This is a genomic window from Chryseobacterium sp. II3a, assembly GCF_057815135.1.
Genome location: NZ_JBYPZJ010000003.1, coordinates 461,372 through 519,042, shown reverse-complemented (window position 1 = coordinate 519,042; position 57,671 = coordinate 461,372). Strand labels below are relative to the sequence as shown.

The 57,671-nt window shown below is 34.8% G+C and carries 51 protein-coding genes and 1 pseudogene (2 of these 52 running past the window's edge); 28 read left to right on the top strand and 24 right to left on the bottom strand.

Annotated features, from left to right (window positions below):
- Positions 1-1,434: the 5' portion of a DUF8728 domain-containing protein gene (locus AC3HD6_RS10880; protein ID WP_488896361.1), read on the bottom strand. Its footprint begins 336 nt before the window's first position; the window shows 1,434 of its 1,770 coding nt (coding positions 1-1,434); it begins with the start codon at positions 1,432-1,434; its stop codon lies off the left edge, out of view.
- A 204-nt stretch (positions 1,435-1,638) separates the two neighbouring features.
- On the opposite strand from AC3HD6_RS10880, the gene AC3HD6_RS10875 reads away from it, so the two are divergent.
- From AC3HD6_RS10875 to AC3HD6_RS10850, 6 genes are all read left to right on the top strand, one after another.
- Positions 1,639-3,120, top strand: a complete 1,482-nt coding sequence (locus tag AC3HD6_RS10875; RefSeq protein WP_488896360.1) for a hypothetical protein — start codon at positions 1,639-1,641, stop codon at positions 3,118-3,120.
- Between the two features lie 505 nt (positions 3,121-3,625).
- On the top strand, positions 3,626-4,153 hold the full coding sequence (locus AC3HD6_RS10870) for a hypothetical protein (protein WP_488896359.1): 528 nt from the start codon (positions 3,626-3,628) through the stop codon (positions 4,151-4,153).
- A 268-nt stretch (positions 4,154-4,421) separates the two neighbouring features.
- Complete coding sequence (locus tag AC3HD6_RS10865) at positions 4,422-4,805, top strand: hypothetical protein (RefSeq protein ID WP_488896358.1); 384 nt, start codon at positions 4,422-4,424, stop codon at positions 4,803-4,805.
- A gap of 284 nt (positions 4,806-5,089) precedes the next feature.
- Positions 5,090-5,539: a hypothetical protein gene (locus tag AC3HD6_RS10860; RefSeq protein WP_488896357.1), complete on the top strand. Its 450-nt coding sequence runs from the start codon at positions 5,090-5,092 to the stop codon at positions 5,537-5,539.
- A 126-nt stretch (positions 5,540-5,665) separates the two neighbouring features.
- On the top strand, positions 5,666-7,873 hold the full coding sequence (locus AC3HD6_RS10855; protein ID WP_488896356.1) for an ATP-binding protein: 2,208 nt from the start codon (positions 5,666-5,668) through the stop codon (positions 7,871-7,873).
- Positions 7,874-7,878: 5 nt separating this feature from the next.
- Positions 7,879-8,508 (top strand): response regulator, encoded by a 630-nt coding sequence (locus AC3HD6_RS10850; protein WP_488896355.1) that lies wholly within the window; start codon positions 7,879-7,881, stop codon positions 8,506-8,508.
- Between the two features lie 209 nt (positions 8,509-8,717).
- On the opposite strand, the gene AC3HD6_RS10845 is transcribed toward AC3HD6_RS10850, so the two are convergent.
- Both AC3HD6_RS10845 and AC3HD6_RS10840 read right to left on the bottom strand, forming a co-directional pair.
- Positions 8,718-9,239 (bottom strand): hypothetical protein, encoded by a 522-nt coding sequence (locus AC3HD6_RS10845; RefSeq protein ID WP_488896354.1) that lies wholly within the window; start codon positions 9,237-9,239, stop codon positions 8,718-8,720.
- Between the two features lie 140 nt (positions 9,240-9,379).
- Complete coding sequence (locus AC3HD6_RS10840; RefSeq protein ID WP_488896353.1) at positions 9,380-10,453, bottom strand: resolvase; 1,074 nt, start codon at positions 10,451-10,453, stop codon at positions 9,380-9,382.
- Between the two features lie 147 nt (positions 10,454-10,600).
- On the opposite strand from AC3HD6_RS10840, the gene AC3HD6_RS10835 reads away from it, so the two are divergent.
- The gene (locus AC3HD6_RS10835) at positions 10,601-11,161 is read left to right on the top strand and encodes a hypothetical protein (protein WP_488896352.1); all 561 of its coding nucleotides are present in this window, start codon (positions 10,601-10,603) and stop codon (positions 11,159-11,161) included.
- A 171-nt stretch (positions 11,162-11,332) separates the two neighbouring features.
- On the opposite strand, the gene infC is transcribed toward AC3HD6_RS10835, so the two are convergent.
- Positions 11,333-11,833 carry a translation initiation factor IF-3 gene (infC, locus tag AC3HD6_RS10830; RefSeq protein ID WP_027372223.1) on the bottom strand — a complete coding sequence of 167 codons (501 nt, stop codon included), beginning with the start codon at positions 11,831-11,833 and terminating at the stop codon, positions 11,333-11,335.
- A gap of 147 nt (positions 11,834-11,980) precedes the next feature.
- Complete coding sequence (gene thrS, locus AC3HD6_RS10825) at positions 11,981-13,900, bottom strand: threonine--tRNA ligase (protein WP_488896351.1); 1,920 nt, start codon at positions 13,898-13,900, stop codon at positions 11,981-11,983.
- A 92-nt stretch (positions 13,901-13,992) separates the two neighbouring features.
- Here thrS and AC3HD6_RS10820 point away from each other — a divergent pair, with 92 nt between their 5' ends.
- Together AC3HD6_RS10820 and AC3HD6_RS10815 are read left to right on the top strand one after the other, a co-directional pair.
- The gene (locus AC3HD6_RS10820; RefSeq protein WP_488896350.1) at positions 13,993-15,180 is read left to right on the top strand and encodes a DUF4932 domain-containing protein; all 1,188 of its coding nucleotides are present in this window, start codon (positions 13,993-13,995) and stop codon (positions 15,178-15,180) included.
- Positions 15,181-15,201: 21 nt separating this feature from the next.
- Positions 15,202-16,176, top strand: a complete 975-nt coding sequence (locus AC3HD6_RS10815) for a dipeptidase (protein WP_488896349.1) — start codon at positions 15,202-15,204, stop codon at positions 16,174-16,176.
- 298 nt (positions 16,177-16,474) lie between these two features.
- On the opposite strand, the gene AC3HD6_RS10810 is transcribed toward AC3HD6_RS10815, so the two are convergent.
- Entirely contained in the window at positions 16,475-18,019 is a 1,545-nt protein-coding gene (locus AC3HD6_RS10810) for a hypothetical protein (protein ID WP_488896348.1), read from the bottom strand.
- A 148-nt stretch (positions 18,020-18,167) separates the two neighbouring features.
- On the opposite strand from AC3HD6_RS10810, the gene AC3HD6_RS10805 reads away from it, so the two are divergent.
- The 4 genes from AC3HD6_RS10805 to leuB are packed head-to-tail and all read left to right on the top strand — an operon-like array spanning position 18,168 to position 22,473.
- A complete protein-coding gene (locus AC3HD6_RS10805; RefSeq protein ID WP_488896347.1) occupies positions 18,168-19,331 on the top strand; it encodes a 2-isopropylmalate synthase in 1,164 nt (387 codons plus the stop codon).
- A gap of 31 nt (positions 19,332-19,362) precedes the next feature.
- Positions 19,363-20,751, top strand: coding sequence for a 3-isopropylmalate dehydratase large subunit (leuC, locus tag AC3HD6_RS10800; RefSeq protein WP_488896346.1), 1,389 nt, complete (start codon positions 19,363-19,365; stop codon positions 20,749-20,751).
- 8 nt (positions 20,752-20,759) lie between these two features.
- Entirely contained in the window at positions 20,760-21,368 is a 609-nt protein-coding gene (leuD, locus tag AC3HD6_RS10795) for a 3-isopropylmalate dehydratase small subunit (protein ID WP_488896345.1), read from the top strand.
- Positions 21,349-22,473, top strand: coding sequence for a 3-isopropylmalate dehydrogenase (gene leuB, locus AC3HD6_RS10790; RefSeq protein ID WP_488896344.1), 1,125 nt, complete (start codon positions 21,349-21,351; stop codon positions 22,471-22,473). Before leuD ends, leuB begins: the two co-directional genes overlap by 20 nt.
- A 105-nt stretch (positions 22,474-22,578) precedes the next feature.
- On the opposite strand, the gene AC3HD6_RS10785 is transcribed toward leuB, so the two are convergent.
- From AC3HD6_RS10785 to AC3HD6_RS10735, 11 genes are all read right to left on the bottom strand, one after another.
- The gene (locus AC3HD6_RS10785; RefSeq protein WP_068945089.1) at positions 22,579-22,764 is read right to left on the bottom strand and encodes a hypothetical protein; all 186 of its coding nucleotides are present in this window, start codon (positions 22,762-22,764) and stop codon (positions 22,579-22,581) included.
- Positions 22,765-22,777: 13 nt separating this feature from the next.
- Positions 22,778-23,383: a DUF4230 domain-containing protein gene (locus tag AC3HD6_RS10780; RefSeq protein ID WP_488896343.1), complete on the bottom strand. Its 606-nt coding sequence runs from the start codon at positions 23,381-23,383 to the stop codon at positions 22,778-22,780.
- Positions 23,384-23,385: 2 nt separating this feature from the next.
- The gene (locus AC3HD6_RS10775; RefSeq protein WP_488896342.1) at positions 23,386-23,949 is read right to left on the bottom strand and encodes a thioredoxin family protein; all 564 of its coding nucleotides are present in this window, start codon (positions 23,947-23,949) and stop codon (positions 23,386-23,388) included.
- Positions 23,950-23,952: 3 nt separating this feature from the next.
- Positions 23,953-24,420: a pyrophosphohydrolase domain-containing protein gene (locus AC3HD6_RS10770; protein WP_068943239.1), complete on the bottom strand. Its 468-nt coding sequence runs from the start codon at positions 24,418-24,420 to the stop codon at positions 23,953-23,955.
- A 400-nt stretch (positions 24,421-24,820) separates the two neighbouring features.
- Entirely contained in the window at positions 24,821-25,240 is a 420-nt protein-coding gene (locus tag AC3HD6_RS10765; protein ID WP_488896341.1) for a hypothetical protein, read from the bottom strand.
- A gap of 11 nt (positions 25,241-25,251) precedes the next feature.
- Positions 25,252-25,965 carry a hypothetical protein gene (locus AC3HD6_RS10760; protein WP_488896340.1) on the bottom strand — a complete coding sequence of 238 codons (714 nt, stop codon included), beginning with the start codon at positions 25,963-25,965 and terminating at the stop codon, positions 25,252-25,254.
- 436 nt (positions 25,966-26,401) lie between these two features.
- The gene (locus tag AC3HD6_RS10755; protein WP_488896339.1) at positions 26,402-28,633 is read right to left on the bottom strand and encodes a zinc-dependent metalloprotease; all 2,232 of its coding nucleotides are present in this window, start codon (positions 28,631-28,633) and stop codon (positions 26,402-26,404) included.
- Positions 28,634-28,809: 176 nt separating this feature from the next.
- Positions 28,810-31,044: a reprolysin-like metallopeptidase gene (locus AC3HD6_RS10750; protein WP_488896338.1), complete on the bottom strand. Its 2,235-nt coding sequence runs from the start codon at positions 31,042-31,044 to the stop codon at positions 28,810-28,812.
- 197 nt (positions 31,045-31,241) lie between these two features.
- The gene (locus AC3HD6_RS10745) at positions 31,242-34,175 is read right to left on the bottom strand and encodes a reprolysin-like metallopeptidase (protein ID WP_488896337.1); all 2,934 of its coding nucleotides are present in this window, start codon (positions 34,173-34,175) and stop codon (positions 31,242-31,244) included.
- Between the two features lie 205 nt (positions 34,176-34,380).
- Positions 34,381-34,878, bottom strand: coding sequence for a DinB family protein (locus AC3HD6_RS10740; protein ID WP_488896336.1), 498 nt, complete (start codon positions 34,876-34,878; stop codon positions 34,381-34,383).
- Between the two features lie 17 nt (positions 34,879-34,895).
- Positions 34,896-36,035, bottom strand: coding sequence for an acyl-CoA dehydrogenase family protein (locus tag AC3HD6_RS10735; protein ID WP_129057603.1), 1,140 nt, complete (start codon positions 36,033-36,035; stop codon positions 34,896-34,898).
- Between the two features lie 192 nt (positions 36,036-36,227).
- On the opposite strand from AC3HD6_RS10735, the gene AC3HD6_RS10730 reads away from it, so the two are divergent.
- The 7 genes from AC3HD6_RS10730 (at position 36,228) to AC3HD6_RS10700 (ending at position 43,340) form a co-directional block, all read left to right on the top strand.
- Positions 36,228-38,147: an endonuclease gene (locus AC3HD6_RS10730; protein ID WP_488896335.1), complete on the top strand. Its 1,920-nt coding sequence runs from the start codon at positions 36,228-36,230 to the stop codon at positions 38,145-38,147.
- A 21-nt stretch (positions 38,148-38,168) separates the two neighbouring features.
- Positions 38,169-38,300, top strand: coding sequence for a hypothetical protein (locus AC3HD6_RS10725; RefSeq protein ID WP_488896334.1), 132 nt, complete (start codon positions 38,169-38,171; stop codon positions 38,298-38,300).
- 256 nt (positions 38,301-38,556) lie between these two features.
- On the top strand, positions 38,557-39,162 hold the full coding sequence (locus tag AC3HD6_RS10720; protein ID WP_066692550.1) for a SatD family protein: 606 nt from the start codon (positions 38,557-38,559) through the stop codon (positions 39,160-39,162).
- Positions 39,163-39,164: 2 nt separating this feature from the next.
- A complete protein-coding gene (locus tag AC3HD6_RS10715) occupies positions 39,165-39,860 on the top strand; it encodes a DUF3307 domain-containing protein (protein WP_488896333.1) in 696 nt (231 codons plus the stop codon).
- A gap of 36 nt (positions 39,861-39,896) precedes the next feature.
- Positions 39,897-40,619 (top strand): phosphoribosylaminoimidazolesuccinocarboxamide synthase, encoded by a 723-nt coding sequence (purC, locus tag AC3HD6_RS10710; RefSeq protein WP_488896332.1) that lies wholly within the window; start codon positions 39,897-39,899, stop codon positions 40,617-40,619.
- A 98-nt stretch (positions 40,620-40,717) separates the two neighbouring features.
- Entirely contained in the window at positions 40,718-42,217 is a 1,500-nt protein-coding gene (gene purF, locus AC3HD6_RS10705) for an amidophosphoribosyltransferase (protein WP_488896331.1), read from the top strand.
- Between the two features lie 175 nt (positions 42,218-42,392).
- Positions 42,393-43,340, top strand: coding sequence for a glycerophosphodiester phosphodiesterase family protein (locus AC3HD6_RS10700; RefSeq protein WP_488896330.1), 948 nt, complete (start codon positions 42,393-42,395; stop codon positions 43,338-43,340).
- Between the two features lie 203 nt (positions 43,341-43,543).
- Here the strand turns inward: AC3HD6_RS10700 and AC3HD6_RS10695 are convergent, their stop codons facing one another.
- The 5 genes and pseudogenes from AC3HD6_RS10695 to AC3HD6_RS10675 all read right to left on the bottom strand — a co-directional run bounded on the left by AC3HD6_RS10695 (position 43,544) and on the right by AC3HD6_RS10675 (position 48,021).
- Positions 43,544-44,245 carry a porin family protein gene (locus AC3HD6_RS10695; RefSeq protein ID WP_488896329.1) on the bottom strand — a complete coding sequence of 234 codons (702 nt, stop codon included), beginning with the start codon at positions 44,243-44,245 and terminating at the stop codon, positions 43,544-43,546.
- Positions 44,246-44,587: 342 nt separating this feature from the next.
- On the bottom strand, positions 44,588-45,277 hold the full coding sequence (locus AC3HD6_RS10690; protein ID WP_488896328.1) for a porin family protein: 690 nt from the start codon (positions 45,275-45,277) through the stop codon (positions 44,588-44,590).
- A gap of 391 nt (positions 45,278-45,668) precedes the next feature.
- Positions 45,669-46,257: pseudogene (locus tag AC3HD6_RS10685) on the bottom strand (porin family protein).
- A 266-nt stretch (positions 46,258-46,523) separates the two neighbouring features.
- Positions 46,524-47,114, bottom strand: a complete 591-nt coding sequence (locus AC3HD6_RS10680) for a porin family protein (RefSeq protein ID WP_488896327.1) — start codon at positions 47,112-47,114, stop codon at positions 46,524-46,526.
- A gap of 277 nt (positions 47,115-47,391) precedes the next feature.
- The gene (locus AC3HD6_RS10675; protein ID WP_488896326.1) at positions 47,392-48,021 is read right to left on the bottom strand and encodes a porin family protein; all 630 of its coding nucleotides are present in this window, start codon (positions 48,019-48,021) and stop codon (positions 47,392-47,394) included.
- A 478-nt stretch (positions 48,022-48,499) separates the two neighbouring features.
- Here AC3HD6_RS10675 and AC3HD6_RS10670 point away from each other — a divergent pair, with 478 nt between their 5' ends.
- Positions 48,500-50,362: a tail fiber domain-containing protein gene (locus AC3HD6_RS10670; RefSeq protein ID WP_488896325.1), complete on the top strand. Its 1,863-nt coding sequence runs from the start codon at positions 48,500-48,502 to the stop codon at positions 50,360-50,362.
- Positions 50,363-50,433: 71 nt separating this feature from the next.
- Here AC3HD6_RS10670 and aroB read toward each other — a convergent pair whose 3' ends face one another.
- Entirely contained in the window at positions 50,434-51,480 is a 1,047-nt protein-coding gene (gene aroB / locus AC3HD6_RS10665) for a 3-dehydroquinate synthase (RefSeq protein WP_068943258.1), read from the bottom strand.
- Positions 51,481-51,581: 101 nt separating this feature from the next.
- On the opposite strand from aroB, the gene AC3HD6_RS10660 reads away from it, so the two are divergent.
- The 3 genes from AC3HD6_RS10660 to AC3HD6_RS10650 all read left to right on the top strand — a co-directional run bounded on the left by AC3HD6_RS10660 (position 51,582) and on the right by AC3HD6_RS10650 (position 54,339).
- On the top strand, positions 51,582-52,763 hold the full coding sequence (locus AC3HD6_RS10660; protein WP_488896324.1) for a pseudouridine synthase: 1,182 nt from the start codon (positions 51,582-51,584) through the stop codon (positions 52,761-52,763).
- A 164-nt stretch (positions 52,764-52,927) separates the two neighbouring features.
- Positions 52,928-53,497, top strand: a complete 570-nt coding sequence (locus AC3HD6_RS10655; protein WP_488896323.1) for a TetR/AcrR family transcriptional regulator — start codon at positions 52,928-52,930, stop codon at positions 53,495-53,497.
- Positions 53,494-54,339: a sialate O-acetylesterase gene (locus AC3HD6_RS10650; protein WP_488896322.1), complete on the top strand. Its 846-nt coding sequence runs from the start codon at positions 53,494-53,496 to the stop codon at positions 54,337-54,339. Before AC3HD6_RS10655 ends, AC3HD6_RS10650 begins: the two co-directional genes overlap by 4 nt.
- A gap of 81 nt (positions 54,340-54,420) precedes the next feature.
- Here the strand turns inward: AC3HD6_RS10650 and pncA are convergent, their stop codons facing one another.
- Entirely contained in the window at positions 54,421-55,026 is a 606-nt protein-coding gene (gene pncA / locus AC3HD6_RS10645) for a bifunctional nicotinamidase/pyrazinamidase (protein ID WP_488896321.1), read from the bottom strand.
- 266 nt (positions 55,027-55,292) lie between these two features.
- Between pncA and AC3HD6_RS10640 the strand changes: the two genes are divergently transcribed.
- The 4 genes from AC3HD6_RS10640 to ytxJ form a co-directional block, all read left to right on the top strand.
- A complete protein-coding gene (locus AC3HD6_RS10640) occupies positions 55,293-56,435 on the top strand; it encodes a DEAD/DEAH box helicase (protein ID WP_488896320.1) in 1,143 nt (380 codons plus the stop codon).
- A 198-nt stretch (positions 56,436-56,633) separates the two neighbouring features.
- Complete coding sequence (locus AC3HD6_RS10635) at positions 56,634-57,170, top strand: YfiT family bacillithiol transferase (RefSeq protein WP_488896319.1); 537 nt, start codon at positions 56,634-56,636, stop codon at positions 57,168-57,170.
- Positions 57,164-57,625: a DUF1569 domain-containing protein gene (locus tag AC3HD6_RS10630; protein ID WP_488896318.1), complete on the top strand. Its 462-nt coding sequence runs from the start codon at positions 57,164-57,166 to the stop codon at positions 57,623-57,625. Before AC3HD6_RS10635 ends, AC3HD6_RS10630 begins: the two co-directional genes overlap by 7 nt.
- Positions 57,622-57,671: the beginning of a bacillithiol system redox-active protein YtxJ gene (gene ytxJ / locus AC3HD6_RS10625; protein WP_488896317.1), read on the top strand. It continues 331 nt past the right edge of the window; the window shows 50 of its 381 coding nt (coding positions 1-50); it begins with the start codon at positions 57,622-57,624; its stop codon lies beyond the right edge, outside the window. Before AC3HD6_RS10630 ends, ytxJ begins: the two co-directional genes overlap by 4 nt.

Sequence of the window (57,671 nt, the reverse complement as noted above, 5' to 3'; positions counted from 1 at the left end):
ATCTTTTCCCCTTGCTTTTACTCTAATATAATTATTGTTGAAAAGTGTATTGGTTTTCAGCTGATCACCAATATTAAAGTTGAGTTCACCTCCAATATGGAAAATAATAATGTCAGGATTTCGGCTCATAACATAGTTAGCATCACCTAGTTCATGCGCTAAAGATCCGTTCCCGAAATTTTTAGGCGGATGTCTTGGGATATAATAATCATTTAAGCCCAGCATATCTACAACAGGCAGCTCAGATGAATAAGGAATACAGCCGGCAGCAGTAACGGCAAGCAAGGTTTGATTAGGAAAGGTTTTCTTCAACGTTGCTCCCAGTTTCATTCCTCTGAACTCCCATCTTTCATCATTGGCATATTTATTATCCATAATTAGAGTCTGCATAAACGCATTTAGTATTAAAATGAGAACCAGACTCCAGCCCAATTTTTTTGAGGTAAGATTGATCTTTTTAAAATAATGCAATCCAAAAATAATTGAGAAAACAAACAGTATAAGTACAACATAATAATGTCTGAAAGCTGGAAATATATCTCCGCCAACCGAAGTCACATAGCCAACCCAGGCTGTTGCTAACAGTAATAAGTAGTATCCGAAAAGATTTTTTTTCCTTACAAGATTATAAAGGGATATTAATCCTAATGCTGACAATAAGAGAGTACCAAAGAATGCTTTAAAATTATAAAATCCACCGCGTAAAACATGATGAATGGTCACTTTTACCTTCACCAAAGCCGTGTTAGGAACCAGTTCCCCGTAAAAGCTATAGCGAAATGCAAGCTGCCCCAATAAAAATAATGTTGGAATAATGGCAGCAGCGATTCCTATTTTAATAAACTGATCTTTCTTTTTTCTATAGACTAACAATAGAAATCCTGCTGTAAGTAAAGTAAATAAAAACCCGTCCGGTCTGGTCAGTGCTAAAAGGCCTAACCAAAATGATAACAGATATACGGTTTTGAAATTCTGGTCGTTAATGATCTTTGAAACCTCAATTAAAACCAAGGTCAGAAGTAACACATATAAAGGCTGTTCCAATCCACCTATTGCCCAAACAGCAAAACATGGAGTAGTGGCTAATAATGTAACTCCCAGGAAAACATATTCCTTTTGTATATTTTTATTTCTAAAATAATAAAGAATAGCTCCCAATATTCCCAATGAACACAAAATGCCTATAATTCTGGCTGCAAGAATCAGATCCATGCCTAATTTGCCTAATACAGATACTCCCAAAACCCAAAGTAAATTAGAATATCCTTCAACCGGATGTCCATCATTCCAGGTTAAACCTTTTCCTTCAATGAAACGCTGTGCATATCGTAATGAAATCAAACTGTCATCTGAAAAGAAAGGGTAATAATAGAAGCATCCGAGAGAAAAAAGGAATACTGCTATGAAAAAAAAGGATAAATATCCTAATCTCATGATTAATATGTATTTATACTAAGAGTTTCCTAATCTTTTTAGGATAACGAATGCAAAATAACGAAAATATAAAAAAACAACTGATAAAATATCTGTAGTTTTTCTTCTATGCTGAACCTTTCCTGAAATATGGCTGATAATCGGGATTGTGGTGTTCTTCACTTCTTTTTAATATTGACCAATATGATGAATAAATTTTCGAAGATGAAAACAACAGTATGCAGTATCCTTTTAATGCTGACCTCAGCGACTGCCTGTACGCAGGAAAAAAAAGATAATCATTCACAAGTTCTTTCAAAAATGAAGATCATCAATAGTATTCCCCTTTTAACTCAACAGAATAAGTTTGCTTATGCAGACAAGACAAACCTCAAACCTGTTAATAATCAAAGATACCAAAGTGCATCACTCTTTACGGTTACAGGTTTTGCTGTTGTTGTGAATGAAAAAAGTGAATATGCTGTTGTAGATGAAACCGGCAAAATAATATTGGATTATTCGGCGGAGGAAATTAATTTGGATGTTGTCAATGGCCTTACATTTTATAAAAAAGAGATTGAATACGAAAAGAAAATGCCGATCTGGAAATGGGACTGGAATATCATGGGAAGTGGTGTCCAAAAAGAACAGACTTACCATAAAATAGAGATTGGTATCGTAGAAAGCCAACAGGTTTTGCTTCGTGAAGATATTCCATATTTGGAGAGCAATTATTATCTCAATTTCATTTCAGTAGATGAGAACCATATATTTTGGAATGGAACTCTTTATGAAATGAAAAGAAACCGCCTTAATAAGATCGAAAATAATATTGCAGAGCTGTTAGAAAATAAACGGTTTATCAAAGGCTCTAATACCAACTTTTCAATGTATCAATTAGGTCAGAAAAAAGCAATTCATAACGAATTGAAAAGTACCGAGACTCTTTCAATCCTTTTTGGACAGGAAACGATCATACTAAAAGAAGTGAATAAAGAACGTTTTGCACCGGAGGTTCCTAAGCTTTTAACAGACAGTAAAACCAATGATGTATATCTTTTTCCACAATATGAAAAGGTATTTCCTAAGAAAATTACCAAGGCAACCGCTTCACAGATTGATTTCATTAAAAATACCGGCTTAGTATATTCTATCACCAATTCACCTTATTTTTTATTAGGAGTTTTTAATGATGATCATAACGTTTGGGCGTATGATTGGCTATATATTGATACAGAAGGAAAGGTAACAGATTCTATTGATACTTATAATTTTAAAGTGTTGGATCAGGTTGGATATCTGGTCTGGCCTGACAGAAAAATGATTTTACCTGATCAATATATTGACAAAAACTGGAAGTTCGGGAAAATAGATTCTTATAGTGGAATGAATGATTTGTACCTTATCAGAATTGAAGATGAAAAGCAATTAAGAACCATGGGTTTATGGAATAGTCGTGAAAAGATCTGGGAAATACAGCCTGAGTATCATACTATTTCCGTGTTGGATGCAGATAAAGGGATTTATGCACTTCAGAAGAAAGAAGAGGGATTGTATACCCTTTTTGACAATAAAAAGAAAAAGGGTATTGGTTCCAAAGCTTATCAGTCCATCAATTCAGATGGCTTGGTGAGTGTGAAGTCTGGCTCAGAGAAAACACAGTACTATTATATTGATATCTATTCCGGGAAGGAATATAAAAAATAATGTATAAAGGTTGGAAGCAGGAAGAAGGAGGTTGGAAGTTAATTTTTGTTATTATTAGCGATGATCATCTTACATTAAAAAGATAACTAGTTATTATTATGATCATTATAACTTCCATCATCAGGCTCACAGCTTTCAGCCATCTTAATGTCTAAATTAAATATTAAAATATGCTGTCATCCGTAGATTTACATTTGGAGAGACTATTATTCATTACTATTTTGACCCTCTTTTTCGGAGCGGGATTTTTATGTACGTTGATTATTTTTATCATAAACTCCATCCGGAAAAAAAATAAGAAGCCGATTTATTATTTTCTTTTATTTTTCATTTCTGGAATTATTGCCATAGGTTTAGCGGCATTATATTTTTATATGACTTTCATTAATGAATCCTATACGTAGAGTCAGACCAATTTGGAAGTCCAAAAACCACCATTATCAGGGATATTTTGACATGACACCTTTGATTATCTTTAGCTAAAAGATTTATTAAAGATAAGCGGGTGAAATACTTTATAGCTGTAACTTCAACTTTTGTACTATTGGGATGTAAAAGCAATACCCAAAAATTGCAGACTTCTCCGATTTATACAGAACCCAAACGGGTTACAAAAGAGATTCCCGAAACAGGGAAAATCCAAACCTATACAACCCGTAAAGCTATTACGGAGCATCTTAGTCCTATGATTTTAATGCTTTCTAAAAATACTGAAACACTACAGTTTCGTCTACAGGGAAATATTAGTTCCAGCGGACATGCCATGCATCAGGTGAGAAAAATTCGTTTTGAAAAAGGAGAACAAAATGGAAATACTATTACCCTAAGATATTATGTAGAGATCAAAAATATCCCAGGTAAAGAAAGTGCTAATATCCAGGGTTATAATTATATAAAAGATGAGATCTACAAAATACCAAATGATGTTAAAATCATAAGAATTGAATTGTACGAAGACAGAAGTAACAATGATTTAGACTCCCACCCTAAACTTATTGCTCAACAAATCTTTAATTTCTTTGCAAAAATATAAATGGTAATACCACAAGTTTTTTGAAGATAAAAACGGGTTATCAATCTAGGAAGAATAAAAACTATAGAACAAAAATTAAAAAAGGTTATGCTTAAAGAATTTATAAAATTGAGTAAAAAAGCAGAAATATTAAAAGAGAATCTGTTTTTTATAGATCCAATTCTGAAGAAAATATCAGCAAAAGTAAAGTATACTTTATAGCTGAAGTTTGATGAATTTTTGAGAACTTATCTACTTGTATTATAAAAGAATTACTAACATTAATAGTATGAAGCAAGAATTAGCAAACCCGCCATCAGATGAACGTGATCGTGAACTGTGGATGCAGCATGGAGCAGGATATATTATCTTTGAAAATATTAGGAAATATGCCATTGGAAAGATCCCGACAGAAATAGACGAAACCCTTCGTGAAGCTCATTTACAAACCATCGACAATACGATTTATGGAATGATGATGCAAATGGATGGGATTTTTGGTTCGTTAGAAAATGAAAATTATCGTCTAACACTAGAAACCAATATTGTCCTGTATAAAGATGATGATGTAATAAAAGAATTGAATACGCTTGATGGAGATGGATTGGGTATGGGATTTCATGGATGGATGGAAAATGATTTTGGAAGTGATGAAATTATAATAAAGAAATAAAATGTAATGACGAATCTCACTTCAGATTCATAGCTGCAAAACCAGTTAAACACAAACCGGAAATATTTAACTCCAAAACAAATTGAAATTTTAGAAGATATTTATACCCGTGATATTTTTGAATACACCTATAAAACGTCTAATGGAGGGGAATTTGAAGCTAAAGGCATGCTCACTTTTGATGAACTTAAAAAAATTATTAATAAGGAAATTGCTTTTGAAAAATTAAATACAAAATTCGAGTATACGGAATAGTAAATTAAATAAATTTAAAGATTATTGCCATGAAAAATATTTTCGTTTTCCCCTTTCTGTGTTCTATGTTAATGACAATATTTAGTTGCAAAAAATCTGCACGAAAAAAAACAAATTTTCCGAATTATTTAAAAAATACTGAGTGGATTGTAAACGAAGGCGGACTTCTTACTCCCGATGGCCCGAAAGTCTATTACATGTCTCCAAGAGATACGGCAGTGATCTTCAATTTTCATGCAGTACACTTTTTGGACTCAGAAAACTTTAATAGTTATGATGCCTGGCAATGTGGAAACGATTGCTTTACAAAAATACACGGGAAGTATTATTTCACTGAAAAGAATCGAATACAAATGGAAATCGATAGTATTGGCAAGTCTGACTTCTGTGATACACCGACACAAATTTTCAAACCAGCAAAAGCCATGTATTTTGACCTTGTGAAAAAAGGAAATCAGTTACAGCTTATAAGAAAATAAAAATGCCAGGTTTAATAATTATAGTGCATTGAAATAGCAATAAACATGGTTCTAAATTGATTCGCAAGTATTTTACTTATATTTACGTCCTTTATAGCAATAAAATTTAATAGAGATAAGGGTTTGATGTACAGGTTATTATTGATATTCACTTTATGTATTTTTCCGTTTTTTGTTCAGGCACAAGGTGTCTTAAACAAATTAGAGAAGGAATATAACAATGCTTCAGATAAAACAACAGAGCAGCTGAGTCTGGCTCCCCGTTATGCTACGGCCTTATTTTTCCATAAACTCAAACCGAAATCCTATCAGATTTTGGCCTATAATATTTCCATCGCAACAAAACAGACTGATGGGAAATATGCCACTATTTTGTATGCTGTTCAGGCGATGAATTACAGACTGGATAATAAAGAAGCTGAGTCTTCAAAAAGTCTTGAAATGGCCAGGGTGTATAGCTTAAAGACAAATAGCAATGAAGCGAAAGGTTATATGGAGTATGCAAAAGGCTGGATTCTCACTCGTAATAATAAAATCACGGATGCTGTTGCGGCTTATCTGAAAGCAATTAACTATTATGAAAATTCACCAACAACGTCTACACTGTATGGACGATTTGGGAATGTAGCTAAAGAATTATCTACCATTTATTCCAACCTGAACGAGTATCAGCTGGAAGAAAAATACAGCAAACAGTTTCTGTTACTGGCATCTAAACAAAATGATCCTAACCTGATCTTTGACGCTTATATGCGAATGGGTTACATGTATGAACAAAAGTATGCTCAAAACCCATCTGATATACAACTGAGAAATAAAACAGAGCAATACTATCTGCAGGCGATTACGACTTTCAATAAAAATAGTGAAGCGATGCTTAATAAGAGTAATCTTTCCTATGCAGCCATTAATTTAGCCAATTTATATACTGAATTTAACCCTGATAAGGCCATGCAATACGCTCAACTGGCCAACAAGGTAAGTCTGGAAACCGGTGATCCTATTCATATTGCTTCTTCATTTGGGATTTTGGCAGAACTGGCCATTCAGGATAAAAATTATGATGTAGCAAAGTCTTACTTTCTGAAAGCTTCCATGGAAATTGGGAAAAGCCCGGTCAGAGATCATAATATAGAATTATCTATTCTTGAATCGTTATCCAGAATTAGTGAAGAACAAGGCAATTATAAAGAAGCTTTGACTTATTATAAAAGTTATGTAGACAAATACAAAAGCGTTTACGATCAGGAAAAATTGGATATTACCAAGAGATTAGAGTCACAGTTTGAAAAAGAACGACAGGAACAGAAGTATATAAAACTGCAACTGGAAAGTGATAAGAAAGCACAGCAAATCAAGTTGATTAATATCCTAAGAGCACAAAGAGAGCAAGTATACAATAACTTAAAACTGGTAGAAGAAAATCAGCGTGAACGGTTAAAATTTTCAGAATTGGAGTCAGAGAAAAAAGAACAACAGCTCCGTTTGGCAAAATTGGAAACCCAACAAAAGAATAATGATATCAACAGTTATAAAAAACTGCTGGCCTTCAAAGAAAAGATCAATACCTATTATATTGTTTTTATTTTCATCTTCATCGTCCTGATTTTCTTATTGCTTTATGCCTATAAACAGCGTGTAAAATCTATTAAACAAAGGGATGAACTGCATGCTCTAGCCATGGAAAAAGAAAAACAAAACTCCAAAATCTCTACACTTACTGCATTGCTAGAAGGGCAGGAACAAGAGCGTGGCCGTCTGGCAAGGGATCTTCACGATGGATTAGGTGGTTTACTTTCAGGAACTAAACTTCAGTTGTCTATTTTAGATCCTCAGCAATCTGACAATATAGAAGATGGAATTTCAAAGTCAATTACCCAGATTGATGGAGCTGTAGAAGAATTGAGAAGGGTAGCTCATAATTTAATGCCTGACTTATTAATGAAATACGGTTTGGTAGCCGCCATTCAGGAGTTTGCTTCAAGGATGTCCAACAGTGCATTAAACATTCATACCGAATTTATCAATTACAGTAATTCCTTATCGGAAGAAAAACAATTGCTTATTTACAGAGTCATTCAGGAATTGGTCAACAATGCTATAAAACATGCCAAAGCATCAGAAATTATCATCCAGATCAGTGAAGAAGATAAAATATTAAATCTTACAGTAGAAGATGATGGGAAAGGTTTTGATCTTGCCAATTTAGACTTTAGAAAAACAGCAGGTTTTCATAATATAGAATCAAGAGTACAATTTTTAAAAGGAACAATGAATATCAACTCCCAATTGAATATTGGTACGAGTATAGAGCTTCAGATTCCTATTCATTAATAAACATGATAAAAGTAGCCATAACAGATGATCATCCGCTTCTATTGGAAGGGTTGAAGAATATTTTAGGAAATAACGAGAGCATAGATGTGGTAGATTGCTACAAAAATGCTTCGGAAATGAATGCAGGGTTGAAAAAACAAGCTGTTGATATTTTACTGCTGGATATAAACCTGGCAGACATCAACAGTATTGAACTGATAAAACCTTTAAAGAAAAAATACGAGAATCTTCAGATTATTATGTTGAGTGTTCACAATGAACTGCCTGTTATCAACAGTACTTTAGCTGAAGGAGCTTTAGGATACATTCAAAAAAATGCTTCAGTTTCTGAAATCCTGGAAGGAATTAGCACCGTATATACTGGCAACCAGTTTTTGTGCTCACAAACAAGATCAGTATTGGAGAAAAAATCAGCTGATGGATTAAACCAGGTTCCCAAACTAACCCGAAGAGAAAAAGAAATTCTGGCCGAAGCTGCCAAAGGGCTTACCACCAATCAGATGGCAGAAAAGCTTTTCATCAGCCCACACACTGTAGAAAGCCACCGAAAAAACCTTATTGAAAAATTTCAGACGTCTAATCTTAGTTCAGCTATTAAACTGGCCATAGAATACGGCTTGATTATAGAATAAAATAAGTAAAGTATTGAGTAGATACAATGTGTTTTTAGTTCCCACAGATCACGCCGATTCCACAGATAGTTTTGAAAATATTAAGGGATAATTACTTCAAAATCTATACGACTTTACGGGATTATCAGCCACATTAATACAGCAAAAAGGTCTGCTTACATCGTAAAAGCAGACCTTTTCTATATAATTTAAAATTAGGTGTTCAATTATTAATCTTTAAATCTTAATGTCCCCTGGAACAGGTTTTTCTTTCCAGTTAAATCATATTCAGCATTATATTCAGGCTGATACATCAATACATAAATTCTTTCGCCAAAATCTTTTAAGTTAACAGGCTGATCTACCATAATGTCATAAAATCTTGTAATAGTACGGGTAGCTGTCCATTGTTTCAAAGTACCTTTAGGATTTTTATCGAACCTGTGATCTTTAGCATCTGTATAATACCAATAGGAAGGGGCGGAATCCATTAAAAACATTTCTTTATCCTTATTATAGAGTTCTTCCGCCATTCCTGTACTCTGGAACCATGGAACCTCGGTATTGAAAAGCCCTAGAGCTCCTGCATAAATGTCTTTATTCGTCGTCGCTCCTACTAAAAAACCTTCAAGATTGGTCGATGTAAACTCAAATACAAAAGGTGATTTTTTCAGATCATAAACATCATTTATGGGTTCAATTACTTTTCCATCCTGTTTAATCACTACTTTTAATGTTTGTGCGAAAGTCATAAAACTTAGTAAACAAAAAAGAAATGTTAAGCTTATTTTTCTCATGGTATATCTTTAAATAACTGTTGCAAAGATATCGGACTTTACCACCATAAACACTGGCCGGTTTCAGGGGTTTTTATTTTATTTCAACCTCTTTTTTACAATAGATTAGCTTTTAACTGAATTTTTATGAAAGCTGACTTTTGCTTTTTATCCTTGGTTGAAGCGGAGTTGACAGGATATACTTCAGCATAGAAGGTGTCATTATTCGCCCAGAAAGCTTTCTTTTCGTTACCAATTTTGAAATTAGTAAAGTTGATATATAAAAGGTTTTCCTGATTATGACTTTGCTCCTTATAATGATTGATCTCAAAATTACTTCCTACCTCACTATTTGAAGAGATAGAAGAGATCCAGTTCTTATTGGGAAGAATCTGTGGATATCCTCCTGTAAATAAAGCAAAATCTGCTGTTGCTTTTACACTATAAAAAGAATAGTACGTATCTATAGTCTCTACTGAGTTTTCCTTGAAAACTTCCAGATGCAGATAAGGTGACTGCCCAATATATTCATTGGATAAAGTTCCATCTTCTGTAGAGACATTTTCATGTTGTGTAATCATGGTTTCTTTTGCATTTTCTGTAGAAATCCAGTTGCCTTCTTTTAGTTTAATCTGAGGATTTTTTATTAAGGCTTCATTAATTCTATTTTTAGAAGCTGTTGTAAATTCCTGTTCTGAAACTTCAGTTATCGTTCCATATTTACTGAATGACTTATTTTTTGAATCGTGAACTTCTTTGAATGTACTGCTTCTGATCTGATAAAGATCCACCCCTTGTAACGTCAGATCAAACGCGGCTGTAAATTCTGATTTTATGACAAAAGCTTCGATGCTGTTTGAAATATTATTATTAATACTGTAATGAATAGAGTAGAAGTCATCAAACTCTTCAAATCCGTAATAATTATGAAGTTTATTGTAAGCTATTTTCAGATGGGCAGCTCCTTTATTTGGTGATACAAAAAACTGTATAGAATCCAGCTTAGTCGATAATTCGAAAGGTACATCCTGTACATTCTCTACTCCTTTTATCTTTTTGAAATCAGCAAATGTTATGGTCTTCTGTGTAACTTCAGTTTCTGTCTTGTAGGCTTCTGATGATTTGTTCTTAGAATTACATCCCACAAAAACAATCATAGAAGATATAAAGAATTGAGATAAAGGTTTCATTTTTCATTTTTTGGCAAATGTATCGGTATTAAGATCAGCAGCCAATAAAACCTTTGATTACAAGGGAAAAATGGCTGAAAACAGGGATATATTGAACCACATATTTTGAACAATTTTACAACCGAAAAAACTAAGTATTAATAGGAGATGAAAAACGTAATAACCAGCTTTTCATTAGTGATTGTTTTACTCGCTTCCTGTTCTCCCGCAACGGAAAAAGAAGCAGATAAAACAGACTTTATGACGGCCAAAGAAGATATAGATTCTAAGCCTGCTTCAGAAAAGAAAACCAATTCTAAAACAGAGTTACCAAAGGATTTCTCAACATTGGTTCCTATTGATGTTTTGGATACCAAAAACACAAATGTGTATGAAAAATATGGAATAGAGTTCTCCGGAAATTGTTATTCATGCGATCTGGCAGGCTTATCCATAACAGAAAATAAAATGGTATGGACAAATATCTGTGATGAAAAAGATACCTTTGAAATTAATAGTTTCATGGTCTCTGGTGAAGGTAATACAACGATTATAAAAACATCAGAAAGGACTTACATTCTAACACATATCGATGAAGCACCTGTTTATGAGTTAACTATTGAAGGCCAAAAACTGGAATTACATAATAAAAGAGCCGCCAAATATTTTACAACTAAAAAAGCATTATCTCTTTTTAAAGAACATGAGTGTGGCGAATTTGAAGGGTAAAAACTAATACTAAATAACCTGTAGAAAGGGGGAGTGATGAAAGAAAATTATTCGAATACAAATGGTATCTACATAATCCCTCTTTCTATTTTTGATGAATATACCATGAAATCTTTAATAAAAAAAACCTCAAAGTAATTTGAGGTTTTTATATGTAAAATAATGATTGAATTATTTTGCTGGTTTCTTAGGACTCATCATCATAATCATTCTCTTTCCTTCAAGTTTAGGAAGCTGATCTACTTTACCAACATGCTCTAGTTCTTGAGCCAGTTTTAAAAGCAAGATTTCTCCCTGATCTTTAAAGATAATCGAACGTCCTTTAAAAAATACGTAGGTCTTCAGTTTAGAACCTTCTTCAAGGAATTTCTCAGCATGCTTCTTTTTGAATTCATAATCGTGGTCATCAGTCTGAGGTCCGAAACGGATCTCTTTTACAACCACTTTTACTTGCTTAGCTTTAAGTTCCTTCTGTTTTTTCTTTTGCTCGTATAAGAATTTCTTATATTCCAATACTCTTGCAATAAAAGGTTCTGCCTTGTCAGAAATTACTACTAGATCCAATTCTTGTTCTGCAGCAATCTGTCTTGCTTTGTCAATTGGATAAATTCCCGGCTCTACGTTATCGCCCACCAAACGAAGCTCTCTCACACGAATTTTATCGTTGATCAAGTGTAAGTCCTCCTGTACAGGACGTCTTTGTGGGCCCCTGTTGTTAAATCTTTGTGCTATTGTATTATAATTTTATTGGTTAACTACTTATTTATATTTAAAGCATTGAGAGGCTATTCTTAATCTCTCAATACTTTAATTTTATTTTTAAACTGCTGCTTCTTTTTTGAAGTAAGCTGCGAAATCTTCCAGATTCATCACTCCAAGATCTCCTTCACCACGTCTTCTTACAGAAATTGTACCTTCTTTTTCTTCATTTTCTCCCACTACAAGCATGAAAGGAATCTTCTTTAATTCAGCATCACGGATCTTTTTACCCGTTTTCTCGTTTCTGTCATCAATCTGACCGCTAATATCGTGATTTTCCAAAAATTGTGAAACTTTTTTTGCATAATCTACATATTTTTCACTGATCGGAAGAATGATGAACTGATCCGGGCTTAACCATAGAGGGAAATCACCTGCTGTGTTTTCCAACAAGATCGCAATAAAACGTTCCATAGAACCAAATGGTGCTCTGTGGATCATTACGGGTCTGTGTTTCTCATTGTCATTCCCAATATAGTGAAGATCAAATCTTTCTGGTAAGTTATAATCTACCTGGATGGTTCCAAGCTGCCATTTTCTTCCTAATGCATCTTTCACCATGAAATCAAGTTTAGGGCCGTAGAATGCTGCTTCACCATATTCAACTACAGTTTTAAGACCTTTCTTCTCTGCTGCATTGATAATTGCAGTTTCAGCTTTTTCCCAGTTTTCATCAGAACCGATATACTTTTCTCTGTTTTCAGGATCTCTTAATGATACCTGAGTTACAAAGTCTTCAAAACCTAAAGATTTGAAAACATAAAGCGTTAAATCAATTACTTTTTCAAACTCCTCAGAAAGCTGATCCGGAGTACAGAATAAGTGAGCATCATCCTGAGTAAATCCACGAACTCTTGTTAATCCGTGAAGCTCCCCACTTTGCTCATATCTGTATACTGTTCCGAATTCTGCATATCTTTTCGGAAGATCTCTGTAGCTCCATTGTGAAGTCTTATAGATCTCACAGTGGTGCGGGCAGTTCATGGGTTTTAATAGGAATTCCTCTCCTTCATTTGGAGTTTTAATCGGCTGGAAGCTGTCTGCTCCATATTTATCCCAGTGACCTGAAGTTACATACAATTCTTTAGCTCCGATATGTGGAGACATTACAAATTCATACCCTCCTTTTTTCTGTGCATCAGAAAGGAAATTTTCCAATTTTCTTCTTAAAGCTGTTCCTTTTGGTAACCAAAGCGGTAAACCAGCACCTACTTTTTCAGAGAATGCGAAGATTCCAAGCTCTTTACCAAGCTTTCTGTGGTCTCTTCTTTTAGCTTCCTCTAATCTTTCAAGATATTCAGTAAGTTCTTTCTGTTTAGGGAAAGAAATACCATATACTCTTGTTAATTGAGGGTTCTTTTCATTTCCTCTCCAGTAAGCTCCTGCAGCATTTAAAATCTTAACAGCCTTTACCAATCCGGTGTTTGGAATGTGTCCTCCACGGCATAGATCTGTAAAGTTATCATGTGTTACAAAAGTAATTTCTCCATCATTCAGATTAGAGATCAATTCTACTTTGTAAGGGTTGTCAGCATATGTTTTTAAAGCCTCTTCTTTAGAAACCGGGTATAAAGAGAAAGTGGAACCTTTCTTAGCGTTTTCCAGAACTTTCTTTTCTATCTTTTCAAAATCTTTTTCAGATAAACTTTCATCCCCGAAATCTACATCATAGTAGAATCCGCTCTCAATTGCCGGACCAATAGTCAGCTTAGCATTAGGATAAAATTCAAGGATAGCCTGCGCCAAAAGGTGGGCAGAAGAATGCCAGAAAGCTTTCTTTCCAAGATCATCATTCCAGGTCAAAAGTTGTACCGTAGAATCCGTGGTTATAGGCGTGGTTACTTCTACTTGTTTGTCATTAACAATTGCGGAAATGGTATTTCTAGCCAATCCCTCGCTTATAGATTTTGCCACATCTAGAGCAGTTACTGCTCCTTCGAATTCTTTGACACTATTGTCTGGAAGTGTAATTTTTATCATTGTTTACTAAAAAATTTTAAGATGCAAAAATACGCATTTTTTAGTTAAAATACTATATTAGCAACTATTTAAAATGAGAATTAATAGTAACCATGAAAAAGATAATGTTGATTTTAGTTTCATTAAGCTCCACATTGATTTTTTCCCAGAAAAGATCAGCTCAATTTTCTGTTGATTACAATAAGAATATTGAGACTTATTTTCTTGCAGAAATATTGTCTGCAGAACATCGAAAAAATAATAAAGATTTTGAACTTTATAAGATAAAACAATGTTCTGTTTATCAGCTGATTGTTAGAAATGCTTTACAGAAATATAACCATTTGAAAAATTCAGATATTGCTGTTTTAACTGCAAAACTCAATGATGTTTTATTGGAAAAATATGGGAGTGGAAATGATGTAATGATGAAGCCTCTAATGTATCATAAAGAATTTCCGAATATAGAATGGATTAATGATTATTACTTTGAAAACAATAATCTTACAAAAGAACAGAATAAAGAAGCAACAGATTTAATTAAAAATTATCTTTCAGAGCTTTCAAAATTCTACATTAAGGAGAACATCGGACAGTTTTTTAAAGAGAATGCACTCTTTTATAAGGGTGGAATAGCAGAATATGGGAAACAGATTCCTGATGGATTTACGAGAGCCATGGAACAATTTTATGGGGAAAGCTTTAATAGTTATACTATTATTATTTCTCCTATGATGATGTGGCCCATTGAAGATAATGAAGGAAGAGGAATTGGTACCAATGTCATATTACCATCCGGAAAACAGAACATTTACGAGATTGCAAGCCCTTTTGTAAGGGTACAGAAATTAGGAAAATTCGGATATGATCATCAGTTTCAGGCCCGATTTTTAAGTGTTCATGAATTTGGACATTCCTTTGTTAATAAGGAAGTCTATCAAAACATAGATAAGCTTACAAAATTTAAAGTCTTATTCGAAAAATCAAAATTAAAAGAAACTATGATCAAAACAGGAGGCTATGGAGACTATCAGACCTGTGTAGCAGAACATTTGGTAAGATTAGGTGAAATTGAAACCGCCAGAATTCAAAAAGATAAGGAAAGGGTAAAAAGGCTTCAGGAATATCATCTGAAAAATAATTTTATTTTTATTCCATTATTAAAGGAAAAATTACAAGAATATCATTCTGACAGGAAAAAATATAAAACATTCGGAGCTTTCGTACCAAAACTGCTTGAAGTTTTTGAAAACAGTTCTGTGGAATTTATCAATAGTGAACTTAACAAAATAACAAAATAAAAATTCTAATATTACAATACAATGAATACTATAAATGTAGATTTACACTGCGACTTATTATGCTATTTACTGGAGCCAGGCTCATCAATTGATGATAAAGAACTTGGCTGTTCGCTTCCTTATTTAAAAGAAGGAAATGTAAAGCTTCAGGTTATGGCCATATACTCAGCAACAGGAGCCAATAGTACTGCTTATGGAGCAAAACAGAGCGAAATATTTTCAAATTTCCTTCAAAATGAGAATTTTTTCTTGTTTGAAGGAGAAAATTATAAAAATTCTGAGAACAAAGACAAAGTAGGAGTTATTGCTTCTATTGAAAATGCATCCGGCTTCTGTGGTGAAGATGACACTTTGGAAACGGGGTTTAAAAATCTGGAAGCGATCCTTGAAAAAACACAGCGGGTCCTGTATCTTGGAATAACCCATCATACTGAAAATCGCTTTGGAGGAGGAAACAATTCCGATGTAGGATTGAAAGAAGACGGAAAAGTTCTGCTTGACTATTTCTCAGAAAAAAACATTGCCATTGATCTTGCCCATACCAGCGATCAGCTTGCCTATGGAATTCTTAATTATGTTGATCAGAGAAACTACAAAATTCCTATTATAGCAAGTCACTCCAACTATAGACAGATACATGATAAAAAAAGAAATCTTCCTGATGAACTGGCAAAAGAAGTCATTAAAAGAAAAGGATTAATCGGACTCAATTTTATCCGTAATTGTGTTGATGATACCAATCCGGAAATGTTATATGAACATATTCAGTATGGTCTTGATTTAGGAGCAGAAGATGCGATTGCCTATGGAGCAGATTTTTTCTTTTGGAAAAACCATCCGGATAAATCCCGATATCCTATTTTCTTTGAAGGCTATGATGATGCATCTGCTTTTAATACAATCAACAAAGAAATTGAAAAACGTTTCTCTTCCGAATTGTTAGAAAAGATCAGTCACAAAAATGCATTGGATTTCATAAAGAATATGCATAAATAAAATTATTCTGTCTGATTAAATAAAAGCATAATTAACAGGTCGCTCCTCCGGAGCTTTCTTTTTAAGGCTCTTCATTTTTTCTACTAACAATAGATCCCGATGGGCTCAAATCCAGCTCCAATAGGAGCTAATTGTTAATAGAAAGTGTTTGTTTTTAAAATTAGAGCTCCGGAGGAGCGACCTGCTAATACCTAAATCTGTGAAATTATAGTAAAAAGAAAATAGATTTGTGTGTTTTTATTTTACATGAAATAATGTATGATAAAATACTGTAAAATAAGTTTTAATGTAAATTTATTTAATGCTTTCTTTTATACTTTACTTTCTGCTTGATGATTTCAATTACATCCACATTCTGGACTTTAGATTTAATCCATCCGTGAATATCAATATAGAATAAGGATCGTCTATAGTATTCGTTATTGGAATACTCTTCCAGTTTTTTATCAAAGCTTTCAAATGCTTTCTGCCTCTGATCCAAAACCTGATTATTAAGGTTCTTAAAAAACTGAATGCTTTCAAAATGAAACTCTTCAGGCTTTTTCATCTTTTTAGCAAACTTTAGCGTAGAAGCAATGAATTCATCATAATCTTCATCATTCCCGGATTCATACTTGGACATTAAAATTAAAATCCGCGTATGAAATAATAAATCTTCCTGTACATTACCCTTTGATTCTATAACTCTCATAGAGTACTCGATGGCTTTTTTGTACATTTTACTTCCAAAAAACATAGCGGCCATTTTAAGATAAAGGATCATAAAGTGGTGTTCATCAATTCTTTCTCTAAGCTTTTCCATTTTCAATTCAATTTCCGGAATAAGCTTAGTTCCTGTAAAAAATTCACCTTTTACAAAATGAATATTCATCAATGTATTGTAATGGGTAAGGAAAATAAGGGATTGAAGATTCTCATTCTGTGCAAAATTTTCAGCATTTACCCGAGTGTTAAACTCTTCGAAATTCTCTTCCAGAATATCAATATTTCCGTACAGGAAAAGGATTTTTAGCAGGTATGTATTTCCTTTAATATACCAAACCGGATGACTGAAAATCATTTCTGGTCTTTTATGAAACAGGTCTACCCATTGATAAGCATATTTCAAGGTGTATTTGTAATCCTGCAGCAATTGATTTTTCCAGACATGGGCTTTAAAATACCATAATTTTTCTGTAAAATTCAGTTTATCAAACCTAATGTTTTTAATTTGAGCATTGAAAATTTCCAAAACTTCCTCGCGGTCTGAATCATTTTTTACATATCCGTGAGTCAGCATTTCACTGTATAATTTCAGAGAAAGATTGGATAATTTTGTTGTATATCGGTTTTGTTTGCTTAATTCCTGTGATTGTCTGATCAATTCTTCTGCACGTCCCACAATACTTCGGGTAATGAATTGAGATTCAATTACTTTTTCCAGGTCGATAATTTCGGAAGCAATGCTTTTTTCATCAAGCTCCAATGCAGACTGCTTGGTTCTATCCAATATTTTTAAAGCTTGTTTATAAAGCCCTTTTTGGTACAAAATATTGGCAAAATCCAGTTGCTCCCTAAGCTGAATTCGGTAATTCTGGTGACTTGGGTTCATTCGTAAGCTTACCAGAATTTGTTTGTAAAGGTGTGCCTTAAGATTGGAGAGCTGCTGCTTGGTAGATATTTTCTTTTCAATAATGATGCTTTCATCATATTCTTTCATTTTATCCATTTCAGAAAAAAGGAGTAAAAACTTAGCATCTACATTAATTCCGAGGCGGTTAACATACAATTTAAACTGTCGCTTTTCTGAAGTCGTCAATGACTTTACCAATACAAACAAAAAATCTTTCTGCAATTCTGCCATTGTAATTTTTTAAATTTTAAACAATTGTATACCAGCAATATGCGTTTATTTCTTCAACTGTTGAATATTGTAATTTTCTGAGAAATTGAAAATGAAAAAATGTAGCAAGCTGTAGTTTTGGATCAAAATTAAGTAAAAAACTTTATTTATGAATTCCGAAAAAATTGAAATTTTTGATACCACACTGCGAGATGGAGAACAGGTTCCTGGTTGTAAACTAAATACTAAGCAGAAACTGATTATTGCTGAAAAGCTAGATGAACTGGGTGTTGATATCATTGAAGCAGGATTCCCGATTTCTAGTCCGGGAGATTTTGAATCTGTTGCTGAAATTTCAAAACTCGTAAGAAATGCAAAAGTTTGCGGATTGACCAGAGCCAACAAAAAAGACATTGATACAGCTGCCGAAGCTTTGAGATATGCGAAAAAACCTAGAATACATACAGGGATCGGAACTTCTGATTCTCATATCAAATACAAGTTTAACTCAACAAGAGAAAATATTATTGAACGTGCTGCGGAAGCTGTAAGATATGCTAAAAACTATGTGGAAGATGTAGAATTTTACGCTGAAGATGCAGGAAGAACAGATAATGCTTATCTGGCACAGGTTTGCGAAGCGGTAATTAAAGCAGGTGCCACTGTACTTAATATTCCTGATACTACAGGTTACTGTTTACCGGAAGAATACGGACAGAAAATTAAATACCTGAGAGAAAACGTAAAAGGAATTGAAAAAGCAGTTTTATCATGTCATTGTCATAATGATTTAGGTTTAGCTACAGCCAATTCCATTTCCGGAGCTATCAACGGAGCCCGACAGATTGAATGTACCATCAACGGATTGGGAGAAAGAGCTGGTAATACAGCACTGGAAGAAGTCGTCATGATTCTGAAGCAGCACAAACATTTGAACCTGCATACGAACGTGAATTCAATAATGCTCAACGAAATGAGTACTATGGTTTCTGATCTGATGGGAATGGCAGTACAGCCGAATAAAGCGATTGTTGGAGCAAATGCTTTCGCCCACAGCTCAGGAATTCATCAGGATGGGGTGATCAAAAACAGAGAAACCTATGAAATCATTGATCCGGCAGAAGTAGGGGTAAATGCATCTTCTATCATTCTTACTGCAAGAAGCGGACGTTCAGCATTGGCTTACCGATTCAAACATATTGGACATGATGTTACTAAAGAAGAGCTGGATTATTTATACCAGGAGTTCTTAAAAATAGCAGATCTAAAGAAGGAAATAGGAAATGAGGATCTTGCTATGATCATGGAAACATGCAGCAGAAAAATAGGATAGGGTTTGATTTAATTCAAAGATAAAAGTAAAAATGAACAACGATAAAAAGACACTTTTTGATAAAGTTTGGGATGCTCACGTCGTAGATACGGTTCCTGACGGACCGCAAATCATCTATATTGATAAGCATCTGATCCATGAAGTAACCAGCCCGCAGGCTTTTGCAGAACTTGAATCCAGAAATCTGGAGATCTTCAGACCGGAACAGATTGTAGCAACTGCTGATCATAATGTTCCAACGCTTCATCAGGAAGAACCAATTCGTGATGAATTATCAAGAAATCAGGTTCAGCAATTGACTGAAAATTGTGAAAAAAATAATATTGAATTATTCGGTTTGGGCCATCAATATCAGGGAATTGTGCATATCATTGCTCCTGAGCTAGGGATTACACAGCCGGGAATGAGTATTGTATGCGGAGACAGTCATACTTCAACACATGGAGCATTTGGAAGCATTGCCTTTGGAATTGGAACCAGTCAGGTGGCTCAGGTTTTTGCCAGCCAGTGTCTGCTGCTTAACAAACCTAAATCGATGAGGATTACGGTGAATGGTAAACTCAACGAAAATGTTCAGGCTAAAGATGTTATCCTTTATATCATTTCAAAAATAGGAACAGATGGCGGAACAGGGTATTTCTGTGAGTATGCCGGAAATGTTTTTGAAGAAATGTCCATGGAAGGAAGAATGACGGTTTGCAATATGAGTATTGAAATGGGAGCCAGAGGAGGAATGATTGCTCCAGATGAGACCACTTTTGAATATGTGAAAGGAAGGAAATTTGCTCCGGCAGGAGGCGAGTGGGACGAAAAAGTAGCGTATTGGGCGACTCTTAGAACCGATGATGATGCTGTTTTTGATAAGGAACTTACCTTCGATGCGGCGGATATTTATCCCATGATTACCTATGGAACCAATCCGGGTATGGGAATTTCTATTCGCGAAACCATTCCTGCTCCTCAAAATGAATCTGAAGCAAAGGCTTTACAGTATATGGGACTGGAAGCAGGGCAGACTCCATCCAGCATTAAAATTAATTATGTGTTTATAGGAAGCTGCACAAATGCGCGAATTGAAGACTTCCGTTCGGCGGCTCAATATATTAAAGGAAAAAGTAAATCTGAGGCTGTGAAAGCATTGATTGTACCCGGTTCTCAGCAGGTGGTAAAGCAAATTTATGAGGAAGGTCTGGATAAAATCTTTAATGATGCAGGATTTCAGATCCGACAGCCGGGATGTTCGGCTTGTCTGGCGATGAATGATGATAAAATTCCTGAAGGAGAATATTGTGTTTCCACTTCAAACAGAAATTTTGAAGGTAGACAGGGACAAGGTTCAAGAACCATTCTGGCAAGTCCTCTTACGGCGGCAAAAGCAGCAATAGAAGGTAGAATTTCAGCTTTTGAAAGTTTAAATTAAAACAGCACATGCAAAAATTAGTTATTATAAAATCCCGTGCAGTTCCATTGCCGGCAGAAAATATAGATACGGATCAGATTATTCCGGCAAGATTTTTAAAAAGTATAGACAGAAAAGGATTTGGAGAAAACCTGTTCAGAGACTGGAGATATAATATTCATACCCATGAGCCTAATCCTGATTTTGTATTGAACAATCCTAAATTCGCTGGCGAAATCTTAGTAGCAGGAAATAATTTCGGATGTGGTAGCAGCCGTGAGCATGCTGCCTGGGCATTAACCGATTATGGGTTTAAGGTAATTGTTTCCAGCTATTTTGCCGATATTTTTAAAGGAAATGCTTTAAATAATGGTCTTCTTCCGGTAAAAGTTTCTGAAGAATTCTTAAAGGAGATTTTAGAAGGAATCAATGAAAACCCAGATAATGAAATTGCCATTGATGTAGAGCTGCAATCTATTAGTTTTAAAGATACCACCGAAACATTTGAATTGGATTCTTATAAAAAAATATGCCTTCTGAATGGTTATGATGATATTGATTTTTTAATCAGCAAAAAACAGGCGATCACAGAATTTGAACTAAAAACACAGACAAAAAATGAACAACAATTATTTTAAAATCGCAGTTCTTCCAGGAGATGGAATAGGACCGGAAATTATCAGTGAAAGCATCAAAATTTTGGATGTGATTGCGGAAGCTTTTGAGTACAAATTTCAATTTGATTATGGATTGATAGGTGCTGAAGCTATTTTTAAAACAGGAGATCCGCTGCCTGAAGAAACATTAAAGATTTGTAAAGAATCGGACGCCGTGCTTTTCGGAGCAATAGGTGATCCTGCATTTGATAATAATCCTGAAGCCAAAGTAAGACCTGAACAGGGGTTATTGAAACTTCGTAAGGAACTAGGACTATTTGCCAACATTCGTCCTTTAAAAACGTATGCATCCCTTATTGAAAAGAGCCCGCTTAAAAGAGAAATCATTGAAGGTGCAGATATCCAGATTTTCAGAGAACTGGTAAGCGGTATTTATTTTGGTGAGAAATTTACTGATCCTGAAGGTGCTTATGCTTACGACATATGCAAATACAGCAGGGAAGATATTCTTCCAATTGCTCACATGGCATTCCAGGAAGCACAGAAAAGAAATAAAAAACTGACATTAATTGATAAAGCGAATGTGTTGGATACTTCCAGATTATGGAGAAAAATCTGTCAGGAAATCGCTTCAGAATATCTGGATGTACAGTTAGACTATATGTTTGTAGATAATGCAGCCATGCAGTTGATCCTTAATCCAAAACAGTTTGATGTGATTGTAACGGAAAATATGTTCGGAGATATTATTTCTGATGAAGCCAGTGTAATCGGTGGATCTATCGGATTACTCCCTTCAGCATCAATAGGAGAGAATAATGCGTTGTTTGAGCCTATTCATGGTTCATATCCCCAGGCAAAAGGAAAGGGAATTGCCAATCCTATAGCTTCCATTTTAAGTGTGGCAATGATGCTTGATCATCTTGGATTACAGCCTGCTGCCAGTAAGCTGAGACAGTCTGTAGAACATGCTATTGAAAACAAATATGTAACAATAGATCTTAATACAAAACAATATTATTCAACCAGCGAGGTAGGAAGCTTTATTGCAGATCATATTAAATATTCCGAGAAGTCATATTATAATTTCGAGAATGTAAAAATCGGAAAATCAACCATTGTATAAGTATTTTTAGTTCACTTAGATAGATAGTTAGAAGAAAGGTTCGGTCTCAAAGAGACCGAACCTTTCAATTTTATTTTCTGAAATTTTTAAACCTTTATGGTTTATTTACTCTTTTGTATTATCCGTTTTTCCTGATTTATTTTTGGAAGATTTTTGAATATCTTCTTTATCAATGTCAGGAGGATTAACTTTTTTCGATGAAGCAGGAATATTCTGGAAATCCTGATTTTGCTTTTTAGTTTCTGCGGTGTTGGCAGATTCCTTTTTTTTGTTATTTCCTTTTGAGTCCATTGCTGAATTATTTTTAGAGTCCAAGAATACCGATCTTTCCGGTCTTATCTTCTATAGTATAATTCAAAGCCTTTGCCAAAACAAAAATATTATCAAGGTTTTCCATTAATTGCTTGCGTCCTTCACTTCTCAGCTGGTTTTGATCAATAGATTTAATCGCAGTTTCTTTAGCCTTTGTTGTTACGTTTTTTATATCCTTTTCAGAAATTCTATTAAAAAACGAATCATCCATAGACTGAATTTCAACGCTGGGCGTAATCCTAATGTCTGCATCAGGGAGTTCCGTGATGACCAGCTTTTTATTAATGGAGTCTACTTCAATCTTCATTTTATTCAGGTCATAAGAAACCTGGGCATTGGTTTTGGTAAAGGTAATGATACTATTACTTGAAACTTCTTTTCCCATGAATTCATACCCCATTTTGGTTTTCTGCATAGAGGAACTGTTTTGTTCTATCACCACCATCTTATTCATTTTGGAGATCTGGTTTGTCAGAATATAATACTCTGATTTTTCCGTTTTTCCACCAAGATTCAGACAGGATTTAAGTCCAAAAAACAGCAGTACCATAGCTCCGGCACCGGCTACAAACGATAAAATTGTTTTATAATTTCTCAAATCTATTTAAAAATTTCTTTAATTATAGATGAGTCATTCTTTTTCAGAATTTCAACTAAATCTCTTTCTATATATCCGCTGGTAGGCATTTCTACAATTCTTCCTATTTCTTTTCCATATCTTTTAAGGATAATGGTAGGAACTTTCTGGATATTATAAAGAGATTCGTCTCCGGTTGGAGATTCTTTTTTGCGATTAACAGCGATAATGGTCAGTTTACTTTCAGGATAGTTTATTTCTTCCAGAATTTTCATCAGCCTTGGTACATCTCTGTGGCTGTCTTCACACCAGGTTCCCATAAAAACGGTGATATCATAAGATCCCAGTCTTTCTTTTTTCAGTTCACTGATCGCCTTTTGATCCATAGCATATTCGTCATGTTCCTTTACATACCAATCAGCATAAGGAGCTTTCAAAAACTGCTGTTTTAACTGGTGACCCAAAAGCATTTTACCATCTTTTTCAGTAGTAACTTCGCGGTTAACCACTACTTTCTGAGCACTAAGCTGCTGAGTAGTTAAAAATAAACTTGAAACGGCAACAATATTTGTAATAAATTTTTTCATATTTTATTTCTCAATAATTGACTTTAGATCAGCAGGAGAATAATATTTGTTTTTTAATACTTTATGATCTGCTTTTCTATACACATTGAACTTTTCACCAGATTTCTCATAAAAAGATTCTACGTCTTTTTCTTTGTAGAATTCAACGGTTTCATTAGCCTGCTCTTCATTATCACACGCCTTCGACATGTTAGAACGCTGAACTTCGTTGAATAGCTCTACAAATTTACTGCCAAGTCCGAATTCAAGTACAGCACCACTTAAAACATACTGTAAATCACAAAGAGCATCTGCAATTTCTACAATATTGTTGTCAGCTATGGCTTGTTTCAATTCATTAAGTTCTTCCTGTAGAAGTTCTACTCTAAGATTGCATCTTTCTGCAGAAGGAATTTGTGGGGTGTCTAGAATAGGGGCTTTGAAAGTAGTATGGAATTCTGCTACTTGGTTCAAACTATCAATTTTATCCATGAATTTTTTTATTTATGACAAAGATAGAAAACGATTTGCTAATTGTGAAATGTAGAAGGTAAAATAAGAATCATTAATTTTTTGGTACCTAATATATAATTTTACAGCATTGCCATTGGTTGCACCGAATCTTTGATTTCTGATGAAGGAAGAATCTCATTTATAGTTAGATTCTTCATTTCACTGCGTTGCATTCAGAAGGACAGAGCAAAATAATAGCTTAATGTAAAATTGTAGATAGTTGCCAATTTTTAAATCACACATGGATACAGGTTAAAAAAATAGTCCATAAAGGATTCTGAAGCGTCATTATCCATGTTAATTTTTGGTTAAAAATAACAATACAAAAACCACAATGATGAATTGTGGTTTTGTTTTAAAATAGGCTGATGATATTCAATTACTCAACTTCCTGGTATTCCCATATTCCGGAGATATTTAATATTTCTAGACTTGGCTGTTTTTCTCCATAACTGAATATACAAATATAGGATGTGTTACAGGAAGTACAACTGGTTCCGAAGTATAAGGTTGGCAAATCGTTTACGGTGAGTTCTCCGTAATGTTGCATTCTCTGAGAAGTCTCAGTAACCATTTGATTCTTTAAAAGCTCAGACTTTGATAATACTTTATCTCCATCATAGATTTGAAAGATTGGAAATCCCGATTGATAAGGCGAAATAGTAACCGTATTTTCCTGCCCGCATTCACAGCAGCTAAATTGGGTAACCGCAGCCGGAATGGCTTCGTCATTGATGAATCTTTCTTTTTGAGTCAAAGCTTTTTTACCCATCTTTATCTTTTTTGATATTGAATACATCTGAATATATTTTAGTTCTGAATAACGGTTCCTTCCAGATTAGGATATTTCCCGCTTGGACTTTTTTTAATGGTAATTTTTATATACCCTTCTTCTGCTAATTTATTCCAAGTTTTCGGAAATCCGGTATTAATATCGATAGGAATTTTCCACATGGTCTGTTTTCCGTTTCCGACTTGATTAAACCAAGGGATGATATCTGCTGTTTGAGATTTAAAAGGTAATGCATTCAAAACATCAATCTGGTAATAGAAATCGTATTTGTTTTCCGGCTGATTTAAAGCTCTTTCAGCGAAAGTATACACATACCCGTTAATAATAGGACTGGTGAAGTTTCCACCTAGTGTTGGATTTCCGGTACCATTATAACTTCCCACAGCACCACTATATCTGTCATATTTTTGTCCGGCTTGTATGGCAACATCGTCTACAATATTGTATCCGCCATTTGCTGGTGGCCAGCCGCCATTAAGTTCATTTGCCTGAAATAGTTTTTCAAGCTCTTTCCAGTTTCCTTGTTTGTACAAATCAAATGCCTGTATTCTGATGGTTTGACTTACTTTGTTCTCCGGATCATAAGTGGTGGCAAAGTCGTCAGCACTTTTGAAAAATACAATTTTAACCGGGCTTGGTTTGATCACAACTTCTTCTGTGTCATCAGAACTACAAGCCACAGAAAAAGATACAATGGCTAGAAAAAAGAAGTACTTAAATACATGTTTCATATAAAAAATTTTAAATTATGTAAAAATTTAAGTAGGTATTATCAGGGATTCAGACCAATGGCAATGCTTATATAGAATAGGTTATCTTTTATACCTGCAGGCGTGTTTTCTTTATCAAAAAAATATTTGATTTTAAATATAATGAGCCTTGTCTTCTCATATGAAAGAAATAAGAGAAAGATCCATCATAAGAAAAGCTATTGAAAGCCTCCCTTAAATACAAACGGATAACAGTACAATAAAAGAATGATATTGAGTGATAAAATTAGCTGAAAATATAATTATATATAATATTATTTTTAATAAAACATTATTATTGAAAATAATTCAATGGTTATTAGTGATTTAAATAAAAAAATAATGAAAAAGAGTATGAAGATCAAATAAAAAAAGACCGCCCGTAAGCAGTCTTTTCTATGTATATTTGGATGTGATTTTACTTTTTAATGAACATCTTTGAGAATTTCTCAATCTGAATGACATAATTTCCTTTTATCAGGCTGTTTACGTTCACTGTTCCGTTCTGTAGAGTACCTTCCATGATCAGTTTCCCGGACATATCATAGATTTTATATCTTTCTGAACTTGTATTGGAAAGGGTTAAGAGATCCTTCACCGGGTTTGGATACAGTTTAATTTCTATATCGTCTTGCAATTGAGTTTCCGCTGTAGACAATTCATTAGTAGTGACCGAGATATTCGTATTGTTTACATCAAAGAAGATATGATTCGTTCCTTTCACCATAATTCTTCCTGAACGAGTGGCTGTATTAGGAATTACAACAGTCTCTGAACCATCATTAGGCGTTCCTGCCAATAGGGTAGTCCAGGTTTCTCCGCCATCTGCAGACCAAAGAATATCCACATTGGCAGCATTGATATCATTGGCAGTTGTTCCTGCTACATCCCAGGTTACTATTTGTGAACTTCCCCCAGGATAAGTTACCGTGTTATTTTGGGAGGTAATCACAAATGGACCTGCAAAAGCATTCACCGTGATTTTAACATCATCAGAATTGTTTCCAGCCCCTCCTAATCTATTATCCCTTACAGTAAATCTGAAATTCAGATCTCTTGAAACAGAAGATAGTGCTTCAACTCTTATTTCATCTCCTAGGGTTTCTGTATCTCCTTTTAAAATACTTTCCATTTGAGGGAAATATCTTACCGGTGAAGCTGTAGGTACCCATGATCTGAATGTAGGTCCTGCGGTTTTTGTAGGTGTAGCTACAGAATTGCTTCCTGTTTGGGAGGGGGTTCCTTTATCCATTTGTTCCCAGATGTAGGTAAGTGAATCTCCATCCGCATCTGTCCCGGAGCCTGTCAGTACAAATGGTGTGCTTTTAGGAATTGTATAATCTGCTCCTGCATTAGCTGTAGGAATTCTATTTCCTGTAGGGGTATTTACAGAACATGTTGTTGCTTTAATGGTATTGGTTATTTGTTCAATACTTCGGGCGTGAAAGAATGCATTTGAATTTCTTTGTACGTTATAAGGCGTAATTCCTGCATACCCCATAATGGTAGATCCGGAACCTGGCTCTACAGGTTGTAGCCCAACTTGTGTCGTATATGAAAATGTATGGTTTCCTCCAAACTGATGCCCCATTTCATGAGCTACAAAGTCAATGTCAAAAGTATCACCAGAAGGAATACCATTAGAAGGAGAGGTGAAGCCGCTTCCTTTATAGTTCTCAGGATAAACAGTGCCCTGATAAGTATAAGTAGACATATCATCACTGCATATACAGCCAATGCAGCCAGCATTACCACCACCTCCGGTAGCACCAAATAAATGACCTATATCAAAATTGGCATTACCAATAGTGGAACTTAAAGTATTCATAAGCTCAAGATTCCATTTGTTCATTTTATTGGAGGGTGAAAAAGGATCGGTATTGGCATCAGTATAAACGATGGAGTCGTTATTAGGAATCAGAACCATTCTTGCCGCAAAATCATTTTCAAAAATACCATTTACCCGGGTCAGTGTATTATTCATGGCTGCCAATGCATCAGCTTTGGTTCCTCCAAAATAATTGGCATATTCTCCGGTACAAGATAGTGCCAATCTGAATGTTCTTAGAACGGCATCATCCGCATTTTTGGCTGTAATTACATTGGGAGTTTCTTTTTGTGCAGATTCCAGTACTTTGCATTCAAAATTATTCAGATCACTCTTTTTGTCAGAACGTTTATAAACAGCATAAGTAGATAGATCTTTGGTATAGGGCTCAATAAAAACCGCTGATTTATCACCATAAATTTCCATGGAAGATAGTCCTAAAGATGAAATACTGAAATAAACTGTTGAAGATTTATCTTTTAATCCCTGGCCGATATAGGATTTAATATCCGGGTATTTTGCTGCCAATTCAGGATCGAAATTTGAATTTTCCATTACGCTAAAACGTTCCATTTTTCCAGATGAATTGGGAAGAGAAATGATAACAGAGGATTTTTCTGTTGCCCTTTTAGGAGTTTTTGTTAATGCATTTTTCAAACCATTAATGTCCAAATGAAAAATTCTTGGATCATTGATATTTTTCATATTTTCAAAAACAGACGAAGTTCTTTCTTTATTTTTTTTTGTCCATAATCGATCAGTTTGCGCAAAAGAAACGCCAGATAACACCAGCATCCCCATCATTAATAGTTGTTTTTTCATGTTGCCGTGAATTTTTTTGAATAATTCAAAATTAATAAAAAAATCTTTAAAAATTATTCTTTTTTAGAATAATTAAAAATAATAATCAATAAAAATATTCAACTCGCTGAGTAAGAATAAATAAAAAAACTGCCCAATAAATGGACAGTTTCACATCGCTTAAATTATTATAGTAATTAGTTTTTGATAAATCTTTTAGAGGTTTCTCCAATTTGGATTAAATAAGCTCCATTCACTAGTTTGCTTACATTTACCGTTCCTCTCTGAAGTGATCCTTCATGTACTAGTTTTCCGGACATATCATAAATTCTATATTGTTCCGAATTGGTGTTTGATACAGTCAGAATGTCTTTTACCGGGTTGGGAGATAGCCTGATCTCTTTCACGGCCGTTGGTGCTATTTCTGATGTAGATTTTGCAACAGAAGATGTTACTGAGATATTAGCATTATTTACATCAAAGAAAATATGATTGGTTCCTTTTACCATAAGCCTTCCTGAAGAAGTGGCAGCATTAGGAATGATGACAGCTTGTGATCCGTCATTAGGAGTTCCTGCTAATAAAGTTGTCCAGGAATTTCCATTGTCTGTTGACCAAAGGATATCTACATTTGCGGCGTTTATACCATTTGCTGTAGTTCCTGCAACATTCCATTTTACGGTTTGTGAGCTTCCTCCTGGATAAGATATGGCACTATTCTGTGAGGTGATTGTGAAAGGTCCTGCAGCAGAGCTAACAGTGATCTTTGCATCATCAGAACTATTTCCAGCACCACCAAGTCTATTATCTCGAACGGTAAATCTGAAATTTAAGGCTCTTGCAACTGAGGATAAAGCCTCTACATTAATATCTAAACCAGCAGTAGTGGTAGCTCCTGCCAATATTGATGCCATTCTAGGGAAATATCGTATTGGAGAAGCTGTTGGTGTCCATGATCTGAAAGTAGGTCCTGCTGTTTTAGTCGCAGTAGCCGCCGAATTGGCTCCTGTCTGAGAAGATGTTCCCTGATCCATTTGTTCCCATATATAGGTAAGTGAGTCACCATTAGCATCGGTTCCTGATCCTGTTAACATAAAAGGCGTACTTTTAGGAATGGTATAATCCAGCCCGGCATTCGCTGTAGGAATTGAATTTCCTGTAGGGGTATTTACTGAGCAGCTTGTTGCTTTAATGGTATTGGTGATTTGTTCTATGCTAATGGCATGGAAAAAAGGATCTGAATTTTTCTGAACATCATAGTTTGTAATTCCTGCATACCCCATAATCGTAGATCCGGAACCCGGTTCAACTGGCTTCAAACCTGACTGTGTTGCATTAGACCAAGTGTGATTCCCTCCAAACTGGTGTCCCATTTCATGAGCTACATAATCTATATCAAAAGTATCTCCGGAGGGAACTCCATCGGCTGGGGAAGTATAACCACTACCTTTATAAGCGTTAGGGTATTTTACACCAGATTGTGTAGTATATGACATATCATTGCTGCAAATACATCCAATACATCCTGCATAACCACCTCCGCCGTCTCTTCCAAATACATGGCCTATATCAAAATTTGCATTGCCGATAGTCGCATCTAATGTTTGCATTAGCTCATAACTCCAATTATCTTTACTTGATGATGGTGAGTAAGGATCTGTAGATGCATTGGTATAAATAACAGCATCATTATTAGGAATAAGCACCATTCTAGCAGAAAAATCATTTTCAAAAACACCATTGACACGCGTCATGGTATTGTTCATAGCTGCTAAAGCCTGGGCTTTGGTTCCTCCGAAATAAGAGGTATATTCTCCGGTACAGGAAAGTGCTAGTCTGAATGTTCTCAATGTCGAATCGTTGGCATTTTTAGCTGCTAGAGTGGTAGAACTGCCTTTTTCTGCTACATCAAGCACTTTACATTCAAACTTATCTAAATTATCTTTCCTATCAGATTTTTTATAAACAACATAAGTAGACAAATCTTTAGTGTAAGGCTCAATAAAAATTGCAGACTTATCACCATAAATTTCCATAGAAGATAATCCCAAAGAGGAAATACTAAAATAAACTGTTGAAGACTTATCTTCCAGTCCTTGTCCAACATAGGACTTAATATCAGGGTATTTAGCGGCTAATTCAGGATCGAAATTGGAATTCTCTGTAACTCTGAAATTTTCCATTTTCCCCGTTGAGTTAGGAAAAGAAATGATAACTCCTGATTTCTCAGCTAATCTTTTAGGAGCTCTTGATAAGGTACTTCTTAATCCATCAATATCCAGATGATAAAGTTTGGGGGTTTCAATGTTTGACTTGTTTTCAACAACTTCTGATAATTCTTTTTTAGACTGTGAAGTCCATAAACGATCTGTCTGTGCGAAAGAGATGCCTGATACTGCAAGCATACTCATCATTAATAATTGTTTTTTCATGTACGAAGTATTTTTTTTATTTGTGTAATGCCAAAGCTAATAAAAAATATGATATGAAAAATGCATAGATTGATAAATTTTAAAATAATATTCACAATAAATTAAATGAAATATTAAAAATAATTAAATAAAAACAACTAAAAAAATAAAACCACTCTATGAAGAGTGGTTTTTTCAATGGTTTAATATTAAGATTATTAATTTTTAATGAATCTTTTACTTGTTTCTCCTATCTGCAACATGTAGGCTCCTTTAATCAGGTTGCTTACATTCACAGATCCTCTCTGAAGTTTTCCTGAATCAACCATTTTTCCGCCCATATCGAAGATTTTGTAATCTTCAGAAGTTGTATTGGAGATATACATAATATCTTTTACCGGGTTAGGGTATAGTTTAATATCTGTAATCAGATCTTTCGTATTAGAAAGTTCTCCTCTTCCTGAAGAAACAATGTTTAAAGTATAATCTTCAACCTGTCCATACGTATAAGCTTCACAAGATGAAGTTGGAATTGAGCTGTATTTCATCATCACTCTCATTCTTGTAGAACCTAAAGTTGATGTTGAAGGGATAGTAATCGATCCTGTAACTGGACTTGTCGTAGAGCCGGCTTTTGACCATGCCAATTCTCCACTGTCCGTAAAGTCACCATCTCCGTTATAATCAATATAAACAGCATAAGCCTCACTATACTTCGTAGAAGTCCATACCGGAGTAATAGAAAGAGTATAAGCTGTTCCTCTTGTTACATTGGTAGAAATAGACGTAAAGTTTTCATATCCTGCCGTTCCTGTTGAAGTATTATTAATAGTTCCGAATTTCACATTACCAATTCTTTCGTCAGCAGTATTAGATGCCGAAGCTGAGCAGTAAGTAACAGGTCCTCCACCTGCAAGTGTTGTAACGTTTACGGTATTACTTGAAGATGACGCATTACCTGCAGCATCTTTTGCTTTTACAGAGAAGCTGTAAGTAGTGGAAGGAGTTAAACTTGTTACAGTAAGAGTAGTAGAAGCTGTAGAGCCGATCAATGAAGCCCCTTGGTATACATCGTAACCAGTAACTCCTACATTGTCTGTAGCACCTGACCAGGAAAGGTTTGTGCTTGTAGAAGTAGTTCCTGATGCAGCAAGCGTCGGTGCCGTAGGAGCAATCGTATCAGGTGTTCCGGATCCTGCATTTACAGAAATATTAGCATTATTTACATCAAAGAAAATGTGATTAGATCCTTTTACCATAAGTCTTCCTGTAGTAGTAGAAACATTAGGAATTGTTACAGCCTGTGACCCATCATTAGGAGTTGCAGACAATAGAGTAGTCCAGGTATTTCCATTATCTGTAGACCATAGAATATCTACATTCGCTGTGTTTACACCATTTGCGGTAGTTCCTGCTACATCCCAGGTAACGGTTTGTGAACTTCCGCCTGTGTAAGTAGTTGCAGAATTCTGAGAAGTAACAGCGAAAGGTCCTGCAGTGCTGTTTACTGTAATTACGGCGTCGTCTGAATTATTCCCTGATCCTCCGGCTTTATTGTCACGAACGGTAAATCTGAAGTTTAATGTTCTGGCTACTGAAGGAAGCGCTTCTACTGTAATATCGGTGCCGGCTGTAGTTGTTGAACCTGCCAAAATAGAGGCCATTCTTGGAAAATATCTTGTAGGAACAGTAGTTGGGGTCCATGATCTGAAAGTAGGTCCTGAGGCTTTTGTTGCACTAGCTGCAGAGCTGGCTCCGGTTTGAGATGAGGACGCATTATCCATCTGTTCCCAGATATAAGTTAATGAATCTCCGTCTGCATCAGTTCCACTTCCTGTCAGCACAAATGGAGTTCCTTTTGGAATAGTATAGTCTGAACCTGCATTGGCTGTTGGGATAGAGTTTCCGGTGTTGGTATTTACTGAACAGGTTTTAGCTTTAATATTATTGGTAATTTGCTGGATACTTACTGCATGGAAAAATGAATCGGAATGAGGTTGAACGTCCTGGCTTGTAATTCCGGCATATCCCATGATGGTTGATCCTGAGCCTGGCTCCATATTCACACCTGTGCCTTCATTTCCATGGGAAAAAGTATGATTTCCTCCAAATTGATGTCCCATTTCATGCGCTACATAATCGATGTCAAAATTATCGCCTGATGGAATTGCATCTGCGGGGGAAGTATAGCCGCTTCCTTTTGAGCCGTTTGTACAGATACATCCGATGCATCCTGCATTTCCTCCGCCTCCGGAAGCACCAAACAAGTGTCCGATATCGTAATTAGCTTCTCCAATAACAGAGGTTAATGTACTTTGGAGTTGAGAATTCCAGCTGCTCATTCCTGATGCGGCAGAGTAAGGATCTGTAGAAGCATTGGTATAAATTACAGCATCATTATTGGCAATAAGAACCATTCTTGCAGCAAAATCCTTTTCAAAAACACCGTTCACACGGGTCATTGTATTATTCATTGCTGCTAATGCCTGGGCTTTTGTGCCGCCAAAATAAGCTGTATACTCTCCAGTACATGATAGTGCCAGCCTGAATGTTCTCAGTTTAGCATCATCAGCATTTGGTCTTGCTGCAATATTGGCATTAGATACTCCTTTTTTAGCGACATCTATTACAGTACATTCAAATTTGCTAAGATCGTCGTTTTTGTCAGATTTTTTGTAAACAACATACGTAGAAAGATCTTTAGAATAAGGTTCTATGAACACTGCTGATTTGTCACCATAAATTTCCATAGATGATAATCCTAATGAAGAAACACTGAAATACACTGTTGAATTTGGATCTTCAAGTCCCTGGCCAACATAGGATTTGATGTCAGGATACTTTGCTGCTAATTCAGGGGTAAAGTTGGAGTTTTCTCTTACTTTGAAATTTTCCATTCTACCATCAGAATTTGGAAAGGAAATAATGGTTTCGGATTTTTCGCCAGCTGCCAATCTTTTCGGAGCCTTTGCCAGAGCATTCTTCAATCCGTCGATATTCAAACTGAATAATTTTGGATTCCGGATTCCTGTTTTGTTTTCAAAGGTTGGTGAAGATGTTCTTGAGAACTCTTGAGACCAAAGACGGTCAGTCTGTGCGAAGGAGGCTCCTGTAATAAGAAGCATCCCAAGCAGGGTTAATTGTCTTTTCATATTAAATATTTGTTTTTATTATGGTAAATCGAAATTAATAAAAATTATATTACGAAAAACAAAAATTTTTAAGAAAATTTTGGAATATTCATTTAATATATTATGTAATACATTGAATATCCTTAAAATTATAATGTCTCAAAATGAAAAAATGACATGCATCAATTATGCATGTCATTCATTATCAGTTAAAATAATTTTTAAGTTATCTTACATCATCAGCAGTAGGACCATAAAGCCCTGGAACTTTGTTTCCGGTTGACCTCAAATACACAACCAATTCACCTCTGTGATGGTACAAATGATTATAAAGAAAACCTCTCACTACCTGAATTCTTGGTGAAGCAGGAAAAAGAGTATTTCCGTTCATTTCCATCTTCCATTCATTGAAATAAGTTCTTTCATCAGAATTTTCCAGAACCTTCTGTGCATTAGCTACATTTTCTTCAAATTTTGCTACAATATTTTCGGCTTTGGAAATATCACCTTTATCGTACTGGTACTGGCCCATGTCAAAGACATCCTGATTAAAAGTAGGGTTGTACCAGTTATAAACTTCCGCAATATGAGAGGCCAGCTGACCGGTAGTCCAGTTCTTTTCAGAAGGTTTCCAGTCTAAAGCACTGTCGGGGATTGCTTTTAAAATTTTTCTGGTGTTTTCCGCTTCATGCAGAAACTCACCTAAAAGGCTCTGTTTAATCATTTGTATGAGGGTTAAAATTATTTTGTAATATCTCTTCCGATCACCAGTCTCTGGATTTCAGAAGTTCCTTCTCCAATAGTACAAAGCTTAGAATCTCTGTAGAATTTTTCAGCAGGGAAGTCCTTTGTGTACCCATAACCTCCGAAGATCTGAACTGCATTGTTAGCAATTCTTACACAAGCTTCAGAAGCATATAATTTTGCCATTGCTCCTTCTTTGGTCATCTTTTGCTTAGCATTTTTTAATGTTGCCGCTCTCTGAATCAGAAGCTCCGCAGCATCAATTTCTGTAGCCATATCAGCTAACATAAAATTGATAGCCTGGAATTCAGAAATTGATTTTCCAAACTGATGTCTTTCTTTAGCATATTTTAAAGCAGCTTTATAAGCCCCTCTTGCTGTTCCTAAACTTAAAGCAGCGATAGAAATTCTACCTCCGTCAAGAATTTTCATAGCCTGTTTGAAGCCTTCACCCACTTCTCCCAAACGGTGAGAATCTGGTACACGTACATTATCAAAAATTAATTCTGCGGTTTCAGAGGCACGCATTCCTAATTTATTTTCTTTTTTTCCTGAAGTAAATCCAGGCATTCCTTTTTCCAAAACGAAAGCAGTAGAGTTATTTTTAGCTCCTTTTTCTCCTGTTCTGGTCATTACTACTGCAATATCTCCTGAAATTGCGTGAGTAATAAAATTTTTAGCTCCGTTAATAATCCATTCATCACCATCTTTTACGGCGGTGGTAGACATTCCTCCTGAATCCGAACCCGTATTGTGCTCTGTAAGCCCCCAAGCTCCGATTACTTTTCCGGAAGCAAGCTGAGGAAGCCATTTGTTTCTCTGTTCTTCATTTCCAAACTCATAAATATGATTGGTACAAAGAGAATTGTGTGCTGCTACGGAAAGGCCAATAGATGGATCTACCTGAGAGATTTCATCCAGGATCGTAACGTATTCATGATAACTTAAACCAGAACCTCCGTACTGCTCAGGAACTACAATTCCCATAAAGCCCATTTCTCCCAACTGATGGAACAAATCTTTTGGGAAAGTCTGGCTTTCATCCCACTCCATAATATTCGGTCGGATATTCTTTTCCGCAAATTCTCTAGCTGTCTCCGCTATCATTTTGATGTTGTCAATTGTCTCTGTATTCATATTGATAATAGTTAGTTCCCAAAGATAACCAAATTGACGGAATGCTAAAAAAAATTATTACATCCATAATAGTATTGTATCCAATATTTTAATTTCCAATTTTTTATATTTCACGATTTAATGTTTTCTTAATAAAATATTCAAACTTTTGCGCATTATATTTTACTAATTTAGTTGCCCAATTTTTAAGGCATGAAAAAAATTCTATTTCCTATTATGTTGATTTCTTCTTATATTTCTGCGCAGGCTCCTGCCGGATATTATAACGGGACTGCCGGATTAACCGGATATGCCCTGAAATCTAAGGTACATGATATTATTTCGGAAAAAATGATTAACTGGCATTATGATGATCTTCCGAATCTTTATAACCAAACGGATCTTGATAAATATTATGATCACGATGCTTCGAATACGGAATATCTTTTGGATATCTATTCTGAAATTCCCTTGGGACTGGACGCATATGAATACAAGTCTAATCAAATGATAGCTGGTGCTGGTGCTGAAGGAATGGGCTATAATAGAGAACATATGATGCCTCAAAGTACATTTAGCACAAGCTCTAGTATTAGTGATTATCCTATGTATTCAGATCTGAATTTCATTGTTCCTGTGGATGCGTATATTAATCAGCGAAGAAATAACTATCCTTACGGTGTAGCAGGTACTACCAATTATTATACATTTACTAACAATTCGAAGATATCAAAGGCTGCTATTCCTAATTACCCTTATACAGGAAGGGTGTATGAGCCTATTGATGAGTTTAAAGGGGATGTTGCGAGAACATTGCTATATTTCGCTGTGAGATATGAAGGTAAATTAGGTTCTTTTAATACAGCATATAGTACCTCTGCAACCATAACACCAGCTACAGATCAATGTCCGCTTGATGGGACGGAAGAAAGAGCTATTGATCTCCCTTATGTTGCTATGCTTAAGCAATGGAGTGCAATGGATCCTGTTTCACAAAGAGAGATAGATAGAAATAATGCAATATACGCTATCCAGAAAAACAGAAACCCATTTATTGACCATCCGGAATGGATTGATATGATTTGGTCTGAAAATCCTGACAGCATTGCTCCTTTAGCTCCGGGATCACTTGTTTCAACACAGCAGAATGCTTATTTTGTCAATCTGAACTGGACTGCTTCTACTGATACAGATATCTTGGGGTACAGAATTTATATGAATGGCTCAGAAATACCTGTTGCTGTCACAAAAGGAACTGCTATAACTATAGATCACTTAAGTCCGTCTACAACATATACTTTTACAGTAAAAGCTTTTGATAAAGGATACCTGGAGTCTCCATTCAGTAATACGGTTACAGTCTCGACTATAGCTTCAGATTCATTTGCTCCTGATCTTATGATCACAAAATATATATCAGGAACCAATAATACTGCAAATACTATTAAGAATAATGCTCTGGAAATTGTTAATAAGACGGGACATGAAGTCAATTTAAATAATTATAGAATTAATATCCAGCTTAAGAATAATGCTACAGGTGCTATTTATAATGCAGATACTTACGAACTGGAAGGAAAAATAGGGAATAATGAAACTTTTGTAATCCTGAATCCCAAAGCTAATTTAGCTTGCTATTCTAATGATCAGGCTAAATTTGTAACGGCGTCAGATCCTATGACTTTTAAAGGAGAGAATTATGTAGAACTGGCTTATAATAAAACAACTACTGTAGACGCAATTGGTACAAAATACGTACTCAATAATAATGGCAATGTTTCATTATACAGAAAGAATACAATCAACCAGCCTAACAGTACATTTACTATCGGAGAATGGGATTCTTATCCATCCAATTACTGTCAGAATCTTGGAACATTATCTACTACAGAACTTATTGCATCCAAAGATAAAAAGTTAGGAATATATCCAAACCCTGTATATGACCGCCTTTTTGTAAATGGAGAAATTGAAAAAATAAAAACAGTCCAAATTATTGATTTTTCCGGAAAAATAATTTACACTGAGAAAGATCCGTTCAGAAACAAAAAAGACATTTCTGTTCAGGGAATTCCTACAGGAACCTATATCTTAAGACTGGATGACCATACCCAACAGTTTATTAAAAAATAGTAAAAGAATAACTCATATTTAATGATACCCAACCTAACAGGTCTTGAAAACCTGTTAGGTTTTATTTTTTTAGAGATTGTAGTCTTACCCTTGCAAGAGTTATTAGCCCTGATAGCAGCGGTTACCCCACAGCAAGCAGCTGGAGAAGAATAGGAGCGAGGAGTATGAGCGGATAGCAGGAAACAGCTCCTCATACAAAAAATCATGAAAAAAGTTGAGTTAATATTCAATTTATTATTAATTTTTTTCACCCAATTTTACTTTTTACCAATTTCCATATTTAACATAACCTCTTAAAAACCTCATGTTTACTGCATAATCGATATAAGCAGATTCACTAATAATCAATATCTATAAGTGTTTCTGCTTATATTTTTTATTTATAAGTAATTATGCTTATATTTGCAATATGATAGCGGTCATTACCGGTGATATTATAAATTCACAACATGCAGACACTGAAGTTTGGATTACCAAGCTTAAAAATCTTCTCGAAACCTGGGGAAGCGCTCCCGGCACATGGGAAATCTACAGGGGAGATGAGTTTCAGTTTAAATGCAGTATTGACTCTGTTTTCTGGCATTTTCTAGCCATAAAATCACTTATTAAAAGTCAGGAAAACCTTGATGTAAGAATGGCCATAGGCATTGGTGAAGAAAGTTTTTCTTCTGAAAAGATCACCGAATCCAATGGTACCGCTTATGTAAATTCCGGCCGACTTCTGAATGACCTGAAGAATGACGGGCACACTGTTGCTATTAAAACGTCAAACGATTCCGTAGACAGGGATCTTAATATTCTGTTGAAATGGTCATCCAAAGATTTTGATAACTGGACTATGGCAACTTCAGAAATCATTCACGAAATGATTATGAACCAAGATATTACCCAGGAAGATCTCGCTAAGAGATTTGCTATTTCACAGTCTTCTATCAGCCAGAGACTGAAACGAGCTAACTATGAGCTCATCGTGGAAACCAATCAGTATTTCAGAAAGAAAATCTCAGAACTATAAGCATGATCTTTATCAAACTCATATTGGCACATCTACTCGGAGATTTTATGCTTCAGCCAAATGCATGGGTTGCTGATAAGGAGAACTATAAACTAAAAAGTAAGTTTTTATACTTCCATGTTCTGATTCACATAGCTTTAAGTCTTATCTTTCTTTGGGATCTGCAGCTTTGGTGGGTTGCGGTTTTAGTGGGTATTACTCATCTCATTATTGATGCTGCTAAACTTAGTTTCCAGACTATAAAAACGAAAAAAAGATGGTTTTTCATTGATCAGCTGCTGCATGTGTTAGTGATTGCAGGAGTATCTTTTTATTTCGGTGAATTTAATTTTGAATTTTTACAGAATCAGGAATTTTTAAAAATATTAATGGCCGCTTTGTTTCTGACAACGCCAGCATCTATTTTTATCAAAATTCTTTTATCATCCTGGACTCCCGCCCCGGATGGTGCCAACGCTATTCAAACCGAGTCTTTATCAAGTGCCGGAAAATATATCGGAATTTTAGAACGTCTGCTGGTATTCACTTTTATTATGGTGAATCACTGGGAAGGCGTAGGTTTCATGGTCGCTGCCAAATCTGTTTTCAGGTTCAGTGACCTTGCACAGGCAAAACAGAGAAAACTTACAGAATATGTATTGATTGGTACGCTGCTAAGTTTTGGACTGGCTGTCTTAACAGGAATAATAATAAAATAAATCAATAAATCTAACTACAATTTAGAAAGTAAAATTATGAGTCAAAAGAAAGAAATGTTGTACGAGGGGAAAGCAAAACAAGTATTTGCAACCGATAATCCTGATGAAGTAGTAGTACGTTTCAAAGACGATGCTACAGCATTTAACGCTCAAAAGAAAGGGCAAGTGGACCTGAAAGGGGAAATGAACAACGCCATCACTACTCTTATTTTTGAATATTTAAATGAAAAAGGGATCAAAACTCATTTCATCCAAAAATTAGACGAAAGAGAGCAGTTGGTAAAAAAAGTATCTATCATTCCTTTGGAAATGGTGGTAAGAAACTACTCTGCAGGAAGTATGGCACAAAGATTAGGAGTGGAAGAAGGAATTAAGTCTCCGGTAACCATCTTCGATATCTGCTATAAAAAAGACGAATTGGGAGATCCGCTTATCAATGATCACCATGCTGTATTCTTAGGAGCTGCTACATATGAAGAGCTTGATGAAATGTATGAATTATCTTCAGATATCAATGACATTCTTATTGAACTGTTTGATAAAATCAACATCATCCTTGTAGACTTCAAAATCGAATTAGGAAAAACTTCTACAGGGGAGATCATCCTTGCAGACGAAATTTCGCCTGATACTTGCAGACTTTGGGATAAAGATACAATGAAGAAGCTTGACAAAGACAGATTCAGAAGAGACTTAGGAGAAGTAACTGAGGCGTATGTGGAAATTTACAACCGTCTTAAAAATCTTTTACAGAAATAAGATTTAATTTATTTAAAGATTGAATCATTTAAAAATTAAACTGTCAGTACTCTTTTAATCATTAAATTTTTTAATCTTTTAATTTAGAAAAAATAGAAATGAAAAGTTTAGACATTCATAAAAGTGAATATTTAAAACAGTTTGAAAACCAGGTTTACGGAAGAAACCTTTTCAGAACTCAGGAGGAGGAAAGATTAGATGCTCCTAATGAGGAATGTGGAATCTTCGGACTCTATTCGGATGAAGATCTGGATACGTTTTCTCTTTCACAGTTCGGGCTTTTTGCATTACAGCACAGAGGCCAGGAAGCTTGTGGTATTTCCGTTTTAAAGAACGGAAGAATTACCAATATGAAAGATGAAGGATTGGTTTTAGACGTTTATAAAGACATTCAGGAACCTGAAACTTTTATGGGAAATTCTGCAATTGGGCATACCCGTTATACCACTGCAGGAGATAAAAAGAAATATAACTTCCAGCCATTTTTCGCGAAAAACGAATATGACCAGATTATACTTTCTATAGCACACAATGGTAACCTTACCAATGCGAAAGAATTAAAAGCTGAATTAGAAGCTGAAGGTGTAGTTTTCAGAGCAACTTCTGATTCTGAGGTGATTTTAAGGTTGATTCAGAAAAACCTTGATCTTGGACTTCGTGGAGCCATTAAAGCAACCATGGAGAAAATTGAAGGAGCATACTCTGTTGTAGGAATGACAAGAAATAAATTCTTTGCTTTCAGAGATTTCAACGGTATCCGTCCATTAGTTTTAGGAGCTATTAATGAAAATTCTTATGTAGTTGCTTCTGAATCTGTAGCGTTAGATGCGGTAGGTGCACAGTATGTACGTGACATTCTTCCTGGAGAAATCATTTACACTAATGAAAATGAACCTGGAAAACTTCATTCTTATATGATGGATGAAGCCAAAGGAAAACAGAGAATCTGTTCTTTTGAATACATTTACTTCGCAAGACCTGACTCTACCTTAGAAAACATTAATGTTTACGAAATCAGAGAAAAGTCCGGTGAAAAAATCTGGGAACAGGCACCTGTAGAAGCTGACTTGGTTATTGGTGTTCCGGATTCCGGAGTTCCTGCTGCTATCGGTTTCTCAAAAGCCTCTGGAATACCTTTCCGTCCTGTTTTGATCAAAAACAGATACATCGGAAGAAGTTTTATTGTTCCTACCCAGGAAATGAGAGAAAGAGTAGTAAACCTTAAGCTTAACCCGATTATTTCAGAAATGAAAGACAAAAGGGTAGTAATCATTGATGACTCTATCGTTCGTGGAACAACATCCAAGAGATTGGTTAAAATTCTGAAAGATGCAGGCGTAAAAGAAATTCACTTCAGAAGCGTTTCTCCGCCAATTATCGCTCCATGTTATCTGGGAATTGATACTCCGTCAAAAGATGATCTGATCTCAGCAAACATGACTACAGAAGAACTTAAAAACTATTTAGGAGTAGATTCTTTAGAGTTTTTAAGCATAGACAACCTGAAAAATATTTTAGGATCTTCTAACCACTGTTTCGGATGTTTTACAGAAGAATACCCAGTAGGCAAAGGAGAGGAAGTGGAATTATTTAATTAATTTTTCTTACATAAACAGAGAGCCAGGCAATAAATGTCTGGCTTTTTTATTATATAATGTCATTCCCGAGGAACCGGAGAATCTCAAAATATTATAAAATGTAGCAGAATCTTAATATTTCAGTATTATACAGTACATAAGTAAATTTTAATTTTATGGAATTAAATACTGAAGAATGAAAAATATACTTTTCACCGGCCTGTTTTTGGCATTTATCCAACTTTATACTGCTCAATCTTTCGATAATCAGGCGCATCGCGGTGGAAAATCTTTATATCCGGAGAACACAATCCCGGCTATGAAAAATGCCTTACAGATGAATGTTACAACCCTGGAAATGGATCTGGCCATTACAAAGGATAAAAAAGTAATTCTTTCTCACGACGCTTTTCTTTCTCCTGAATTAATCACCAAACCGGACGGGACTTATATTCCAAAAGACTCCGGTTTTTATTACAAAATTTACGAAATGCCTTACACAAAGATTCAGACATTTGATGTAGGTTTAAAAAAACTCGAAAACTATCCTGATCAAAAGAAAATGAAGGCTCAGAAACCTCTTTTTTCTGATGTAATAGATGCTGTTGAAAGCTATGCCCGTGAATTGAAAAGGCCATTGCCTTATTACAACATAGAAACAAAAACACGTCCATTCTCTGATCATATTTTTCACCCGGAACCTAAAGAATTTGTAGACTTAATGATGAAAATTATTCTTGAAAAAGGAATTCAGCATAGGGTTATTATTCAGTCTTTCGACCCCAGAACACTTGAAATTATTCATAAAGAATATCCTAAAATAATGACAGCTTTACTCGTAGAAAAAGTAGATAATCAAAAAATGGCACAACAAAGAACCCATTTCAAAAACATTCCGGTTGATAAATTTAAATTATATCCGGATCATCTGAATGGAGTAGCAGGAGATATGAAGTTTTTAAGCTTCACTCCAACTATTTATAGTCCGGATCATAGACTGGTTACTTCTCAGCTCGTACAGGAATGCCACGCATTAGGCATGAAAGTTATCCCATGGACCGTAAATACTAAAGAAAGATTGCAAGAGTTAAAAAATATGGGAATAGACGGTGTAATTAGTGATGATCCCAGAATATTTGAATAAGTGTGCTCAAAAAATTGAAGAAGACTCTTCATTTCACTCGTAAACTATGTTTGCGGACCTTCAGGATGATAACACCCATAAAAGTATACCTCAATATTAAACAGTTAATTCACTAAAATATAAATAGCCGAAAGAAATTCTTCCGGCTATTTTATGCGATACAGAAATCTGTATCTAAGTTAAAAAATTGGTTTATTTTTTTATTAGAACTTATAGTTCAGACCTAATTGGAAAACTCTGTTGTTGTTCTCAGCAGCTGGTCTGCTTTTTTCGATCTTTGTTAAGCTGTTTGTATATCTAGCACTAATTCCAATATTATTGGTAATATCATATCCTAGACCAAGACCTAAACCAAAGTTAAATCTGTTGATGTTGTCCTTATTAATATCATCAGACTGAGATTGAGATGTTGTTGTTGTTACCCCTCCCGTAGTAGTAGCTATAGTAGCTTCTCCTTTAGTTTTTCCATTGATAAAATAGCTGAACTCAGGACCTGCTTCAATATAGAATTTATCCATAGGTCTCATCTGCACCATTAAAGGAACTGAAATATAGTTCATTGTTACTTTGCTTTCTCCTTTAGTTTTTACAGTAGTTGCTCCTGTAGTAGTTTCTGTTGAATAGGCAACATCTCTTGCCCCCATTTGGTTATATAAAACCTCTGGCTGGAAACTGAATTGTTTAGAGATAGGAATATTTACAAAAGCTCCGGCATGGAAACCTAATTTCTGGCTGTTCATTCCGAATTGTTGCTCACTGAAATACGCTGAGTTTCCTCCGGCTTTAATACCAAATCTAACAGGTTGAGCATCTTTTTTAAGAGGTGATGTATTTACAGTTGTTGATTCCTGAGCAAAGGCTAATGTACCAGCAGTTAATGCCAGTCCTAAAAAAAACTTCTTCATAATTTTTATTTTTTAATTTTTACTACTTGATGGTCTTTCAACCATTCGCGGTTTATTTTGCAAAATGCTTGCCAAACTCAAAAAACCTACATGTAAAGCCGTTTTCAAGAGGTTTTTGAATTAAAAAATGAATCACAATATCACGATTTGTGTAAAATATTTCAACACATATGGAATATTCTTGATAAATTTTATGTTAAATTTATCCTATAAAGAAATATATCTTAATTAATAATAATTGTGTTTTTAATGAGGAGAAAATCCTGTTAAAAGATTTTTATCTACAAAAACAAAAACCAGGTATTGAGAAATACCTGGCTTACATCGAAAAATAATAAATATCTATTTGAATTTATATGCTACACCTACCTGAAAGGCATTGTTTCTTATTTTGTAATCTGAATCACCGTTGTCCAGAATATTGGTAATACCTGCTGTAAATCTTGCTGTAACCCCAAATTTTGGAGTAAAGTAATACCCTGCACCAATACCAATTCCGAATTGGAATCTGTTGTAAAATTCCATATCTAATTTTTCAGAAAAACTCTCATGAGTAGTAGATGTTGTACTTCCCATTCTTTGAGTAATGGTATCATCTCCTTTGAATTTTCCACTTAGTAAAAACCCAAATTCAGGGCCTGCCTCAACATATAATTGTGGAAGAATATTGTACTGAACCATAACAGGTAGAACAAGATAATTCAAATTTGATTTATAGTCAGAATCTCTTCTGTAATCACCATTGTTATATCTTTGTCTTTCTTCAATTTTTGAACCTAATTGACTGAAAAGAAGTTCCGGCTGAACACTGAATTTTTCCGCCACAGGAATATTAACAAAAACTCCCGCGTGAAAACCAGCTTTCATTTTATTTTCGTCGTCCTGATAATCGTAATTGTTATTATCAGAAAAATTAGAGATATTTAACCCTCCTTTAACTCCAAAAGTAACAGGAGAAGATGACTTGGTTTTTTCCTGTGCATTAATAAAAAAGCTTCCTGCAAATGCTAATCCTATGAATAATTTTTTCATGATTATTAAAGTTTAAATTTCCCTCACTTTGTAGCAAAAGTCCCGCCAAAAAGAGGAAAAATGATAAAAATCACATAAAAGCGAAAAAGTCAGATTTAACAAGTAAACCTGACTTTTTCTATTGAAATCAAAATGTATTCTATGGAGTACGGAAATACAAATCTGTATCTCCAAGATCTGTTCAACTACACATCAATAGCAACAGTATTTTCTTTATGATTCTGAAATCATAGAATAAAACTGCAGCTTAAAGACTTTTTCAAAACAGATACAATTATTACTCTATACGCAAATTCCTTGCCAAAAAAATTAAATAAAGATTCAGACATAAAAAAACCGGATTGTAATAAATGATCCGGCTATAAATTTGTTATGAAACCTAAGTACAGACTTAGAATTTATAAGATAAACCAATTTGGAGTGCTCCATTTTTGGTTGAGCTTGAGGCACCAGGTCTGTCTTTACCAATATTAGTTAATCCAGCAACATACCTTACATTAACTCCGATATTGGGAATAAAATAGTAACCAGCTCCTAGGCCAAGTCCGAAATCGAATGTTTTAAATGCATCTTTACCATCTATTGAGTTAGATGGAAATTTAATCTTTGAGTTGACCAAGAAGTTAAATTGTGGACCTGCTTCTAAATATAAATTAGGAAGAACATTGTATTGTAGCATTACCGGAATAGAGATATAATCTAAATTAACTTTACTATCTGTTGGTAAATGTTTTGCTCCCATTCCACTATATAATACTTCAGGCTGTACGGAAAAATCCTGTGCTACTGGAATATTAGCAAATACTCCTCCATAGAAGCCGGCTTTTGAACTCAGTTCAGAATCAGAAAGGCTAGAAATGTTAAATACCTGCTTTTAAACCAAATCTAATAGGAGAAGAAGAGGCTGTATTAATAGATGTTTTTTGTGCAAAAACAAATGTACCCGCTATAAGAGCCAGGCATGGAAAAATTTTTTTCATAAATGTATTTTTTTATTTTTTTTAACATTTACCTTATATTCAAACTGCATGCCAAAAAAGATAAAATAAAAGCATAATCATTTGATAATCAACATATAATAAAAATTAAATTTCATTGTAATATGAAAAAATATTATTTATTTTTACCATTATATTTTATTTTGCTATTTTTTTTTAACAAAATTTAATATTTACAAAAAAAATCAGGTTAAAAAATTTAACCTGATTTTTTTATTGAACTGGAGTATGATTAAATCAAACCGTTCTTAGAATTTATAAGATAAACCAACTTGGAATACTCCGTTTTTGGTAGAATCTGTACCACCAGGTCTATCTTTATTAATGTCTGTTAATCCTGCAACATATCTCAAGTTAACTCCGATATTAGGAGTAAAGTAATAACCAGCTCCAAGACCTAATCCGAAATCAAAAGTTTTCAATCCGTCTTTGATATCCATAGAGTTGGAATTATATTTTGCTTTTGCACTCATTAAGAAACTGAATTGAGGTCCTGCTTCTAAATATAGGTTAGGAAGTGCATTGTACTGAAACATTACTGGTACTGAGATATAATCTAGGTTAGCTTTAAGATCACTATTTGCGCTAGATTTTGCTCCCATACCACTGTATAGTACTTCTGGCTGAACAGAGAAGTCTTGTGCTACTGGAATATTAGCAAATACTCCACCATAGAAACCAGCTTTTGATTTTGAATCACTATCAGTAAAACTAGAAACGTTAAGACCAGCTTTGATTCCAAATCTAACTGGAGAAGATGCTGCTGTATTGCTTGAAGTTTTTTGTGCGAAAGAGAAAGTACCCGCTACTAATGCTAGGCCTAAAAAAATCTTTTTCATAAGTATTTATTTAATAGTTTTTAAGTTTTGTTTAACATTTTTTAAGTTATCAAATATTATGCCAGAATAAAATAATAAATAATTTTATTCTGGCATAATCTTATTTTATAAAAGTCATTTAATGACCTATAAAAATAATTAGTACCCATAAAATTATGCTTTTCCCTAATTTATAGACCTATTCACATAACTTAAGATTTAAAATAAAAAAAGACCAGGCTAAAATTAACCTGATCTTTCTATTGAATATAAAATTTGTTACTGAATGTTAAGAAGCTTATTTAAATTTATAAGCTAATCCTACCTGGAATACATTGTTTCTGATCGCATCAGATCCACTAGGTCTGTCTTTCGCAATATCCGTTAAACCTGCAACATATCTGGCAGTGATTCCAAAGTTTGGAGTAAAGTAATATCCTGCTCCTAAACCGATCCCAAAGTTGAATGTATTCAGATCATCTTTGAAATTTTCTGTTGTAGATGACTGTCCTGTAGATTCATTCTTAACTTTGTTCTTAGCGCTTACCATGAAACCGAACTCTGGTCCAGCTTCCAAATAAAGATTAGGTAGTGCATTGTACTGGAACATTACCGGTACTGTAATATAATCTAGTTTGGTAGAGTTGGAGATGGTTGTATTTCCTAATTTATAATCAGACTTCTCTCCATATTGAGAATACAATACCTCTGGCTGAATGCTGAATGAAGAGGCTACCGGAATGTTGGCAAATACACCAGCATTGAATCCGATTTTAGATTTTTGATCATCCAGACTGTTGTTCTTTGATAATGAAGAAACGTTCATTCCTCCTTTTACCCCAAATGATACCGGATTAGAAGAAGGTGTTTGTTGAGCGAACGCTAATGTTCCTGCAGTTACTGCTAATCCTAAAATTAACTTTTTCATAACTTTAAATTTTTAATTTTTACTCTTTCTTAATTTTAAATTTTACTACTTGTTCACATTTCTGTTGAACGCTGGAGATCTTTCAAATTGCTTGCCAAAAATATTTTTCATGATTAAAGTCAATCATGAAAATCTAGATTTTAAATTTCAATATATTGATTTATAGTATTTTAATTTTTTAATTAAACGTTTGTTTATAAACTATCTAAATTGATAATTTGTTATAAGCAATAAGAATCCAAGTTAAATTTTAATAAGATCAAGTAATATTTTTCCGTTTATTGTAAAAAAAGTTTCAAAAAGTGTTCTTTGATGTTTAGCTGAACTTTATTATAATAGTCAGATTTCTTTAAACAAGGCAATTAAACCCTGATTATCTCATTTTGCTTTATTAATTTTGTAGATCTTATAAAATGATAACCTGATACTCTTACAAAACAGATCTTTGAATTTGTAAGGATTCACTAATCTCTACACTATGAAAAAATGCACATTGCTGCTGTTATTTCTTTTCTTTGAAAATACTTTCCAGGCCCAGGTGGGTATTAATACCATAACCCCAAATCCTTCATCTATACTTGAAGTTGTAGGCTCAGACAAAGGAGTTTTAATTCCCCGAATCGCATTGACCGGAAATTCGGATACTTTGACAGTACCGTCTCCTGCAAATTCTCTAATGATTTACAACACCGCTTCTGTAAACGGAATCGTTCCGGGATATTATTATTGGAATACCACTGCAGGGCGATGGATAAAAGTACTGGATGATTTAACACCTATTGTGATGACAGGATGGAGTCTTACCGGAAATTCCGGTATGGTAAACGGAGTTAATTATATAGGAACTTCTGATAATGTAGATGTTATTTTTAAAAGAAATAATATTGTATCCGGGGTATTAAATACAACCAACACAATATTTGGCGTAAATAGTCTGACAGCCAATACCTCCGGCCTTAATAATACTGCAGTGGGCGTCAATAATTTAATTTCAAATACCATAGGGAGTATGAATACAGCCATAGGAGCGGAGGTGTTGAGCAGCAATAAATCCGGAATACAGAATACAGGTTATGGATACCGGGCTCTATATTCGAACCTGGACGGAAATAATAATGTTGCCAATGGTTATTTTTCACTTTTTTCCGCTAAAAGTACCATAAGTAATGTGGGCATTGGAGCCAGTTCGCTTAGGGAGCTGGTCTCCGGTGATTACAATATAGGAATAGGAGGAGATGCTTTCCGAATGATTCCAGGAGGAAGAGGAAATACCGCAATTGGCGGATCTGCAGGATATAATTTAAATACAGCTAATAATTATAACACTTTTATTGGTTTCCGGGCTGGTGCAGGACTTGTTTCTGGAAAAGCGAATACCATTATCGGGGCGAATGTAAGCACATTGCCTGCTTCACTTTCAAATAACGTGATCATTGCCGATGGGGATGGAAACCGAAGAATCAATATTGATCAGAACGGAAATATTGGTATTGGTACGAATGAACCGAAATTTCCGTTGGATATCCGGTTAAAGACCACTTCATGGCCTTTGGCTGTATCAAGTCTTACGTATTATGGAATAAGCCCTGATTCGGGATCTCCTGACGGAATGTTGACTACCTATCCGAATTATACCAATGATATTGGAGCTTTCAATACGAATACGTCCATTTATGCAGATGGAAATATTATATCGGTAGGAAAACTGAGTGTAGCACAAACTTCTCTTTTTTCAGATAAAAGAATTAAAAATATCATAGGAAAATCTGACACTGCAAAAGATCTAGAGACCTTAAAAAAAATAGCTGTTACCGATTACCTTATGAAAGATGAGGCTATCTACGGGAGAAAAGAATTTAAAAAGGTAATTGCTCAGGAAGTGGAAGCGGTATATCCGCAGGCGGTTAGTAAAAATAATGTAAAAACTTTTATTCCTAATATTTATCAGCCTGCTCAACAAAGTGATGCGGTTTTTACCTTCGAGAAACCTATTGCTATTTCTAAGGAGGAAAAGTTTCTTAAAATTTTTGATGAAACAGGGGAAATTATTTTGAAAATTAAAAATAGTACTCCTAAGAGTATTACCGTACACTTGGAAGGTAAAAAACTTAAAGGAAAGCTCTTTGTTTATGGGACTGAAGTATCGGATCTGAGAACAGTAGATTATGATGCTTTATCTATGCTGAATATTTCTGCAACTCAGGAGCTGGTAAAAAAGATAGAAGCGTTAGAAAATGAAAATAAGATGTTAAAAAAATCGAATATGGAAATGCAGCAAACACAAGCCATCTTTGAAGAACGCTTAAAACGTCTGGAATCATCATTTCCAAAACAAAGATAAACAGTAAACCCCTGCTAAAATAACAGGGATTACTATAATATGATATTCAGATAATGCTATATAAAAAATGATTATGCATTATTTAGATTTCTGTAGAAAGATAATGATTCAAGGATATTTTTTTGACTGCACTGATGATCATAATTACAAGCACCAATATTGGTAAGCAGAGAAAAATTAATCTTACTATCCACATTTTTTTTATCATTTAAAAGTAAAGCCGTAATATCTTCATCCTTAAAATCACTGATATCTAAATAAGGATAATATCTCTGGATGTTTTCAATGATCACTTTTGAATCTTCTTCTGAAATAAGGTTTTCAAGATAGGCAAGATGGGCTTCACAAATCATTCCCATAGCCACAGCTTCTCCGTGCAGAATTGGATTTCCCTGCTGCAGACAAAGACTTTCCACTGCGTGTCCTATGGTATGTCCAAAATTCAGGGTTTTTCTGATATTGCTTTCATGGAAATCTTTTTCTACGACATCCTGTTTAATATCCATAGAATTCTGAATATAAGGCGTTACGGCTTCCACATCAAGCTTATGAATCTGAATCAGCTGATTCCAATGAGCTTTATCAGCAATGAGTCCGTGTTTCAGCATTTCAGCAAATCCGCTTCTTAATTCTTTAAAAGGCAATGTTTCTAAAAATTTAGGATAAATAAAGATCTGCTCCGGGAAAGCAAATGTTCCTACCATATTTTTATAATGCATCAGATCAATACCTGTTTTTCCACCAATAGAGGCATCACACATAGATAACAGGGTAGTAGGGATATTAATAAACTGAATTCCTCTTTTATAGGTAGATGCTACAAAACCTCCCATATCAGTAATCACACCACCGCCAAGGTTAATCACCAATGCTTTTCGGTCCGCCTGCATTTCTGTAAGAATTTCCCAAAGCTGATTAGCGGTCTGGATATTCTTCATTTCTTCTCCTGCTTCAATTTCCAGAATTTCAAAACCAAGATCTGTTTCCATGTTGCCTAAAAGAACCGGAAGGCAGTATTCATGTGTGTTTTCATCCACCAAAATAAAAATTTTACTGAATGTTTTCTCATGAAGAAAATCGTTGAGTTGAGAAAAATTATCGTTTAATATTGTTATCATCTTCGAAAATATGTAAGGTTAAAATGTAAACTATTCTGCAAAGTTATGATTCTTAATTTTTAACTCGTAACTAAATTACTATCTTTGCAAAAATTTTTAGAATGAGCAGAGATAATAATAATTCAGACAGATCAAAGAGACCAAGAATTTCAACCAAGAAAAGTTCTGATGATTCTCGTGCTTCCAGATCTGGAAATTCTTCAGGATCAAAACCTTTTAAAAAGCCTTTCTCTAAAGATGGAGGAAGAAAAGGTCCCGAACATTCAGGATCCAACTCAAGATTTGAAAAGAAACCATTCAAGAAAAATACCGGGAGCTTTAATAGCTCAAGTGATGATTCTGAATCAAAATCTGAAAGTAGAGCTTATATCACGAATAAAAGTGAAAGCTACGAAAGAAAATCTTTTGGAAAACCTAAGAGAGGTGGAAAAAGCTTCGATACTAGAGACAAGTATGAAAGAGGCAGCTTGAAATATGGTAGAAGACCATCTAATGGAGACGAAAAAGCTGATGATAAAACAAGATCTTTTGTACAGAAAAGAAGACTGAACAAGATTGATAAAGACATTCATAAAGACAGCATCCGTCTTAATAAGTATATTGCTAATTCCGGAATCTGCAGCAGGAGAGAGGCTGATGAGCTTATTACTCAAGGGCTTGTAGAAGTAAACGGAAAAGTAGTAACTGAAATGGGATACCAGGTACAGAAAACCGATAGAGTTGTTTTTGACGGACAAAGCATTACCCCGGAAAAACCGGTGTATGTACTTCTAAATAAACCAAAAGGGTATATTTCTACTACTAAGGATGATAAAGCAAGAAAAACCGTAATGGATCTTGTTGCGAATGCTTCTCCTTACAGACTTTTCCCGGTTGGAAGATTAGACCGTTCTACTACAGGAGTTATCTTATTGACCAATGACGGACACATGACTAAAAAACTTACGCATCCATCTTTTGATGCTAAGAAGATATACCATGTAACGTTGGATAAGAAACTGACTGGTGAAGATTTACGTCTTATTGCAGAAGGAATCCGTCTTGACGAAGGAGTAGCAGTAGTAGATCAGATTTCTTACATTGAAGGTAAACCTAAGAATGAAATTGGAATTGAGATCCACATCGGATGGAATCGTGTTATCAGAAGAATTTTCCAAAGATTAGGGTACGAGGTGGAATCATTAGATCGAGTAATGTTTGCCGGATTAACGAAGAAAAACATTAAGAGAGGACACTGGAGAATTCTTTCAGAACTGGAAGTAAACAATCTTAAAATGCTTTAAGATAATTTTAAAGCATTGTACGTAAAGAGGCGCGGGAATTTATTTCTGCGCTTTTTTGTGTTAATTGAATGAAATATTCCTCCTATTTTAAATTTTATCTTAATTTAAAAATAAATGTCTCAAATTTGAGACATTTATCGTAAATTTGAGTCAATAAAGAATTTATGAATACTCAGCAAAAAATTATTGAAGCTGCAATATTAGTTTTAAATGATAATTTTTCAGCAAAACTGGAGGATATTGCGATACATTGCGGGCTGAACAGAAGAACGCTTCACCGATATTTTAAAAGTCGAAATGAATTACTGGAAGCATGCAATAAGACTATGATGGAAGCTTGGGAGTTGGCTGCGATTAAAGCTTGTAACAGTTCACAAGATCCTTTAGTGCAACTTGAACACCTGTTATATGCAGGAATTGACAGCGGAACAAAGTATGCTTTTCTTATTAAAATGAATGATATTAGAAAATCGTCTTCAACACTACATGAAAGTGAGCAAAGTACAGCCTATTTTAAAACGAGAGATCAATTATTCGATGCCCTTCAGAGATTACAAAAAGAACAGGTGATAGATAGTCAGTTTCCATTACCCTGGATAAGAATTCTTTTTACCAGCGTAATCACAGCAACAATTATGGCATTCAGATCCGGAGATATTGCTCAAAATGAAGTGAAAAAACTTGCCTGGGTTTCATTCAGCAGAAGTATTGGCATACAAATAAGCAAAAAATGATACATTCTTTTTTAATGATAGGGCAGTCAAATATGGCTGGTCGCGGTTATGGTAAAGAAGTTCCGTCTATTTATGACGAACATATTAAAATGCAAAGAAACGGATTATGGCAAATCATGTCCGAACCTATTAATTTTGACCGCCCTAGCGCAGGTATAGGCCTTGCAGCTTCATTTGCAGCATCCTGGAGGCTTGATCATCAACATGAGGAAATAGGGTTAATTCCATGTGCTGATGGGGGAACCAGCCTTGATGATTGGACTGTAGGCGGTGCTTTATTTGAAAATGCTGTATCACAAGCCAAATTAGCACAACGAACAAGCCGGATAGCTGGTATTCTCTGGCACCAGGGTGAAAATGACTGTTCGCCGGAAAAAGCTGAAAAATATGGTGATAAATTCTCTATAATAATGGAGACATTACGCCAAGAATTAGATATACCCGAGGTTCCTCTTATTATCGGTGGTTTAGGAGATTTTTTATCCAAAGGGATTTTTGGACAATATTTCACCGCATATCCTTTAATTAATCAAGCATTGGAAGACTTTGCAAGGACTCATGCAAACTGTTATTTTGTTACATCAAAAGAACTTACAGCCAATGCTGACAGTATTCATTTCAATGCCTTGTCGCAAAGAATATTGGGTGTAAGATATTATAAAGCTTTTCGTAATTTAAAACATCTTTTTGACCCACAGTATGATGAAGAAAATACATTAGCCAAAATCTATAGTCGTCCTTATACCCAAACAGAAAAGATCAAACAGTTGGAGAATAAATTTGCAATGGGAAATATTGAACCTAAAGATTTTTTGTCAGAATTAGCTAAACTGAATGGATAATAAGATAAATATTAAAAAAAACAGCATCATTATGGATGCTGTTTTCTTCTGATATAGCCTGGTTAGTATATCATTATTGTTTTATCCAAGTACGGTTACTCCTTTTTCGATCATATCATAGATAGCATCTCTGCCATTTTCCGGCTTTACGTTTACAGCACGGGTTCCATTGAAATGAAGGCAGGTAATATATCCGTTCGCTACAGCATCCTGAGCAGTGAATTTCACACAATAATCCATAGCTAATCCTGCGATTTCCACTAACTGAATATCATGATATTTCAAGAAATCATCCAATCCTGTTTTCATGAAATGATTATTGTCCTGGAAACCGCTATAACTATCAATTTCAATATTTTTTCCTTTTTGTACAATGTGAGTGACCTTGCTTTGGTTTAAGTCCTTATGGAACTCAGCCCCAAAGGTTCCCTGTACACAGTGATCAGGCCACATGAATTGCGGAACGCCATTCAAAATAATGCTATCTCCAACATTTCTGCCATTGCTGCTTGCAAAACTTTTATGCCCTGCAGGATGCCAGTCTTGGGTTAAGATGATTTGATCATATTCATTTTCTTCCATCAAAAGATTGATATAGGGAATAATTTCGTTTGCTCCTGGTACTGCCAATGCTCCGCCTTCACAAAAATCGTTCTGTACATCGACTATTATTAATGCTTTTTTCATATTTAGATTTCTCGAATTTTTGATAAATTTACAAAACTAATCCGCAAAAACTTTTCCAAAATCGAATTATCGGACAAATCGGCAATAAAAAAATAAAAGATAGGAGGATGGAAGAAAGAAGCGGGAGGTTACTTTCAGCTTTACGACGACTAACTATCATTTTTAATAAAGGAGTGTCATTATTTTTTAATGATAGTATGACTTACTTCTTCGATCACCCAGCTTCCAGCCTTTTAGCGTATCTTTGCAGCAAATAAATATTTTTTATGTCATTTGAATCGTTAGGATTATCACACAATATTATTCGATCCGTTAAAAAACTGGGATATCTGAAACCTTTTCCTATTCAGGAACAGGCTGTACCTGTTATCCTGCAAGGGAAAGATCTGATGGGAATTGCGCAGACAGGTTCTGGGAAAACTGCTTGTTTTGTAATGCCTATTTTAGAGAAGTTACAAAATGCAGAAGCTAAAAAAGGACGTAATGTTCAGGTATTGATATTGGTTCCTACCCGTGAATTAGCGATTCAGATTGACGAGGTTTTCAGAGCATTTACAGAAAATCTCAAGCGAGAAATCCGTACAATGGCTGTTTATGGCGGTGTGTCTATCAATCCACAGATGAAAGGAATGTTTGGAGTGGAAGTGCTTATTGCAACTCCAGGACGTTTATTGGATTTAATTGATCACAATTCATTAAGTATTTCGGAAATTCAGCATTTGGTTATTGATGAGGCTGATAAGATGTTTCAGTTAGGCTTTGGCGAAGAAATGAATAAGCTTTTTGCCTTAATGCCTGTAGTAAAACAAACCACACTATTTTCCGCTACTTTGAATGATAAAGTTGCTGAGATGAAAGAACGTTTATCTATTAATCCAACAATTGTTGAAATTAAAAAAGAGGAAGTTGAAATTGATAATATCGAACAATTTGCTTACCACGTTTCTCCTGAAAATAAGGGTCCTTTTTTAAGATACTTAATTAAGGAGAAGAAAGTAGAAAAGGCTTTAATATTTGTTTCTTCCACACGATCTGCAGATAATCTAGTGGAAAAACTCAAAAAGAATAAAATTAAAGCAGTAGCCATCCACAGCCAGAAGTCACAAGGCGCCAGAAGAAATAATTTAGAAGAGTTTAAATCTAATGGAGCCCAAATCTTAGTAGCTACAGATCTGATAGGCCGCGGAATTCATATTGATTACTTACCTTGTGTGATCAATTATGAACTGCCAAGGTCACCTCTGGATTATATTCACCGTATTGGTAGAACAGGCCGTGCTCATGAAAAAGGAATTGCGATCAATATTTTGACCGATGATGAATTGCAGCACTTCAGGGTTATCCAAAAGAAAATGGGTAAAAAAGTAACCTTAGAAAGAACAGAAGGGATTAACCTACATGGTTATTAGAATAAATTTAAATAAAAGGCTTCAATGATATAAAATTGGAGCCTTTTATGTTTTTATATCGCTAATCATAATTAATATAATTAACATTTTTTTCATATTAAATTTTCTTGAATTTTAATACATTTACAGAATCAAAGAAAGGTTTGCCCACATTGAATTACCGGACAGGCCGATAATAATTAAAGCCAAACCTGAACAATGAGTAATCTTGAGAAAAAAAAATTCCCCATAGGATCATTTGAAGCACCGGAAAATATCTGCGATACTACTTTAGATACCTATATTAAGGCCATTAAAGATTTCCCGGGCAGACTTAAGAATCTCATTGAACATTTCTCAGAGGAACAGCTTGATACTCCATACAGAGAAGGAGGGTGGACTGTAAGGCAGCTTGTCAATCACATTGCTGACAGTCATGCCAACAGTTTTATCCGCTTTAAGCTGGCTCTTACTGAAGATAATCCCACCATAAAACCTTATGATGAAGCCAAATGGGCTGAACTCCAGGACAGTATCCACATGCCTATAAAACCGGCTATGAGGATGATAAAAGGAACTCATCAACGATGGACTACACTCCTGAAGAGTCTTACCAATAAACAGTTTGAAAGAACCTTTCATCATCCTGAGCATAACAGGAATTACAATTTGAGGGATAATCTTGCTTTATATGTCTGGCACTGTAACCATCATTTTGCTCATATTGAAAATCTGAAGAAAGAAAAAGGTTGGTAAAAAAGTACCTTAATCATTCAGTATATTATAAGGAGATTACAGACAGAATTTCCAGATTATCTGCAGACAGTCCGAAAAAATGGGGAAAAATGGACGTTTGTCAGATGTTAACGCATTGTGATCTAGTTCTTAAGGTTGCCTTGCGAAAAATTGAGCTTCCCCGCATCAATCCTCTTTTTGAGACCATAGGGATCGTTACAAAACTGGAAATGTATGTTTTCAATAACGGAATTCCCAGAAACATGCCTACTTTTCAAAAACTAATCGTTAATTTTGAGTGTGATTTTGATGAATCAAAGACCAATCTACTGAAAACGCTGGAGGAATTCCGGGAAGCCTGTAAAAACAGAAAACTGCCAGACAGCCACAGATTATTCGGAAACATGACTGAAAAAGACTGGGAATTTTTAGAATATAAACATCTAGATCATCACTTAAAACAATTTAATGTATGAGTTTTTTTGATAAAATATTCGGCGGAAATAATAATGAAACCTCTGA

What these genes read in the sequence shown, in the direction of transcription:
- purC (WP_488896332.1), top strand. Translation starts at nt 39,897, where the DNA reads ATGAGTCAAAAGAAAGAAATGTTGTACGAGGGGAAAGCAAAACAAGTA.
- AC3HD6_RS10755 (WP_488896339.1), bottom strand. Translation starts at nt 28,633, where the DNA reads ATGAAAAAACAACTATTAATGATGGGGATGCTGGTGTTATCTGGCGTT.
- AC3HD6_RS10720 (WP_066692550.1), top strand. Translation starts at nt 38,557, where the DNA reads ATGATAGCGGTCATTACCGGTGATATTATAAATTCACAACATGCAGAC.
- AC3HD6_RS10765 (WP_488896341.1), bottom strand. Translation starts at nt 25,240, where the DNA reads ATGTATTCAATATCAAAAAAGATAAAGATGGGTAAAAAAGCTTTGACT.
- purF (WP_488896331.1), top strand. Translation starts at nt 40,718, where the DNA reads ATGAAAAGTTTAGACATTCATAAAAGTGAATATTTAAAACAGTTTGAA.
- AC3HD6_RS10845 (WP_488896354.1), bottom strand. Translation starts at nt 9,239, where the DNA reads ATGACTTTCGCACAAACATTAAAAGTAGTGATTAAACAGGATGGAAAA.
- AC3HD6_RS10690 (WP_488896328.1), bottom strand. Translation starts at nt 45,277, where the DNA reads ATGAAAAAATTATTCATAGGATTAGCATTTGCAGGAAGCTTTTTTATT.
- AC3HD6_RS10730 (WP_488896335.1), top strand. Translation starts at nt 36,228, where the DNA reads ATGAAAAAAATTCTATTTCCTATTATGTTGATTTCTTCTTATATTTCT.
- AC3HD6_RS10660 (WP_488896324.1), top strand. Translation starts at nt 51,582, where the DNA reads ATGAGCAGAGATAATAATAATTCAGACAGATCAAAGAGACCAAGAATT.
- AC3HD6_RS10740 (WP_488896336.1), bottom strand. Translation starts at nt 34,878, where the DNA reads ATGATTAAACAGAGCCTTTTAGGTGAGTTTCTGCATGAAGCGGAAAAC.
- AC3HD6_RS10680 (WP_488896327.1), bottom strand. Translation starts at nt 47,114, where the DNA reads ATGAAAAAGATTTTTTTAGGCCTAGCATTAGTAGCGGGTACTTTCTCT.
- AC3HD6_RS10860 (WP_488896357.1), top strand. Translation starts at nt 5,090, where the DNA reads ATGAAAAATATTTTCGTTTTCCCCTTTCTGTGTTCTATGTTAATGACA.
- AC3HD6_RS10760 (WP_488896340.1), bottom strand. Translation starts at nt 25,965, where the DNA reads ATGAAACATGTATTTAAGTACTTCTTTTTTCTAGCCATTGTATCTTTT.
- AC3HD6_RS10785 (WP_068945089.1), bottom strand. Translation starts at nt 22,764, where the DNA reads ATGGACTCAAAAGGAAATAACAAAAAAAAGGAATCTGCCAACACCGCA.
- AC3HD6_RS10655 (WP_488896323.1), top strand. Translation starts at nt 52,928, where the DNA reads ATGAATACTCAGCAAAAAATTATTGAAGCTGCAATATTAGTTTTAAAT.
- AC3HD6_RS10835 (WP_488896352.1), top strand. Translation starts at nt 10,601, where the DNA reads ATGAAAAACGTAATAACCAGCTTTTCATTAGTGATTGTTTTACTCGCT.
- AC3HD6_RS10745 (WP_488896337.1), bottom strand. Translation starts at nt 34,175, where the DNA reads ATGAAAAGACAATTAACCCTGCTTGGGATGCTTCTTATTACAGGAGCC.
- pncA (WP_488896321.1), bottom strand. Translation starts at nt 55,026, where the DNA reads ATGAAAAAAGCATTAATAATAGTCGATGTACAGAACGATTTTTGTGAA.
- AC3HD6_RS10850 (WP_488896355.1), top strand. Translation starts at nt 7,879, where the DNA reads ATGATAAAAGTAGCCATAACAGATGATCATCCGCTTCTATTGGAAGGG.
- leuB (WP_488896344.1), top strand. Translation starts at nt 21,349, where the DNA reads ATGAACAACAATTATTTTAAAATCGCAGTTCTTCCAGGAGATGGAATA.
- AC3HD6_RS10650 (WP_488896322.1), top strand. Translation starts at nt 53,494, where the DNA reads ATGATACATTCTTTTTTAATGATAGGGCAGTCAAATATGGCTGGTCGC.
- AC3HD6_RS10840 (WP_488896353.1), bottom strand. Translation starts at nt 10,453, where the DNA reads ATGAAACCTTTATCTCAATTCTTTATATCTTCTATGATTGTTTTTGTG.
- AC3HD6_RS10855 (WP_488896356.1), top strand. Translation starts at nt 5,666, where the DNA reads ATGTACAGGTTATTATTGATATTCACTTTATGTATTTTTCCGTTTTTT.
- AC3HD6_RS10815 (WP_488896349.1), top strand. Translation starts at nt 15,202, where the DNA reads ATGAATACTATAAATGTAGATTTACACTGCGACTTATTATGCTATTTA.
- AC3HD6_RS10750 (WP_488896338.1), bottom strand. Translation starts at nt 31,044, where the DNA reads ATGAAAAAACAATTATTAATGATGAGTATGCTTGCAGTATCAGGCATC.
- AC3HD6_RS10670 (WP_488896325.1), top strand. Translation starts at nt 48,500, where the DNA reads ATGAAAAAATGCACATTGCTGCTGTTATTTCTTTTCTTTGAAAATACT.
- AC3HD6_RS10805 (WP_488896347.1), top strand. Translation starts at nt 18,168, where the DNA reads ATGAATTCCGAAAAAATTGAAATTTTTGATACCACACTGCGAGATGGA.
- AC3HD6_RS10635 (WP_488896319.1), top strand. Translation starts at nt 56,634, where the DNA reads ATGAGTAATCTTGAGAAAAAAAAATTCCCCATAGGATCATTTGAAGCA.
- AC3HD6_RS10640 (WP_488896320.1), top strand. Translation starts at nt 55,293, where the DNA reads ATGTCATTTGAATCGTTAGGATTATCACACAATATTATTCGATCCGTT.
- AC3HD6_RS10700 (WP_488896330.1), top strand. Translation starts at nt 42,393, where the DNA reads ATGAAAAATATACTTTTCACCGGCCTGTTTTTGGCATTTATCCAACTT.
- AC3HD6_RS10715 (WP_488896333.1), top strand. Translation starts at nt 39,165, where the DNA reads ATGATCTTTATCAAACTCATATTGGCACATCTACTCGGAGATTTTATG.
- AC3HD6_RS10820 (WP_488896350.1), top strand. Translation starts at nt 13,993, where the DNA reads ATGAAAAAGATAATGTTGATTTTAGTTTCATTAAGCTCCACATTGATT.
- AC3HD6_RS10770 (WP_068943239.1), bottom strand. Translation starts at nt 24,420, where the DNA reads ATGGATAAAATTGATAGTTTGAACCAAGTAGCAGAATTCCATACTACT.
- AC3HD6_RS10775 (WP_488896342.1), bottom strand. Translation starts at nt 23,949, where the DNA reads ATGAAAAAATTTATTACAAATATTGTTGCCGTTTCAAGTTTATTTTTA.
- thrS (WP_488896351.1), bottom strand. Translation starts at nt 13,900, where the DNA reads ATGATAAAAATTACACTTCCAGACAATAGTGTCAAAGAATTCGAAGGA.
- aroB (WP_068943258.1), bottom strand. Translation starts at nt 51,480, where the DNA reads ATGATAACAATATTAAACGATAATTTTTCTCAACTCAACGATTTTCTT.
- AC3HD6_RS10735 (WP_129057603.1), bottom strand. Translation starts at nt 36,035, where the DNA reads ATGAATACAGAGACAATTGACAACATCAAAATGATAGCGGAGACAGCT.
- leuD (WP_488896345.1), top strand. Translation starts at nt 20,760, where the DNA reads ATGCAAAAATTAGTTATTATAAAATCCCGTGCAGTTCCATTGCCGGCA.
- AC3HD6_RS10875 (WP_488896360.1), top strand. Translation starts at nt 1,639, where the DNA reads ATGAAAACAACAGTATGCAGTATCCTTTTAATGCTGACCTCAGCGACT.
- AC3HD6_RS10810 (WP_488896348.1), bottom strand. Translation starts at nt 18,019, where the DNA reads ATGGCAGAATTGCAGAAAGATTTTTTGTTTGTATTGGTAAAGTCATTG.
- AC3HD6_RS10695 (WP_488896329.1), bottom strand. Translation starts at nt 44,245, where the DNA reads ATGAAGAAGTTTTTTTTAGGACTGGCATTAACTGCTGGTACATTAGCC.
- AC3HD6_RS10725 (WP_488896334.1), top strand. Translation starts at nt 38,169, where the DNA reads ATGATACCCAACCTAACAGGTCTTGAAAACCTGTTAGGTTTTATTTTT.
- AC3HD6_RS10865 (WP_488896358.1), top strand. Translation starts at nt 4,422, where the DNA reads ATGAAGCAAGAATTAGCAAACCCGCCATCAGATGAACGTGATCGTGAA.
- AC3HD6_RS10675 (WP_488896326.1), bottom strand. Translation starts at nt 48,021, where the DNA reads ATGAAAAAGTTAATTTTAGGATTAGCAGTAACTGCAGGAACATTAGCG.
- leuC (WP_488896346.1), top strand. Translation starts at nt 19,363, where the DNA reads ATGAACAACGATAAAAAGACACTTTTTGATAAAGTTTGGGATGCTCAC.